This is a genomic window from Nocardia colli, from assembly GCF_008704205.1.
Taxonomy (GTDB): Bacteria; Actinomycetota; Actinomycetes; order Mycobacteriales; family Mycobacteriaceae; genus Nocardia; species Nocardia colli.
Map to the genome: position 1 here is coordinate 1 of NZ_VXLC01000036.1, position 57671 is coordinate 57671.

Sequence of the window (57671 nt, forward strand, 5' to 3'; positions counted from 1 at the left end):
CGGTGGGATCAAGCACGTGCTGGCTCGCCACGTCGAGGCCGCGTCACACATGGCGGAGGGGTACACCCGCGCCACTGCCGGCAACATCGGCGTGTGCATCGGCACCTCCGGGCCGGCCGGCACCGACATGATCACCGGGTTGTATTCGGCGAGCGCCGATTCCATCCCGATCCTGTGCATCACCGGGCAGGCGCCGGTGGCCAAGCTGCACAAGGAAGACTTCCAAGCCGTCGATATCGCGTCTATCGCTGCGCCCGTCGCCAAATGGGCCGTCACGGTTCTGGAGCCTGCGCAGGTGCCCGGCACCTTCCAGAAGGCCTTCCGGCTGATGCGCGAAGGGCGTCCGGGTCCGGTGCTGATCGATCTGCCGATCGACGTGCAACTCGCCGAAATCGAGTTCGACATCGAGACCTACGAGCCGTTGCAGGTGCATCGCCCGGCCGCGACTCGGGCACAGGCGGAAAAGGCCATCGCGATGCTCAACGCGTCCGAGCGTCCGCTGCTGGTCGCCGGTGGCGGCATCGTGAATGCCGACGCCGCCGAGCTGCTCGTCGAATTCGCCGAACTGACCGGCGTTCCCGTGGTGCCGACGCTGATGGGGTGGGGCACGATCCCCGACAACCATCCGTTGCACGCGGGCATGGTCGGCTTGCAGACCTCGCACCGCTACGGCAACGCGACGATGCTGGAGTCCGATTTCGTCCTTGGTATCGGCAATCGGTGGGCCAACCGGCATACCGGTGGGGTCGAGACCTACACCAAGGACCGGACTTTCGTGCACGTCGACATCGAGCCGACGCAGATCGGGCGGGTCTTCGCCCCTGATTTCGGCATCACCTCCGATGCCGGCGCCGCGCTGAAAGTGTTCGTCGAAGTCGCCCGTGAGCTCGCCGCTGCGGGCAACTTGCGTGATCGGTCCGATTGGGCTGGGCAGGTGCGGGCACGAAAGCAACTGGGCCAGCGCAAGACCCACTTCGACAATGTGCCGATCAAACCGCAGCGGGTCTACGAGGAGATGAACAAGGCGTTCGGACCCGACATCCGCTACGTCAGCACGATCGGTCTCTCGCAGATCCAGGCGTCGCAGCTGCTGCACGTCTACAAGCCGCGGCACTGGATCAACGCCGGCCAGGCCGGTCCGCTCGGCTGGACCCTGCCCGCAGCCCTCGGCGTGGCGACCGCCGTCCCCGACGCCACCGTCGTCGCGCTGTCCGGCGACTACGACTTCCAGTTCCTCATCGAGGAATTGGCCGTCGGCGCCCAGTTCAACATCCCGTATATCCATGTGCTGGTGAACAACTCGTACCTGGGCCTGATCCGTCAGGCACAGCGGAACTTCTCCATGGACTACTACGTCCAGCTCGACTTCGACAACATCAACAGCCCCGAGGTCGGCGGGTACGGCGTGGACCACGTGAAGGTGGCGGAAGGACTGGGCTGCAAGGCGATCCGCGTCTTCGAGCCCGAACACATCGGCCAGGCCTTGGAAGACGCCAAGAAGCTGATCGCCGAACATCGGGTCCCGGTGGTCGTCGAATGCATCCTCGAACGCGTCACCAACGTGTCCATGGGCTTGGAAATCGACAACATCGTCGAATTCGAGGAGCTGGCGCTGTCCGCCGCGGACGCGCCCACCGCCACCGTCGCCATCGAACCGGAGCCGGAACCGGTCGGAGGCGGCAGGTGAGCGGGCCGGACGCTCCGCGCTCGAGCGGTGTGCGCGGCGGGTGGCGCGAGGGACATTGCGTCGTCGCCCCCGACAAGTTCAAGGGGTCGCTGACCGCGCCTCAGGTCGCCGCGCACATCGTGACCGGACTCCGCCGGGTACGCCCGGACCTCCCCGTCGTCACCATGCCCGTGGCCGACGGGGGCGACGGCACGGTCGACGCCGTCGTGGAGTCGGGCTTCGTCCGCTTCCAGACGAGCGTCGCCGGTCCGCTGGGGTTACCGGTGGCCGCCTCGTTCGCGATGAGGGGCGAGGCCGCCGTGATCGAGCTGGCGGAAGCGTCCGGCCTGCGTCGGCTGCCGATTCGGCCGACATTCCAAACCGCCATGACCGCAACCAGTTACGGCACCGGCGAGCTGATCCGCGCGGCCGCCACCCGCGGCGCGCGCAGTGTGGTGCTCGGTCTCGGCGGGAGCGCGTGCACGGACGGGGGAGTGGGCATGATGTCCGCGCTCGGCGTCCGGTTCCTCGACGAGCACGACCGGGAGCTGCCGCGCGGTGGTGCGGCGCTGACCAGGCTGGCGCGCATCGATGCCAGTGACATGCTGCAGGTTCCGGTGATCGTCGCCTCCGACGTGGACAACCCGCTGCTCGGACCGCGCGGCGCCGCACAGGTTTACGGTCCGCAGAAGGGCGCGCGGCAGAGCGATATCGACGAATTGGAATGGGGCCTGGCCCGTTTGGCCTCGATCGTCGAACGCGACCTCGGCGCCGATGTCGCGGACCGGCCCGGCGCTGGTGCGGCGGGCGGGGTCGGCTATGCCGCGCTCGCCTTCCTCGGCGCGACGGTGCGGCCGGGTATCGAGATCATTCTCGAACTGATGTCCTTCGCCGAGCAGGTCGAGGGGGCGCGGCTGGTCATCACCGGCGAGGGCTCCCTCGACCCGCAGACCCTGCACGGCAAAGCGCCGGTCGGGGTCGCTCGAGCGGCGGCCGGCGCCACCGTGCCGGTCGTCGCGGTGGCCGGGCAGCGCTCGCTCACCGGCGAGCAGCTGCGCGGCGCGCACATCGAGCAGGCGTACGCGCTGACCGACCTCGAACCCGACCCCGAGATCTGCATGGCGAAGGCAGGACCCCTGTTGGAACGGCTCGCCGGTGAGATCGCCGGCGCCTGGCTGGGAGCGAGTGCTCATGCATGATCTGGTTATCCGGTCCCGGCGGGTCGCACTGCCGGAGGGAATTCGCGCGGCGTCGATCGCGGTGCAGGACGGCAAGATCGCCGAGCTGGCGGACTACGACGCGGTGCTCGCCGCCGCGGCGACCACCGACCTCGCCGACCTCGTCGTGCTGCCCGGCCTGGTGGACTCGCACGTGCACGTCAACGAGCCGGGGCGAACCGAGTGGGAGGGTTTCGCCACGGCCACCAAGGCCGCGGCCGCGGGCGGGGTGACGACGATCGTCGACATGCCGCTCAACTCGCTGCCGCCGACGGTCACCGTGCCGCACCTGGCGACGAAACAGGCGGTGGCGGCCGGGCAGTGCCATGTGGACGTCGCGTTCTGGGGTGGCGCGATCCCGGGGAACCTGCCGTCGCTGCGGCCGCTGCACGAGGCGGGGGTGGCCGGTTTCAAGTGCTTCCTCTCACCGTCCGGGGTGGACGAATTCCCGCCGCTCGGGCTCGGTGAGATGGAACAGGTGATGCGCGAACTCGTGGAGTTCGACGGGTTGCTGGTCGTGCACGCCGAAGATCCGGTGCGCCTGCGTGATCCGGTGGACGGGACCTATCGCGCGTTCCTGGATTCGCGGCCGGGAGCGGCGGAAAAGGCTGCGGTTCAAGAGGTTATCGCGCTCGCCGAGCTGACCGGCGTGCGCGCGCACATCCTGCACGTCTCGGCGGCCGCCTGTCTCGAACCGCTCGCGGCGGCGCAGGCGCGCGGCGTCCGGATCACCGCGGAGACCTGCCCGCACTATCTGACCCTGTCGGCCGCCGAGGCGTCGTCCACCGCGTTCAAGTGCTGTCCGCCGATTCGCGATGCCGGCAATCAGGACGCGCTGTGGCAGGGCTTGGCCGACGGTGTGCTGTCCTGTGTGGTCTCCGACCATTCGCCGTGCACGCCGGACCTGAAAGAGGGCGACTTCGCGACCGCGTGGGGCGGCATCTCGTCCTTGCAGATCGGCCTGCCTGCCGTGTGGACCGCTGCCGCCGAGCGCGGGTTTCGGCTGACCGATGTGGTCCGCTGGATGGCCGCCGCGCCCGCTGAATTGGCCGGGTTGCCGCACAAGGGCCGGATCGCGGTCGGCTGCGACGCCGACCTGGTCGCCTTCGACCCGTGGGCGCCGATCACCGTGGATCCCGGTGCCCTGGCGCACAAGAATCCCATCACGCCCTACGGCGGCCGCGAACTGCGCGGGCTCGTTCACGCCACCTGGCTTCGAGGCCGGGTCGTCGGCAACGGCCGCCCGCCCGCCGGCCGCCTCATTTCCTTGCACCACAACCGGATAGGGAACAATGTCTGACTTCACCAGCCTGCCCGACCTGGCACTACGCACCAACCGCGCCGGGGTGATCGCCGCCAGCGACGAGTCGTTCGAGGAACGCGAAAACCTCATCAACCCGTGGGCACCCCGCTTCGCCGAGCACACGTTCGGGCCCAAAGGCCAGGAGTACGACGGCTGGGAAACACGACGGCACCGCGGACCCGGCCACGACTGGGCGATCATCCGGCTCGGCATGCCCGGCGTGATCCGCGGCGTCGTCATCGATACCGCGTGGTTCAAGGGCAACTATCCGCCGTTCACCTCGATCGAGGCCTGCCGTGCTCCCGGCTATCCGTCGCCGGCGCAACTGGATTCGGCCGAATGGGTGGAGATCGTGCCGCGCAGTGCCCTCGGCGGCGACGCGAAGCACGAGCTCCCGGTTTCCGACGACCGCATCTTCACCCACGTTCGCCTGAACATCTATCCGGATGGTGGCGTCGCCCGCTTGCGCGTGCACGGCGAGGTGGTACCGGACCCGACTCTGCTCACCGGGCTGACCGTCGATCTGGCCGCCCTGGAAAACGGTGCCCGCACGGTGGGCTGCTCGAATATGTTCTACTCGGCTCCCGACAACATGCTTTCGCCCGGCCTGGCCCGCAACCAGGCCGAAGGCTGGGAAACGGCTCGCCGTCGCGACACCGGAAACGACTGGGCCGTCATCGAACTCGCCGCGCAGGGTGTCCCCGCGCTGATCGAACTCGACACGACCAACCTGCTGTTCAACGCGCCCGGCGAAACCCGTATCCTCGCCATCGATCACCAAGGGCCGGAACCGCTTCCGCCGACCGACGACCCTGCCTGGTACGAATTGCTGCCCCGGACAACGCTGCAACCCGACACCCCGCACCGATTCCGCCTCACCCCCACCGACCGCTCCGCCACCCACCTCCGCGTCGACATCTATCCAGACGGCGGCATCGCCCGCCTGCGCGTTCTCGGCTCACTCACCGCAGACGCCGAGCGTGACCTGAACTCTCGCTGGCTCGCGAACACGCGGTGAGGTGTCGTCCGCCCGGTTGGTAAAGGCTGAGTCCAATTCATGACCGGGCGGCGGTTCGCTCCACGCCCTCCAGTCGCGGAGTAGGCGGGCAGATGTGGGGCGATCGTAGGCGCACCGCTCGCGGTAGTGTCCGATCATGTCGATCAGCATCGCGAGCACCGGCGATGGTCGCGTCACCACCGGACACCGCCGATGACCGTCTACGACGCGACCGGGCGGACGTATTCCCGGACTCGCCGACCTGATCCACGCATCGCGGACACCCTCGCGACGGCGCTGCGCGGAATGCGCACGGTAGTGAACGTCGGCGCGGGCACCGGTTCGTACGAGCCGAGCCGGACGGTGCTTGCCGTGGAGCCCAGTCAGGTGATGATCGCGCAACGGCCGGCGGGGGCGGCGCCGGCGGTGCGCGCGACCGCCGAACGCCTGCCGCTGCGGACCGATTCGGTAGATGCGGCACTCGCCGTGCTCACCATTCATCACTGGACCGATCTGGAGCGCGGCATCGCCGAGATGGCCCGGGTCGCTCGCCGCCGCGTCGCGATCCTGACCTGGGATCACGAGGTGTTTCGGCAGTTCTGGCTGGTGCGTGACTACTTGCCTGCGGCCGCCGCGACCGATGCGAACCTTGCCGTCCCACTGTCCCGGCTCACGGGTCTGCTGAAAGATCCTGAGGTCCAGCCGATCCCGGTCCCGCACGATTGTGTGGACGGCTTCGGTGGCGCCTACTGGCGCAGGCCCGAGGCCTACCTCGACGAAACGGTCCAGGCGGGCATGTCGATGTTGGCGCTGACTCCGAAACCGCTACTGCAACCGGGATTGTCCCGATTGCGGCAGGACTTGGCGACCGGCGAATGGCACGCCCGATACGCCGATCTCCTCGATCGGCCGGACCTGGACCTGGGCTATCGCCTGGTCACCGCCGACCTGCCGAGTTGACCGACGAGACCGTCTCGGGCAGCGACTCGACTTGCCGGACGCCGATCGACTCGAGCAGTCGGGAGCGCCCGATCTCGCCACCGATGCGCACGAGCAACTCGGCCGTCAGCGCGGGATCACCCGCCGTATCGCGATCGGTGTAGTCGGTGAGCGCGTAGACGTCGGCGAAACCGTTGCGCCCCCGGTGGTTTCCGGCAACCTCAGTGCGCCCCGCGACGGCGACAACCGGAACCGGCCCGGCCCGCCGGGCGACAACCGCGGGCAGCTTGCCGTGCTCGGTCTGCGCGTCGAGGCTCCCCTCACCGGTGATGACCAGATCCGCCTCGGCGCAATGCCGATCGAAGTCGAGCAGATCGAGAAAGAACTCCGCCCCGGAGGCCATCCGCGCCCCGAGCAGCAGGGCGGCGAAGCCGATGCCGCCCGCGCTGCCCGCACCGGGCATCGCGGCGAGCCGGTCGGCCTCGGGAAAGCCGTCGCGGGACAGCATGTCCACCAGGTGCCGGAGCCCTCGATCGAGCAGGCACACCGTGGCCGGGTCAGCCCCCTTCTGCGGACCGTACACCGCGGCCGCGCCCTCGAATCCGGTCAACGGATTCGTGACATCACCGGCAACCAGCAGGTCGATCGGCGGTAAACGCACGGCCGCAGCGGTATCTATCGCGGCGATCTCGAGCAACGCCCGGCCACTGGGCGGCAGAACCCGCCCCGCAGCGTCGAAAAAGCGAAACCCGAGGGCGGTGAGCAGCCCCATACCGCCATCCGTGCTCGCGCTGCCCCCGAGCGCCAGCACCACCTGCCGCGGGTTCAGCCGCAACGCCTGTCGAATCGCCTGCCCCAGACCGAGACTCGACGCATGTAGCGGCTGCCGACGGCCGCCGGGCAAAGTGACCAGCCCGCAGGTATTCGCGACCTCGACGACAACTGTGTCCCCGCGCACCGCCAGCGTGGCCCGCCGCGGCGTCCCGAGGGCGCTCGCGACAGTGCACGAACGCCCCGAGAACCCCGCCGCGACAGCAGCATCGACACTCCCGTCCCCACCATCCGCCAGCGGCAGCTGCCGGACCGCGACACCTGCGTCGGCCAGCCCGACGGCCAGCCATCGCGCGACCTCGGCCGCGGTCAGGCTCCCCTTGAACTTATCCGGCGCCACCAAAGCCCTCATCCTTCGAGCACCCTGATCAACGCCGCCGCCGAGATAACCGTGGTAACCCCGCCGATCCGCGTCGAGATCTGCGCGAACGGCATCAGATTCATCCGATTCGACGCCGAAAGTATTGCCACATCCCCGGTTCCACCGAGCCCGCTGTGACACACCGTCACCAACGACGCGTCGATCGGATACATGCCGATCGCCCGCCCCACCCAGAACCCGGTGGCGGCCATCGCGATCACCACGCCGATACACGCGGCGACATAGCCCACCGAGATCACGCCCATGATGTTCTTCAACGGCAGATACAGCATGCCGAGCCCGATCATCGTCGGATAGATGAAGTGCCGTGCGATGACCGTGTAGATCCCGCGCACGCTGTCCTCCACCTCGGCGGGGAAGACACCGAACAGCTTGCAGAGCACCGACATGATGATCACCAGCACCGGCGCGGGCAGGTGCACGACCCGCTCCAGCAGCGTCGCCAGCACGAAGAGACCGCAGATGATCAGCACGCCGAGCGCATGATTGCGCCCCGCCCCGGTGGCCTCCGGCAGCGCGGCCGGGGGAGTGATCTCCGGCGACGGCACCTTCACCAGCTGACCCCCGCCGTCGAGCTGCGGCCGCCGATCCCCGAGCCGGCGCAGCAACCCGGCCAGGATCACCGCCGCGATGTTCCCGATGATCGCCGCCGGAATCAGCTCCGCCACATAACTTCCCGGCTCCCCGCCCAACGCGGACGCGTACGCCGAGGACAGCGGTATCACCCCTTCGCCGATCCCGCCCCCGATGATCGGCACCACGATGTAGAACAGCGCCCGATGGAAGCTGTACCCGAACGCCATCGCCACCCCGATCCCCACCGACACCGCCGCAATCGTCCCGAGGACCAGCGGCGGAAAGATGCGAATCAGCCCGCCCACCATCACCTTCCGGCTCATCCCGAGGATGCTGCCCACCACCAGCGTGCTGATCACGAAGTACAGGAAGTTAGCCTCCTTCATCAGCGCGTTCACCCCGGCCAACGTATTCGCGTTGAACACACCGAAATACACCAGCACCGACGGCACCATCAGGCAGATCAGCGCCCCGCCGCCGATCTTCGAGATCACCGGCAGCCGATTCCCCAACGGCCCGAGCAGCATCCCGAGCCCGACGATCACCGCCAGCCCGCCGATCATGTTCTTCGGCACCGCGTCGAACACGCCCGCGGCCAGCACGCCCGCCGTGAGCACGATCGGCACGACCAGCGGAATCCCGTCCAGCGTCGGCAGCGTGAACGTCCGTGCGGTTTTCACGCTCATGACCGGCTCACCGATGTCATCGAGGCAGCCGATTCCAGCCGCGCCCGCACCTGCCCGCCAACGGCTTCCGTAGTCGCGACCCCACCCATATCCGGCGTCAGCCCCGACTTCCCTTGGGCGAGCACCGCTTCGATCGCCGCAACCACCGCGTCGGCCGCCTCCTGCTCCCCGAGATGCTCCAGCATCATCGCCCCGCTCCAGATCTGCCCGATCGGATTGGCGATCCCGAGTCCGGCAATATCCGGCGCCGACCCGTGCACCGGCTCGAACAAACTCGGAAACAGCCGCTCCGGGTTGATGTTTCCGCTCGGCGCGATACCGATCGTCCCGGTACACGCGGGACCGAGATCGGACAGAATATCTCCGAACAGATTGCTCGCCACGACTACATCGAACCAATCCGGATGCAACACGAAATTGGCGGTCAGAATATCGATGTGATACTTGTCCACCTCGATATCGGGATACTCCACCGCCATCGCGGCGACCCGCTCGTCCCAATAGGGCATCGTGATCGAAATACCATTGCTCTTGGTCGCCGACGTGAGATGGCCCTTCGGCCGCCGCCGCGCGAGTTCGAACGCGTACTTCAGGATTCGATCGACCCCTGTCCTGGTCATCACTGTCTCCTGGATCACCGTCTCCCGATCGGTCCCCGCGAAGATCTTGCCGCCGATACTCGAGTACTCACCCTCGGTGTTCTCCCTGACCACATAGAAGTCCACGTCACCGGGCTGCCGCCCGGCGAGCGGACTGCTGATACCGCGCAGCAGCCGGACCGGCCGCAGGCTCACGTACTGGTCGAAATGCCGCCGGAACTGCAACAGGCTGCCCCACAGCGAGATATGGTCCGGCACCACCTCCGGCCAGCCCACCGCCCCGAAGAAGATCGCGTCGAATCCGGCCAGTTCCTCGAACCACCGATCCGGCAGCATTTGCCCGGTCGCCGTGTAATATTCCGCGCTGGCGAAGTCGAACTCGGTGAAATCGAGAGCGAAGTCGAATGCGGCCGCCGCGGCCTCCAGCACTCGAACTCCCTGCGGCACGACTTCTTTGCCGATGCCGTCTCCCGGAATGACGGCAATACGGTGCGTTGAACCCATCGTGGCGTGCTCCGATCTCGTTGATACCGGCCCCGGAATCCGTTGGTGTGGGGCCGATCACAACGGTAGGCTCGGATATTCCGCGGCAAAAGCACGCAACGGGAAAGACACTCTTTCCCGAATGGAAAAGACGAGGAGGTCGCCGTGTCCGGTGCGTCCACCGACGACGTCACCTTCTTCGACATCGTCGCCCGCTCCCGCAGCCTGACCGAGGCCGCCCGCGAATTCGGCGTCTCGGTGTCCTCGGTGAGCAAGCGGCTCGCCCAGATGGAGGCCAGGCTCGGCGTGCTGCTCGTGCAGCGCAGCACGAGACGGCTGACGCTGACCCCGGAGGGGGAGCGCTACGCGGCCGGCGCCGCGGTGATCGCGGCCCAGCTCGCGGAGCTGGAAGATTCGATCGCCGAGCAACAGCACGAATTACGCGGCCGCGTCCACGTCCGGTCGACGATCGGCCTCGGCCGCGCCCACATCGCCCCGCTGGTCGCCGATTTCGTCGAGCGGAACCCGAGAGTGCAAGTGGACCTGGAACTCTCGTCCCTGCCGCTGAACATCGCGGGCACCGGCTTCGACCTCGACATCCGGGTCGGCGCGCTCCCGGATTCGCGACTGACCGCGACCAGGCTGTGGGTCAACCGCCGGGTGCTCTGCGCGTCACCGGAGTACCTGCGGCGCAACGGAACCCCTGCGAGCATCGAAGAGCTCGACCAGCACACCTGCATCATCCTGCGCGAGAACGAGTCCGACTACGCGCTGTGGCGCTTCGAGTCCGGCGACAAGGAACTCTCGATCCGGGTGGCGGGCAACCTGATCAGCAACGACGGCGATGTCATCACCCAGTGGTGCCTGGCCGGCCGCGGCCTGGTGATGCGCTCGCTCTGGCATGTCGAGCCGCTGCTGCGCGACGGCTCGCTCGTCCAGGTACTGCCCGGCATCCGGACGCCGAGCGCCGACATCGCCGCCGTCTACCCCGCGGCCGCCCCGCTACCGCGCCGGACCCGCGCCGTCATCGATCATCTGAAGGCAGGCCTCGGCCGCCGGATCACCGCGGCGGCCCGGCCGTGCCGATCATAGAGAACGCTTGTCGCAGAGCTGGTTTCAGCCGTACAGCTCGACGAACTTGGCCAGCGAACGCTCGATGTCGCCCTTCACCGCCCGCGCCACCCCGGCCCCGATCGGCCCGAACAACGGCCGCCCGCCGAGCTCGATATCGACCGTCACCTCCGACCCCGTGCCCTTCGGCGCCACCAGCAACTCCAGCCCGAGCTTGGTCCCGCCCTTGCCCGCGCCCGTCAGCAACAGCCGCCGCGGTGCCTCGGCCGCCTTCACCGTCCACGTCACCCGATTCCGCAGGCCCTTCACCGACGCCACGCCGACCAGCTGCGTCCCGACCGTCAACTGCTCCGGCACCTCGCTGCGCCACGCCTCGTGCATAGTCAGCCACTTGTCCAGGTCAGCCAGATCGGACGTGTGCGACCACGCGTCCTCGGGCGAGATCGGCACATCGACGGAGACCTTCAGCTTTGCCATGGCCGCATAGTATCCGGTACCCGCGGTTCGCTGTAGTTGACGTGAAGAGATAGCGCTCCACATCGCCGATCACGGTCCCGAGATCGGTCTCGATCAATACATCTGACCCTGCCGGGCGACATTCGGGCAACCTCCGCGCGCGTGGCAACCCGGACCTTCCAGGCGATTCCATCTAAAACAAACTGGACGTTCCAGCAAACTTCTGGTCGCTAGTAGCCCCCAATACCCTGTTCCGCCACCGGCTTCGGATAGGCGCGGTTGACAGCATGCGCGTGATATGCGGCACCGCAGATAGATCCGATGATGTGTCCTCTATCGCCACGCCGGAAACGTCCCTGGTCACCGCGTGGCAAGCGATCGTGATCACCAGTGGCGCAGCATTATTGCGCATCCCGGCGCACCCGTCATCTGATGTCTGCAAACGCAATCATGTGACTGGATCTGGCGAGAACTGGTTGCATAGCTGCTAATGTCGCAGCGTCGGGTTCTGGTAACTGTTCGGACACAATCTGTTGTTCGATCGGTCGCCGGTCCTCCGACGTGGACCAGATCCGACCAGGGTGTGCTGGTCGGCGTCGCGAGGAAGGCGAGACGAAGCACAATGACGGACAGACCACGCGGCCTCGTGCAAGCGCACCCGTTCCTCGGCGGCAATCGACGACGAAAGAACTGATGAATCAAGATATCGCCGTGGTGCTTTCATGGATCCTCGCCGCTGCTCTCGTGGTAGTGGCAGCAGTCGCGTTGTACGCAGTGCAGTACGCGAGACAGCAGCGGGCCAGGGTCGAAGCACTCAGCAGAGAGCAGAGAGCCGCGGAGGAAGCCGTCGAGCACTTCGCGACTACCACGCTGCCGTCGGTCGCGGAGTCGATCCGGCGCTTCGACAGCCAGGCGCCGACGGTGGAAGTGCCGCCGGGGCTGGAGAATTCGCGCACCGCGCAGGTGTTGCGGTGGATCGCCGAGCGATACGCCGACGACCTGAGCCTGCTGCGGTCCGAGACCAGGGACCAGACCAACCACGAGGCGCAGCAGGCGATCAAGGTCGCCGAGGACAAGGTGCGCGGCGAGGTGTCGACCGCGTCCCGGCAGGCGACCAGCGCGGCCGTGCGCTCGTTCGGCACGTCCGTGGTCAGCCTCGGCGCCGACGTCAGCCAGGTGGTCAGCTCCGCCCTGCGTGAGCACCGCAACGACGAGGTGTATGAAACCCTCACCCGCATCGACCACACCGTGCAGCAGATGATCCGCCAGGCGCAGTCCTACGTGATCGTCTGCGGCGGCCTGCCCGGCCGCCGCTGGCCCGCCCAGTCGCTCACCGACGTGGTCGGTGGCGCGGTCGGCCGCGTGCGCGACTACCTGCGGGTGCGCCCCACCCAGCTCGATCGGGTCGTCATCAGCCGTGCGGTCGAGCCGCTCGTGCACACCCTGGCCACCCTGCTCGACAACGCGCTGCGCTATTCGCCGCCGACCTCGTACGTGGACGTCTCCTTCCAGGAGGGACACCACGGCGTCACCGTGATCATCGACGACGCGGGCGTGCGGATGAACGCCGAGCAGATGGAAGAGGCGCGTCAGGTACTCGCGCACGAGCGCTCGGTCGACATCCATCAGCTCGGCCCCTCGCCCAAGGTCGGCTTCCCCGGCATCGCCGCGCTGGCCCGCCGCTACGGCTTCACCGTCTACATCGACGGCCCGAACGTCTACGGCGGCATGCGCGCGATGGTCTACATCCCGGAGGCGCTGCTGATGACCCCGCAGCCCGGCCAGCACGAGGTCGTGCCCGCGCGCGCCGTCGAGATCCCCGCCGAACCCGCTCCCGTGGCGGTCACGACGACCGCGTCCCACCGGGCAGTGGAGAGCGAAGAGCCCAGTGAGAGTGAGCCATTCGCCGTGCACGAGATCACCAACGGCGGCTTACCGAAGCGCCGCCGCCGGACGGTCGCGCTGGCCCCGGTGGGGCCGCGCACCGAACCCGGCCTGGCCCGGCCCGACGTCGCCGCGGCCTGGCACACCGGTTCGCAGAGCGGCCGCGCCGCCGCCACCGAACAATCCGATAATTCCGATCACACGGAAGGGATGACATCCTGATGGCCACACCCGTGACCGACAGCAGCAATAAACTGGGCTGGCTACTCGAAGACCTCAGCGTCCCGGGCGTCCGGTTCTCGGTGCTCCTGTCCGAAGACGGTTTACGGATCGCGCATTCCGCGGGCATCGAGCGCGATCAGGCGGAGCGTTTCTCCGCCGCCGCGTCCGGCCTGCGTTCGCTCGGCAAGGCGCTCGGCGAGTTCTGCGGCGACGGCGACAACGGTGTGCGGCAGAACATGACCGAGTACGACCAGGGCATGATCCTGATCACCGCGGCGGGCGACGGCGCGCTGCTCGGTGTCGCGACCACCCCCGAGATCGACGTCGCGCTCATCGCGCATCGGATGAACGAACTCGCCGGCCGGGTCGGACACGAGCTGGGCAGCCAGCCGCGCAGGCGTGTCGATGGTGGCGAATTGCCATGACATCACGGGCCCGGCGTGATCCCGATTTGGTTCGGGCATACGTGCGTACCGGGGGACGCACCCGTCCCACTCGCGAGTTGGACCTGGTCACTCTGGTCCGTGCCGCAAAGGACCCATCGCCGGGTGCCACGCCCGACGCACGCCGGGTCATCAATCTCTGTAGCCGCCGGGGCACGTTATCGATCGCCGAGATCGCCGCGTACCTCGATCTTCCGCCGTCCGTTGTCAAGATCGTCGCGGCCGATCTGATGGACAACGGCCACCTGGTCACACCTACCCCGGCGGAAAACCTGCCGGAGATCGCTCTGCTCGAGGAGGTACTTAATGGGCTCCGTGCTCTCGCCGTCTGATCGTCCAGTCGACTATGTGCCGGAGACCGTTACCCGTTCCGTAAAGCTGTTGGTGGCAGGCAATTTCGGGGTCGGCAAGACCACCTTCGTGAGCAGCGTCTCGGAGATCAAGCCGCTGCGCACCGAGGAGACGATCACCGAGGCCAGCGTCGGCGTCGACGACATGGCCGGCCTGCCCGGCAAATCGCAAACGACCGTGGCGATGGACTTCGGCCGCATCACGCTCAATCCGCAACTGGCCCTGTACCTGTTCGGCACGCCGGGGCAGCAGCGGTTCGTCCCGTTATGGGAGGAGCTGGCCCGGGGCGCGCTCGGCGCGCTGGTGCTGGTCGACACCCGGCGCATCGAGAAGTCCGACGAGGTGCTCTCGGTGCTGGAGGAGCGCGGGGTGCCGTATTCGGTGGCGGTCAATCAGTTCGAAGGCTTCAAGAACTTCCCGTTAGGCGAGGTCCGGGACGCACTGGACCTGGCACCCGAAACACCGCTCACCTCCCTGGACGCGCGCGACCGGGGCACCTGCCTGCGGTCCCTGATCACGCTCGTCGAATTCCTGTTCCATCGTCAGGAGTCACGACTTTGACCACGCCCCCGCGTTCCTGCCCGGTCCAGCACGGATCACCGATCGACACCGATGGTCCCCGGGTGTCGCTGTACTCGGAGGAATTCGCCGCCGATCCGCACCTGGCCTACCGCGAGATGCGCCGCCAATACGGCTCGCTGGTGCCGGTGAATCTGTCCCCGGACGTGCCCGCCACGCTGGTGATCGGCTACCACACCGCGCTGCGCATCCTCAACGATCCCGAGCATTTCCCGGCCGATCCGCGCATCTGGCAGAAGGGCGTGCCCGGCGAGTGCCCGATCCTGCCGATGCTGGAGTGGCGGCCGAACGCGCTGCGCAGCGCGGGCCTGGACCACGGCAAGTACCGGCAGGCCAACGTGGCCGCCATCGCCGAGGTCGACCTGCACAGCCTGCACGCCACCGTCGAGCGGATCGCCATCCCGCTGATCAACGCGTTCTGCCAGGACGGCGCCGCGGACCTGATCAGCCAGTACGCCTTTCCGCTCACCTTCGCGGTGCTCAACGCGGTGCTCGGCTGCTCGCCGGAGATCGGCCAGCAGGTCGCGACCGGCATGGCCGCGATCTTCGAGGGCGTCAACGCGGACAAGGGCAACGCGATGCTCACCGACGCGCTGTTCGATCTGGTGAACACCAAGCGCAAGGAGCCCGGCGACGACATCACCTCGCGGCTGCTCGCGCATCCGGCCAAGCTGGACGACGTGGAGATGATCCACCAGCTGGTCACCCTCTACGGCGCCGGCATCGAGCCGCAGCAGAACCTGATCGTCAACACGCTGCTGCTCATGCTCACCGACGACCGGTTCGCCGGAAACGTTCTGGGCGGCAGTCTTTCGACCCGCGACGCGCTCGACGAGGTGCTGTTCACCGACCCGCCGATGGCGAACTACTGCGTGTCCTACCCCCGTCAGCCCATTCTCATCGACGGCGTCTGGCTGCCCGCCCATCAGCCGGTCGTGATCAGCATGTCCGGTTGCAACAACGATCCGACCATCAGTGTCGGTGAGTACGTGGATAATCGATCGCATCTGGCGTGGAGCGTCGGCCCGCACGCCTGCCCTGCTAGGTCGATGGCCTACCTGATCGTCCAGGACGCCATCGATCAGCTTCTCGATGCGTTGCCGGAGTTGGGACTTGCCGTCGCCCCCGGTGAATTGTCTTGGCGGCCAGGTCCTTTCCACCGAGCGCTGGTCTCCCTCCCGGTAGTCTTCCCTAAGTCACCACCGTTGAACGTGTTTTAAGGAGACCCCGATGGACACTGAGCCTCTAGTCCTAGACCCGGCGGGCACCGACATCCAGGGCGAGGCGGCTCGCTTGCGCGAGCGCGGCCCGGCGACCCTGGTCGAGTTGCCCGGCGGCGTGCGTGCCTGGTCGATCACCGATGCCGACCTGCTCAAGCGACTGCTCGTCGATCCCAAAGTGTCCAAAGATGCCAGACAGCATTGGCCCGCCTTCGCCAAAGGTGAAGTGCCGCAGGATTGGCCGTTGTTCCTGTGGGTCGCGGTGAACAACATGTTCACCGCGTACGGCGCCGATCACCGCCGACTACGTAAGCTCGTCGCCCCCGCGTTCACCCACCGGCGCACCGAGGCGATGCGGCCGCGGATCGACCGGATCGTCGAGCGGCTGATCACCGAGCTCGCGGCCGTGCCCGCCGGCGAAGTGGTCGACCTGCGTGAAGGTTTCGCCTACCCGGTGCCGATCGAGGTCATCTCCGAGCTGATGGGCGTGCCGGAATCGCTGAATCCCGGCCTGCGCAAGTGTGTCGACGGCATCTTCGACACCGCCCTCAGCCCGGAGGAGTCGCAGGCCAACTACATGGAGATGTACCGCATCCTCGGCGAGCTGGTGGCCTTCCGGCGGGAAAACCCGAGCGATGACATGACCAGCCTGCTGATCTCGCATCGCAGCGAGGACGACGGCTCCAAGCTCACCGAGCAGGAGCTCATCGACACGCTGCTGCTGGTCATCAGCGCCGGCCACGAGACCACGGTCAACCTGCTCGATCAGGCGATCTACGCGCTGATCACCCGGCCGGAGCAGCGGGCGACGGTGCTCGACGGCAAGGTCGGCTGGGCGGATCTGATCGAGGAGGCGCTGCGGTTCGAGGCGCCGGTCGCGCATCTGCCGCTGCGGTTCGCGGTGGACGACATCGAGATCGAGGGCGTGCAGATCGCCAAGGGTGATCCGATCCTGCCGGCCTACGCGGCGGCGAACCGGGACCCGAAGGTGCACGGCGACACCGCCGACGAGTTCGACGTCACCCGGGTGACCAAGGACCACTTGGCCTTCGGGCACGGCGTGCACCACTGCCTCGGCGCTCCGCTGGCCCGGCTGGAAGCGGCGGTCGCGCTCCCCGCCATCTTCGAGCGGTTCCCGAACATGCGCCTGGCCGCGGACCCGTCCGAGCTGGGCACCGTGGTCAGCTTCATCTCCAACGGTCACGGCAAGCTGCCGGTGATCCTGGAGCCGGCCGACTAGTGCGGCATTGAATATCTAACCAGCACAACCGGATTCGAACTAGGGGTGCCGCAAAGCCGCGACACCCCTTTCGCATGTCTAGACCTTGCGGGCCAGCCCGGTCACGATGAGCTGCTCCCAGATCGTCAATTCGCGCTCGGCCGCGTCGACCGCGGTCAGATCCGGCCGCCAGCTCGCGCAGGGCACGATTCCGGGCTCGAGCACCTCCAGATCGCCGAACAGCGCCTCGATCTCGGCGTCGGTGCGCCAGCGGCCGCGCCCGAACGTCGACTGGAGCTTCTCCTCGGCCGCCGCCGTCTCCCGGTTGCCGCCCGAGCGGAAGTGCGAGATGTACACCATGCTCCCGGCGGTCAGCTGCTCGGACCAGTAGCGCACCACCGCGGCCGGATCCTCGTCGTCGTTGAGGTGGTGCAGGATCGCGCTGAAGATGACCGCGACCGGCTCGTCGAAATCGATCATCTCGACCACCTCGCGCTGCTCCCGGATCGTCCGCGGGTCGCGCAGATCCGCTTGGAACACAGTGGTTTTGGTGTCGGTGGCCAGCAGCGCCCGGCCGTGCGCGAGGACGATCGGATCGTTGTCGACGTAGACCACCTTGGCGTCGGGCGTGTGGCGGCGCGCGACCTGGTGCACGTTGTCGGCGGTCGGTAGCCCGCTGCCGAGGTCGACGAACTGCCGCACCCCGTCGCGGGCGAGGTCGCGGACCGCGCGGATCAGCGCCTGCCGATTGCCGGCGGCGATCGCCACCGAGCCGGGCAGGTTGTTCTTGAAATGATCGCCGATCGCCCGGTCGACGGCGAAGTTGTCTTTCCCGCCGAGGAGGTAGTCGTACACGCGCGCGATGCTCGGCTTGGATTGATCTATCACGTGGTTCAGGTCGCTCATGTGGTGCCCCCGTCGCTGGATTGTGTGGGTCCATCGTAGAAGGTCCGCACTCGTGGCCGGCGGTTGTTCAACGGTGAATCATATTTGACCACAAGGTGTTTCATCGTTGAGTCGAGTGGTGCCGGGGTGGATCGGCGATGATTCCGGCGGGCCGCCTCGCCGGTTGTTTGCCGGTCCGCCCGGCCGGGTAGGCGAGGAGGGTGCCGATCGAAGGAGGTCTCTCATGACATCAGCCAACTCCGTCGGGCGCCTGCGCAGCGTCGTGCTGGATTGCCCGGAGCCGCGCAAGCTCGCCGAGTTCTACCTCGCCCTGCTCGGCCTCGAACTGACCGAGAACGAGGACGACACCTGGGTGGTCACGGTGGACAGCGAGGGCAGGCGGATCGTGTTCCAGACCGCGCCCGAGTACAAGCCGCCGCGTTTCCCCGATCCCGAAGCGTCCCAGCAGATCCACTTCGACGTCCTGGTCGAGAACATCGAGGAGGCCGAGCCGAAAGCGCTCGCGCTCGGCGCGAAACTGGTGCAGCCCAACGACGATGACCAGTTCCGGGTCTATGCCGATCCGGTGGGGCACATCTTCTGCCTCATCTGGCTGTAGCCGCGCGACAGCCCGCCAAGGTGGTCGCCGTCAGCTCGGTTACCATATCGCCGACATCGTGGTGGGCGCGAAAAGCGTTGAGCTGCCGCATCGCTCCGTTGCCGCGGGCCAGCACGGCGGCGAGCGACTCGGTGACCAGCTGCTGGTCGCCGAGTTCGTCCAGCGCCGGGCTGACATAGCCGACGAGCTCGATGAGCAGGTCGCGCACCGGCAGGATGCGTCCGTGCACCGGGTCGACCGCGTCCCCGTCGAGTCCGGTCCTGGCCGCCTTCCAATAGGCCGCACGCAACACCTCGTCGCTGACCGGCGGCGCGGAGATGTTGCGCGCCAACGCATCCTGCGCGGTCATCACCGTCGCGCGCACCAAGGTGGCGAGCAGCACCGTCTCCTCGACCGTCGCGGGCACATCGCTGACCCGGATCTCCACCGTCGGAAAACTCAGCGACGGACGGACGTCCCAATAGACCATCTTCGGGTCGAGGATGCTGCCGCTCGACAGCATCATGGCGACCAGCGAGTCGTATTCGGCCGCCGAACCGAAATGCGGTGGGGGACCGGCACTCGGCCAGCGCCGCCACAGAATGCTGCGCCAACTGGCGAACCCGGTGTCGATCCCGCGATAGATCGCCGAGTTCGCGGTGAGCGCCAGGAACAGCGGCAGCCACGGCCGCAGGAAATTGCTGACCTGCAAGGCGATTTCGCGATCGGGCACCGCCACGTGCACATGACATCCGCACAGCCCCTGCTCTTGTGCGAGCATCCCGAACGCGCTGGCGATCCGCTGATAGCGAGGTGTGTCGGTCACCGGGAACATGTCCGACACGGTCGGCGGGATGGCGACGGCGAGCAGGGTGGCGCCGTTCTGTTCCGCGCAGTCGGCGATGCGGAAGCGCAGATCGCGTAACTCGGTGGCCAGCTCGGCGGCATCGGCATGCACGCCGGTGCTGGTCTCCACCTGGCATCCGGTGAGTTCGAGTTGCAGTTCGACGCCGAGGCCGGCCGCCGTCCGGGCGACCTCGACGTTCTTCGCGACCGGCGCACCGGTGCCGGGGTCGACGAGCAGGAACTCCTCCTCGACGCCGACGGTCGCGGTGTCTGCGTTCATGCGGGTGGGCTACCCATCCGTAGCGGTCGTACGCGTGGTTCGGACTCGATGCGACAGGACAGCGAGCACCGCGGGACCGAACGGCCCCGCGGTGCTTCGCGCGCTAGTTCATGCTCGGACCGCTGGGTCAGATCCCGATTAGGTCTAGCACTGACCGTACCCAGTGGCTAACCATGCCGATGATCATCGGAAGCTCCTTTCACCACTTCGGGGAACTGCGTCGTAAACACCAGATTGCCGCAGTCCGCCGCAGCCCAAACGGCGATCGCCCGGACGTCCACCGGACATCTCGATCACCGCACTGTCCGCTTGCGCGAACGCATCGGTGTTTCTCAGGGGAACCCAGTCGCTTTTCTCAGACAGCGGATCAACACTGTGTTGGCGTGAGTCATCTGGAGTTGCCGTTCCTCGTGCTGTTCGGCACGATCCTCGCCCAGCCGATCGGACGGCGGCTCGGCGTGGCGCCGGCCGTGCTGATGACGGTGTTCGGGTGCGTGCTCGCGCTGATCCCGGCGGTGCCGGATGTGCGGGTCGCGCCGGATCTTATTCTGCCGCTGCTGCTTCCGCCGTTGCTGTACGCGGCCGCCCGGCGCACCTCGTGGCGGACGTTCGCGCAGAACTGGAGTGCGATCGCGCTGCAGGCGGTCGGGTTGGTCTTCGCCACCGCGGCGGTGGTCGCGGTGGTGGTGCATGTGTGGGAGCCGGGGGTGCCGCTGGCCGTCGCGTTCGTGCTCGGCGCGCTGGTGGCCCCGCCCGACCCGGTGGCGGTCGGCGCGCTGGCCGGTCGGCTCGGGTTGCCGCGCAGGCTGGTCGCGGTGCTGGAAGGGGAGGGACTGTTCAACGATGTCACCGCGATCGTGCTGTACGGGATCGCGGTGCAGGCGGTGGTCACCGGCCAGTTCTCCGCCTGGTCGGCGGCGCTGGACTTCGTGGTGTCCGCGGTGGTCGGCGTCGCGGTCGGGCTGGTGTTCGGCTGGGGCGGCAGCCGGCTGATGCGCCGGCTCGACGAGGCCGCGTGGCAGGTGGCGCTCGGTCTGGCGCTGCCGTTCGCGGCCTACCGGCTGGCCGATGCCTGGGGTGGTTCGGCGGTGCTCGCCGTGCTGGTGTGCGCGCTGTATCTGACCGACGCGGCATCGGATTTCGGCGACAGCAACTACCGGCTGATCGGCGACTCGTTCTGGTCGATCATCGAAATGCTGGTCACCGGAATCGCTTTCGGCCTGATCGGGCTGGAGCTGGCCACCGTGCTGCGCGACGTGGGGCCGGATTGGCCACGCTTCCTGGGCGTTTCCGGCGCGGTGATCGCAGCGGTCGTCGGGGTCCGGCTGGTCTGGTTGATGGCCACCTGGGCGCTGTTCGGTCGCTGGTGGCGGCGGCGGGAGGCGGATGAGCCGTACACCTGGCGCGAAACCATGGTGACCTGGTGGGCCGGGCAGCGCGGTGTGGCCACCGTCGCGCTGGCACTGGCCGTTCCGCTGACCACCGAGCCGGGCGCCGACTTCCCGTGGCGCAGCGGAATCCTGTTCACCGCTTTCGCTTTGGTGTTGTTCACCCTGCTGATCCAGGGGCCGACGCTGTCACTCGTGGTGCGCGCGAACGGAGTTCGCGTCGACACCGAGGCCGAGCGGAACCTGGAGCGGCAGCTGTGGGCGCGCATCCTGCGGGCCGAACTCACCCGCCTGCAAGAGGTCGCGCACACCGAGAACCTGCCCGACGAGGTCTACGACCGATTGCACGTCGGCATCGAAAGACGGCTGGCCAGAGCCGATCCCGAAGCCGCCGACGACGCCAAGGCGGCGGCCGACCGCACCTTCCGCCTCAACCGCAAACTCGATCGGATCAATCAGGAGGTGCTGACCGCCGGGCGCACCGAAGCGATGGCCGCGCGGCGGGAACCGGGCGTACCGCCGGATCTGGTCGACCGGGTGATGCGCCGCCTCGACCTGCGATCGCCGTAGCGAGCCCGCCGATGACGCTCAATCGCCGGACGGGTGACCACGAAGTCCGGCCCATGCCAGGCGCCGCCGTACGGGCGATCGTCGGCCGATTGCGTTTTGCAATCAGATAGTCGCAATCCGGTTGTCACCGGGGCATTGCCGAGTTCGCCGCATCCGCTTGGCAAACAGCCCGGCGAAGCTCCCGAATCCTCGTCCGCTCTGCTGCTACCGTCCGACACCGTGACTACGGACAGCGGGAATGCAGCTCGTTCGGACCGCCGCCTCGGGCTGCGCCTGTGGCTGCTGCCGGTGGCCATCCTGGCGGTGTTCATGGCCCTGCTCGGCACGATGTACCTCGACTACGTGGTCGATCCGGAAGAGAACATGCACGATTTCCCGATCGCGCTGGTCAATCAGGACGTCGGCGACACCATCGGCGCGCCGGGCCAGGAGCGGCAGGTCAAGTTCGGCGACGAGGTCACCGAGGGGCTGAAGCAGGCCGTGCCCGCGGACAAGATCGACCTTCAGGTGCTCGCGGTCAACGAGGCCTCGCAGCGGATGCAGGACAACAAGGTCTACGGCACCATTCTGATTCCGAGCGACTTCAGCAAACGTCTGGGCATCCTCGGTGTCGGCAGCGTCATCCCCGGCGACATCCAACGCCCGATCATCACCTTGCAGACCAATCCGCGCAGCGGCGCGTTCGTCACCGAGATCGTCACCCAGATCGGTAGCCAGGCCCTCGATCAGGTGAACAAGCAGGTCGGCGCGCAACTGAGCGAGCAGGTCAAGGCCCAGCTGACCCCGCCGCCCGGCGGCGCGCCCGCGCCGGAACTGAGCGGCGCCACCCGGGTCGCGCTCGCCGAACCGTTGCAGATCGTCGTCGAACCGTTCCATTCGCTGCCCAGCGGCACCGGCCAGGGCCTCACCGCGTTCTTCTACGCGCTGCTGCTCCTGCTGGCCGGCCTGGTCGGCTCGATGACCATCCACACCATGATCGACGCGCAACTCGGCTTCGTGCCCACCGAGTACGGCCCGTGGTTCGTCCACTTCCCGCCGACACCCATCTCCCGCTTCCACACCCTGCTGATCAAGTGGGGCGTGATGGTGGTGACCGCGAATGTCGTTGCGGGCGTGTTCCTTCTCGTCGGGAAAGCGCTGGGCATGCCGATCGATCATCCGCTCGGCCTGTTCCTCTACAGCGCGCTCGCCATCATCGCCGTCGGCATCACCGGGCTGTCGATCCTCGCCGCCGTCGGCTCGGCCGGGCTGCTGCTCAACCTGATCTTGTTCATCATCCTCGGCCTGCCCTCGTCCGGCGGCACCGTGCCGATCGAGGCGACGCCGAAATACTTCGGCTGGCTGGCGTCGTTCGAGCCGATGCATCAGGTGTTCCTCGGGGTGCGCGCGATCCTGTACTTCGACGCCAGCGGCCCGGCGGGGCTGAGCCGGGGCGTCTGGATGGCCGCGTTGGGATTGGTCGTCGGCCTCGTCCTCGGCACCGTGATCACCCGCTTCTACGACTACAAAGGCTTGCACCGCACCGGAACCGGGCGGCCCGTCTCGGCCTAGCTGACGGATCGACTCGGCGCCGACCCGAGCCGCCACACTGGTCGGTTCCTGCCACACCGGGCGTGGCTTCTGCGTACCCTGGGTCGGCGAGTCGTCCGGTGACCCCGGTGTCCGCCGAATCCCTTCGACCAGAGAGCGTTTCGTGACTACTGCCCAGTTCCCTTTTCCAGTCCGCGATGCCGAGCGCAAGGTGCTCGATCGAATCGCCGAGTTGGCGGAGGGATTCCGGGCCGTCGCGGCCGAATACGACGAGCGCGCCGAGATCGCGGTGGAGCACCTGACCGCGCTACACGACGCCGACGCCGACCGAGCCGTGTTACCCGAACGGGTCGGCGGGCTCGGCCTGAGCTATGCGGCGTTCGGGCACGTGGTCTGCACTTTGGCCAAGGCGGATCCGTCGACCGCGACGATCTGGACGATGCACGCCGGCGCGGGCGTCGCCCTCGCGGAATTCACCAGCGAGACGCTCGGCTCGTTCTTCGCCGACGAATTCCTCGCGGGCAAGCGTTTCGCCAACGCGCTGTCCGAACCGGCCAGCGGCAACCGGTTTCTCAACCCGCAGCAGGATGCCGTCGCGGTCGACGGCGGCTGGTCGCTCACCGGCGCGAAGCGTTTCGTCTCCGGCTGCGAGATCGCCGAGTACCTGCTGGTAAACGCGCGCGTCGACGACGTCCCCGCGTTCTTCGGCGTGGTACCCGACGCGACCGTCTCGACCATCCCGATCTGGGACACCCTCGGCCTGCGCGCCACCCGCAGCCAGCTGCTGTCCTTCGACAACACCCTGCTGCGCGCCGAATATCGTGGCCGCGCACCGGGGTTCGGTGACTTCGCGGTCATCCCCGCCGGCCTCCCGGCGATCTCGCTCGGTATCGCCGACGCGGCCTTGGACGCACTGGTCGAGCACGCGCAGTCCCGGGTGATCCTGGGCAAGCCGCTGTCGCATCAGCAGTGGGTGCAGTACGAGGTCGCCGACGTGCAGACCAGGCTGGCGGCCGCGCACGCGCTGTACGAGCGCGCGCTCTTCGAGGCGGACAACGGGATACCGAGCTTCTTCCCCAACCTGTCCCGCGCCAAGTACCTGGCGAACAAGATCGCCGTCGAGGTCGCGCAATTGGGCGTGCGGGTGGGCGGCGCCTCGGGCTACCTCAAACAGTCACCCATCCAGCGTCACCTGCGCGACGCCGAGGCCGGCCAGCTGATGGCGTACTCGACCGAGGTGATCGCCGGCGAGATCGGCCGACTCGTGCTCGGCGTGCCGGAAGGCGAGTAATCTCGAACCCCAGCGCTTGCGGCGGACGGTGTCGCGGCGGGCCGAGAGCTGGGAGTCCTGCGATGACCGCCGAACCGGTGAAGATCACCCTGTTCGACTTGGACCATGCCGACGTCCAGGACATCACCCGCCAATTATCCACGCAGTCACCGGGATTGACGCCGGAGCAGATTCCGGGCAGTCGCTACGGCGAGCCGACCATGCTCGTGCTCGCCGTAGCCTGCGCCACCCCGGCCATCCACGCGCTGGCCGCGTGGGCCATGAAGAACCGCCGCAAACAGCGAATCGAACTGCGCGCCAAGGTGTTGTACTCCGACGGCAGCGAGGTGGACCGCTCGGCGATCCTCTCGTTCAGCGAGAGCGACGCCCCGGACGCTCAGGTGATCAAGCAGCTCATCGACGGGCTCGGCCTGCAGGGCCTGCCCGAGGGCGATGATGGCGGAAACCCGTAGCTGGACAGACCTTTCCAGCAACCTCACGCATTTGGGTGCGGTCCGGCTCGCCGATCACCTCGACGAGTTGCTGCACCCGGGCAAGGGTTCGCCGGAGCTGACCCTCGGCTGCCTGCACGAGTTCACCCACCACTGGTGCTTCCACTCGGCGGTCGGCTTCGCGATCACCGGGCTGCAATACCGGATGACCCGCGCGGCGCTCAGCGGAGAGGCGAGCGCGGTGGATCGGATTCAGCGCGACGCGGTCGCCTATCAGACCGTGACCGCGGTACTGCGGCCGCTGATCGAGGGATTGGCGCTGTTCGCCGAGTTCGATGCCAACACCGTCGGCAGCCCGGTCGCTACGGCACCGATGCTGGCCGCCATCAACCTGTTCTCCGGCAAGGCCCCGCATATCCTCGGCCCGGCGGCGGACGGCGATCTCGCGCCGCTGGCCGGCGACCGCGCGGCCACCCTGGCCATGTCCCTGCCGATCAGCGTGCACCTCAGGACGATTCGGGTCAGCGCCGCGGGCATCCGCCGCAAGGTGAACGTGCTCGCGACCGGGCTCACCGACGATCCGGACGGATACCTGCTCGGTTATCTCGGCGTCAAGAGCATGTGGCGCGACCTGCGCCGCGGCTGTCACCGGCTGTACAACGAAACCGATCTGGCGCTGGCCGTGCTGCGCGGGTTCTTCTTCGAGGACCGGCGGCTGGTCGACATCCTGCTCGGCTCCGGCGAGAAGGACATGGGGAAGCTGGCCAACCGGATCGTCGGCCACGTCAGCGGCCGGGTCCGCGAACTGGCGCGCGTCACCGAGGCCGACGTGGCCCGCATCGAGGCGATGATTCTGGATCGCGAGCCGACGGATTCGGCGCAATGGGCTGCCCCGCTGCATGTTTCGCCGGCCCGGTGGCGGGCCGGGCATCGCGCTTACACGGTCCTGCTCGCCGAGCTGGACGCCGAGCCGGCGCGGGTGGCCGAGTCCGCCGACGCGGAGCTGGCCGAGGGCCTGCGCCAGGCGTTCGGGGTGATGCTCGATCGCCGGCACATCGTGCGGCTCGGCACGGCGGCGGTCGAGGTGACCGTCGGGCGGCGCGGCAGATACGTTGTGCGGCTGGGTAAGCGGGTGCTGCTGCGTGGCCGCGCGCCCGACGCGCCGCGCCAATCGGGTTCCGGCACGGTGGAATTGGTGTTCAGCGCGCTGTCGTCCGGGCTGTACCGGGCGATCGTCGTGTACGGCCCGGAGTCGGCCGTCGATATCGTCGCACCGGGCATCGCGCCCGGGGATGCCGAAGAAATGGCGTTGCTGCACACGCACGCCCACCCCGGCGAGAGGTACGTCGAGCTGTTCGAGCGGATGCGACTCGTGGTCGACAGCGTCCTCGACGCAACCCCGCACGCCGATCTGCTCGCCATCGTTCAAGCGCAACTACCCGACGTAGCCCGGCATCTCTACCTGGACAGCGCCCTGAACACCGTGCCCGATGACCGCCTCCGCGACGTGTGGCGCACGCTCGACGCCGGGGGCGTCTACGCTCTGCTCGACTACGACCGCGACCTCCTCGAAGCCTTGATCGTCCTCGGCGCGGTCGCCCCGCTCCTGCCGTATCGCGCTCAGCTGCTGAACGAACTGGCCCTGCACGATTTCCCCGACCCCGAGACCATCCTGCGCAGGCTGGTCGAGATCGAGCAGCGCACCGGCTTCGGCCTGGTCAATGCCGACGACACCCACGTGCTCGTGCACGTCTGAGTACGGGCCCGCCACCGTCTTTCGATCACCCGATCGAACCTGAGAATGCAACGGCCGCAGGCCTGCTGGCGTTCACCGGGCGCTGATCGAATGGCCTGGCATCGTTCGCCAGGGAGGAAGAGGCCATGACCAGCACCGACATCAATGCCAACGAGGCCGCCACGCACACCAACGGCGCGGGCGCCCCCGCCGCCACCGTGGCGTCGCGGGTCCACGAACTGACCACCGTCTTCGAGCGCGGGTTGCAGGAGAACCTGGGTGTCGGCGCGTCGCTCGGGATCCGCCTGGAGACCGCGGGCGACGGCTACACGCGGTACTACCTGGACCCGAACCCGGCCACCATCAACGCCATGTTCACCGTGCACGGCGGGGTCATCGCGACCCTGATGGACACCGCGATGGGCAGTGCCGTGTTCACCAAGCTCGGCGACGGCGTGGCCTATACGACGCTGGAGCTCAAGGTGAACTTCATCCGGTCGGTCACCCTGGACGGCTCGCGCCTGACCTGCGAGGCGAACGCGATCCATGTCGGCAGGCGCACCGCGACGGCCGAGGGCCGCATCGTCGACGGCAACGGCAAATTGATCGCACACGGCTCCACCACGATCCTGGTGCTGCACCCGGAGCAGTGAAATACCGAAATAGCCCTGCCGCGGAATAACTTCTGCGGCAGGGCTATTTCGTTGTCGGTAACTGCAATTCAGGCGAGGGTGTGGCATTCCTCGATGAACCGCACCAATTCGTCCAGGCGATCGGTGCGGGTGTCCACCGTGCGGTCGATCACCTTTATCAGATGCTCGTACGCCTCGGTGTGGTCGTAGGACGCGACATCGGCGATTTTCAATGCCCACCGCCAATATCCGCGCATCGTGTCGGCCAGCGGCATGCGGAAATTCGCGATCACGTCGCGGATCGGCTCCACCGTCGCGTCGCCGTGCACCCGCAGATACCGGCCGACCACATCGGCCATGAAGCTGAAATGCCTGGCCTCGTCCCGGGACAGCCGGGCCAGCACCGACGCGAGCACCGGATCGTCGACCACGTCCCGCAGCTGCTGGTAGTACATCTGCGTCGCCTTCTCCTGCACCAGCGCGTAGGCGAAGAACTGCACCGGGTGGTCGTAGGGCAGGTCGAACGGCTTCTGCCCCTCGATCGCCAATTCCGTACGCAGCGAACTGCGTTCGGCGATGCCGGCGGATTCCTGGTAGCGGGTCAGCGCACGAGCGTGCGTGTCCTCCTCCAACGCCCAGCGGACGGTGAAGTGGTACAGCTCGCGGTTGTGCACGAACGCCTCCCGGCTGACCGAGTCGTCCACCGGGAAGTACCGGTGGTAGACCTCGAAATAGCCGGGCAGGTGGTCCTCGATGAGCGTGACGAACTGCACCGCCGAGCGCTGCCCCTCGGTGAGCCGGCCCGCGTCGGCGCGCGACCAGTCGAACGCGGTCTCCACATCCCAGGCCCGGGCCGCGGGGGAGGCGGCGAGGAAGCCGTCGACCGCCTCGGCCACCTCCTCGACCGGGATCAGGGTTGACTCGATATCCATCTGCGTCTCCTGACCGTCAGCGGGCGTTACGGCAGGTCAGCGCGTAATGCTTGGTCGTGTAACCCCATCCGGCATTGGCGATCTCCAGGTAGTGCCGCAGCTTCGCGGCCAGCCCAGGCCCGTGCGCGTCGATGCGCTCGGCGGAGGCGTACACGTTCGCGATCCAGTCGTCGATGGTGCGGCGGTAGTGCTCGGTCAGGTCGTCCACCGCGATGATGGAGAAGCCGGCGTCCTCGGCGGCGGTGACCAGATCCGACAGCGGCCGCAGATCGCCCCAGCCGAAGATGTCCGCACGGACGAACTCGGTGCCGACCTTGTTGTCGAAGGCGTTGTGCGAGGCGGCATTACGGAAGCAGCTCTCCGAGACATACAGCGTGCCACCACGACGCAGCACCGAGCGGGCCCGGCGGAAGACCTCGCCGAGATCGGGCATGTGCACGATCGAACCGAGCAGCGTGACCGCGTCGAAGCTGCGCGGCGCGAGTTCCAGCCGCTCGAAATGACCCACCTGAGTGTGGACCCGCTCGGCGACGCCCCGCGCGAGCGCCTGCTCGGCGATGTACTCGTGCTGCCGCGGCGCCGGGCTGACACCCAGTGTGTCGCAACCGAACTCCTCGGCCATGAACAGGATCAGCGAACCCCAGCCGCACCCGACGTCGAGGAGGCGTTCGCCGCCGCGCAGCCCGAGCCGGTCGGCGACGAAGCGCAGCTTGTTGCGCTGCGCCTGCTCCGGCGTCTCGGTGTCCGAGGTGTAGAGCGCGGAGCTGTACTTGCGCAGCGGATCGAGGAACTGGCCGAAGATATCCGGATCCAGGTCGTAATGCTGATTGGTGTCCGCGGTGACCGTTTCGGCGGTGACGGTCACGCGGCCGCCTCCTGCAGCGACCGGTCCACGACCTTGACCACGTCATTGAGGGTGGACAGGCCGAATACGTCCTCGTCCTCCATCTCGATGTCGTAGCTGCGCTCGATCTTGGCGACCATGCGCAGCACCCGCACCGAGTCGACCCCGGCCATGCCGCGCAGGTCGACGTCGGGCAGCAGTTCGGCCGCGGGGATGCCGGTCTCGGCGGCGGCGATCTCGGTGACGGTGCGCAGGATGTCGACGGGATTCGTCATGAGTGAACTCCATTCGTAGAGAAGGTATTCGCGGCGGACAGCGCGTCGGAGAGCAAGGCGACCTCGTCGTCGCCGAGGGTGAGTTGGTGGCGCACATCGTCGAGCGCGAACCGTTGGTAGGCGGCGGTGGAGGTGGCGCAGACGGCGCCGTTGCCGTCCAGGATCTCCGCCGACGCCTGGATGGGCCGATCCGGCGCTGGATCGGACAGCGTTGCCACGCAGCGGTATTCGTGGTCGACCAGCAGCGGCGTGAGGAACCGGGTGCGTTGCGACACGGTGAACGCGGGGTAGTTGCGCGCGAGCACGATCAGGTTGCCCATCACCTCGTCGCAGATCACCCCGATCAGGCCGCCGTGCACGACACCGGGATAGGACTCGAACTCGCGCCCGAGCCGGAACCGGGCCTGCAGGCCGTCCGGGTGCGGGGTGAACGCCAGCCGCAGCCCGGTCGGGTTGTGCGGCGAGCAGCCGAAGCAGTGGTAGTCCGGGATCACCGACCACGGCACCTGCACGGTGGCGTCCGGGTCGTCTACGGCGATGGCGTGGTCCATCGGGCTAAGCGATCGTGTCGGCGAGGGCGCGGCGGACCTTGGCATTGCTGGACAGATCCAGCCCGGTCATGTTGGCGAAGGTGCGACGCACCTTGTCGTGCAACACATCCAGCTCGCCCTCGGCGGCCACCTCCTCGAGGAACAGGTCGAACCCGGTGTCGATGGTCTCGTGCTCGCCGAGTTCGCTGATGCCCGCCTTGAAAGTGCTCACCGGGTGCTTGATCTTGGCCTCGGAGCTGTAGACGTAGAGCGTCTCCAGCACCGAGGGCAGCTCCTCTGGCCGCTTCTCCAGTCGCTTGGTCGCGTAGTGGATGAACTCGCGCGCATGCCCGGCCTCGTCGCGACTCGCGCTGAGCAGCAACCCCTTCAGCACCGGCTCCTGCACCCAGCTCGCCACCGCGCGGTAGATGTGGTTCACCGTGAGTTCGGAGATGATGTTGGTGGCCAGCGTGGCCGAGGGCGTGCTGCCCGGCGCGTACGGTTCGCGCATGGAGTCGACCGCCTTCTCGTCCACGCTCTCGCCGATCGCGCCGAGCCAGGAGCGAAACGCGTAGTGGTGCTGCACTTCCTGGTAGCCCCACACCACCGCGAAGGTGGAGAAGTCGTAGTCGTCGACGAATTCGTTCATGAAGCCGTGGACGGCGGCGATCACATTGGACTCGCCCATCGTCGCGCTCTTGGCCAGCGTCACGTATTCGGGACGGACCAGCGAGCGGTCGACGGCGTCGAGGTCCAGGTCGGCCAGCTTCCAATGCAGGCGCTCGTAATGGCGGAAGACTTCATAGCTGTGCACAGGTGACTCCAGTTCGATCGGTGCGAAGTGCCTTGGCGGTCAGTGCTTTCGGGCGGAAACGAGGTCGCGGGCGGCGAGACGTTGCAGCTTGCCGCTGCTGGTTCGGGGGATGCTGCGCGGTGCGACGAGGTACACCTCGACGGCGGCCAGGCCCAGTTCGGCGGCGACCCGGGCCTTGATCCGGTTGCCGAGCGCCTCGGCGTCCGCGGCGGTCAGTTCGGATTCGGCGATCAGCGCGATCACGTCCGCGCCGTCCGGGTCGGTGGCGGCCGTGCAGCGGCCCTGGTAGACGCCGTCGAGGTCGCGCACGGCGGCCTCGACGTCCTGGGCGTAGTAGTTCACGCCGCGCACGGTGATCATCTCCTTGCGCCGCCCGGTGACGAAAAGCTCACCGGCGCGCAGGTATCCGAGATCGCCGGTGCGCAGCCAGCCGTCGGTGAACAGGCCGGCCACCGTCTCCGGCTGGGCGGTCAGGTAGCCGTCGGTGACCGAGGGACCCTGGATGAGGATCTCGCCGACCCCGCCGTCGGGCAGGTCGTGGTCGTCCTGGTCAACGATGCGCACCCGCATGCCGTCGACGGCGGAACCGACCCCCGCGACTGCCTTCGCACCCGGGGCGTCCGGCGAAACCTGTTGTGCCTGCGCGTCATCCGAGAGCGCCGCCCGATCGACCCACTCGAACAACGACTCGCGGCCCAGCGGCGGGAAGGCGACGGCCAGGGTGGCTTCGGCCATGCCGTACACCCCGAACATGGTCGTCGGCGCGAAACCCGCGGGCGCGAACCGCTCGCAGAACGCCACGACCACGTCGCGGGAGATCGGCTCGGAGCCGTTGAACGCGATTCGCCAGTTGCTCAGGTCGTAGTCGGTCACCTGCTCCGGCGGGATCGCGGCCAGCAGCGCCTCGTAGCCGAAGTTCGGCATGGCGGTGATCGTCGTTGCGCTGGCGGCGAATTCGGCCAGCCAGCGGGCCGGGTCCTTGACGAAGGCCAGCGGCGACCAGACGTGGGCGGGGATGCCGCGCAGGATCGCCGACAGCGTGCCGAACAGGCCCATGTCGTGGAACAGCGGCAGCCAGAACCCGCCGGTGTCGGCGAGGTCCAGCGCGATGCCGGTGCGGATCGCCGCCAGCCCGCTGAGCACGTTGTGGTGGGTCAGGCGAACACCTTTCGGTGTCGCGGTGCTGCCCGAAGTGAACTGCACGATCGCCAGGTCGTCCGCGCGCAGTACCGGCAGTTCGACGCCGTCGTCGCCCTCGGCGAACAGCGTTGCGGTGTCGACCAATTCGACGTCGACCGCCTCGCCGAGCACCGCCGCCAGCTCCGCGAATCGATGTGACATCAGCACGGTGCGCAGGCCGGCCGCCTCGACGATCGCCGCCAGCTTCTGCGGGTATCCGCCCAACTGCCGCGAACCGGCGGGCAACGGCAGGGGAGTGGCCGCGCCGCCCGCCGCCGCCACCCCGAACAGGCTGATCAGGAACTCGGGCGCATTCGGGCACAGGATACCGGCGGAGGACCGCCTGGAGGTCGACCTCGGCTACGCGTCCCGGCTGTTCCGGCGCACGCCGGGACAATTGGGCGAGCACTCGTCGGTGATCGTCTCGACCGGCGCGAACGGCCGTGGCGGCGGGGCGATCCGGGTCGAGGGCGACCGCTGGCACGTCACCCTGGCCGGCATGCTCGGCGATCATCCGCCGACCGATCCTGTTGGCTTCGCGGCCTTCGCGAACACCATCTCCTCGCCGGACATCCACGACATCGTGACCAGCTCCGAACCGCTCGACGAGGCTGTGCCGCATCGCTTCCGGTCGCCGGTACGGCGCAGGTTCGAACGACTCGGCACGGTGCCGCAAGGCTTCCTGGTGCTCGGTGACGCGCTGTGCAGCTTCAACCCGCTGTATGCCCAGGGCATGGCGGTGGCCGCGCAACAGGTCATGGCGCTGCGCGATTGCCTGCACGACGGTGCCGAGTCAGCCGACCTGCCCACCCGGTTCTATTCCGCCGCAAGCAAAGTGGTGGACGTCGCCTGGCAGCTGTCCGCGGGCGCCGACCTCAGCCATCCCGGCGTGCTCGGCCCGCGCACGCCGCGGACCCGCCTCACCAACGCCTACGTGGCCCGCGTCCAGCGCGCCGCGCACGTCGATCCGCTGGTGGCGCGGACCTTTCTGCGCGTGGCCAACCTGGTCGAACCACCTACCGCGCTGCTGCATCCGCGCATCGCGAGCCGAATCCTGCTGCGCGGCAACGCCAGACCCGTCGCGCCGCCCGACTTCGGCGGACAACCGTCCGTCGACCGCACCCCGATCCTCACCGAGCCGACGAGGTAACGACCCGCATCGGCGCGGGCCCGCGCCTCCCGACCCATTCCGAACGACCGGCGGCACCGGCAGATCGCCGGTGCACCGCACAGGAGGGACCACTCGACATGGACTCGTCGCACGCGAGCACGGCTGTCGCGGAACAAGATTCCGTACAGACCGCGATCGCCCAACTGTTCGGCCCTGACGGCAGATCCGACCCGTACACCCCCGCCCGCGTGCTGCGCGAGGCGGGCCCGGTGCACCAGACCCCGCTCGGCCACCGCGTGCTGACCCGCTACGAGGACTGCGTCGCGGTGCTGTCCACGACCGCGTGGAGCCACGCGGAAGAGGCCGCGATGATGCATCCCACGGTGTCGCCGGAGAACGCGGCCGACGAACTGCCCACCTCGTTCCTCTGGATGGAGCCGCCGGACCACACCCGGCTGCGCAACCTGGTGACCAAGGGCTTCACCCCGCGCATGGTGACCCGGCTGCGCCCGCGCATCGAGGAGCTCACCGAGCAACTCGTCGACAATGCGCTCGCGGCAGGCGAATTCGACCTCATCGAGACCATCGCCTACCCGCTGCCGCTGATCATCGCCTGCGAGCTGATCGGCGTGCCGGCCGAGGCCTACGGCCAGGTGCACCAGTGGTCGCAGGACCTGGCCCGCGGCTTCGACCACGACTACACGCTGCCCGAGGAGGCGTTGAAGGCGCGCAGCGCCGGTTCGCGCGGCTTCATGACCTACTTCCGCGAGCTGCTGAACGAGCGGCGGGTGGACCCGAAGGACGACCTGCTCAGCGTGCTGTCCCAGGTCGAGGACCGCGGCGACGTGCTCACCGAGCAGGAGCTGCTGGCCACCTGCATCACCACCTTCGTGGCCGGGCACGAGACCACGGCGAACCTGATCGGCACCGGCATGTTGCAGCTCATGCGCAATCCGGACCAGATCGCCGCGCTGCGCGCGCGTCCCGAATTGTGCGCCTACGCGCCGGACGAGCTGCTCCGGCTCGAGCCGTCGGTGCAGATCACCACCCGGGCCGCGACCCGGCCGATCACCGTGGCCGGCCACGACTTCGAGACCGGGGAAGGCGTTGTGGTGCTGATCAATTCGGCCAATCGCGACGACGACGCCTACGTCGATTCGGATCGGGTCGACGTCGCCCGCTACTCCGACCCGAAGAACCCCGCCAAGAAGCACCTCGGGTTCAGCCTCGGCATCCACTACTGCCTGGGCGCGCCGCTGGCGCTGCTGGAGATGGAGATCCTCCTGGAGGTGTTGCTGCGCAAGGTCGAGGACATCGACCTGCTCACCGACACGCCGCCGTACAAGCCGAATGTCGTGATTCGGGGGCTGGAGGCGTTGCCGACGCGATTCACTCCCGCCTAGACGACTAGGATCTGACCGAAGGACCCGGAGCCGGAGGGGCGCCGGGTCTTTCGCGTTGCACGGGTCAGTTGCCGAGGCAGAGTCGCCGTGGTGTCGCGTCTTTCGCGAGCCGGGCGTCCACACAGCCCGCGGGTAGATCGCCGGATGCTGTCGTGCCGAAGTTGGCGGTGACCGTCAGCGCGTTGTCGCCGAAAGTACTGCGCTGCACCAGGTGATCGTCGGTGAGCCACTGGAAGTCGGTCATCGGCAAGGTGCCCGCCGTCTCGTGCAGTGGCGCGAAATACTGTTGCAGGCGGGCGATCTCCGCGCCGTGCTCGGCGAGCTGGCGCTGGTCCAACGCCAGGTTCAGCGGTGTGTTGTTCAGTATCGCGGTCAGTGCGCGCATCGTTTGTTGTTGCGGCAGCTTGTAGTACGCGAGCTCCCAGCGGTCCAGGTTGATCAGCGAGTCGTGCAGCACTGTCTCGTACAGCGGGACGCGATAGGCCGGATCGAACATGGCCTCGGCCGCCGCTGTGGGAAGTTCGGCCGGCTGGAAGAAGAACTTCGGCGCGGCGGCCGGCGCCCAGCCGCCCCAGGTTTCCTTGTCGCGCTGGGCCTTCCACAGCAGATCCGACACCGGCGTCTGGGAGCCGTGGCTGTAGGCCAGCAGCGTGCTCGCCCACGCGCCCGCCGATTCGGAGCCGAGCACCTGTTTGCGCTCCTCGGCCAGTTTGCGCATGCGGGCGAGGCGATTGTCGCGGTCCTGCTTCTTGTTCATCGCGTGCCCGGGGCTGTAGTCGTCGAAGAAATCGCCTGCCGCGTCGACGTCGAGGAAGTAGGTGTTGGCTCCGTTCGCGGTGATGCTCGCGTAGCGGTCGTCGAGCAGGCGCGAATCCTGCGCCAGGGCTTGGGTACTGAGGTAGCAGCCGCGGCCGCCGAACCCGGTTTCCGGCGTGCCGTTCGCGTCGTGCACGCAGCCGGTCGGCCACAGCTGGCCGGGCCAGCGGGAGCTCGGGTTGTCGGCGGTGGCCGGGTCCTGCGCGTTGTCGTACGAATCGTAGGGTCCGGCAAGGTATCCGGCCTGTTTCGCCGCGTCGATCGCCGCGGGTGTCATCGGGTCGTCGCCGGCGTCGTAGCCGAGCCACATGCGGCTCAGGCCGAGATCCTGCATTTTGCGGATGGCCTCGGGTGTGCGGCCGTCACCCCAGAGGTAGGCGTGAAATGCGCCGAGCAGCTTGGCGATCGGCGGATTCTCGCGGATCTTGTCGGCGAGGGAACGGAATTGGCCATGCTGGATGAGCCAGGCGCGGTAGTCCTTCGCGGCGGCGACGGGGGAGGCGTCGGTGAGGGCGAAAGTGACGGTGTAGTCGCGGGTGTCGGCTCTGGCCGCGAAATCGTGTTCGGCGGTGGTGTGCAGCCTTCCGTCGGTGGATTGCACCGTCAGGGTGGTGCCGATGTCGGTGGGGGCGAGGTAGCTCACGCCGCGGTCGCCGATGCGGTAACCCCAGAACGGCATGGTCAGTCCGGACGTCAGGTCGAGCGGATTGTCGACCAGGGCGGCGTCGGAGGAATTCCAGAACGGGTCGGCGACGGGCAGCGACAGGCCCTCGCCGCGGGGGAGTTGCAGTGCGGCGGCGGCCGGATCGGTGCCGGTCACCGGCCAGGCCACCCGCTCGTCGCGGTCGCTCTGCATGCTGATTCGCAGACGGCCGTCGGCGGTGTCCGCGGTGACCGTGAGTCCCTTTTCGGGATAGGTCCAGGTGGCCAGCTCACCGGTGATCCGGATCGGACCTGCCGCACCGAGCCCGCCCGTCGCACCGCCGGACATCGCGATGCGCGCACCGTCACCGGTGACGCCGGTGACGGCCAGCGAGGTCGTGTCCACGTCTGCCTGACCACCCTTGATCGGCAGCAGCACATGGTCGCCGCGCTGCTCGGGTCGTGCGCTCGCGGTGTCGCTGGCACATGCGGTGATACCCAGCCCCGCGAGCAGCGCGACGGTGGTGAGGGTGGCCCCGGCCGCGATCCTGCGGCGGGTGCGCTCGTTGCTCCGACGTCTCATGCCAGGCACGGTGCCGCGGCCGGATGAGAGTTCGATGAGACCGCCTCGGGTCCCGGGCCTGCGCGAACCCGATCCGTAGTATCCGGACCATGCGCGTTTTGGTGGTGGACGACGAGGACGCGGTCCGCGAGGCACTCGTGCGCGCGATGGACAGCGAAGGGTACGAGACTCGCGCCGCCGGTGACGGCGCCGCGGCGCTGGCCGAGATCGAACGGTGGCAGCCGGAAGTGGTGCTGCTGGATGTGCTGATGCCGTTCATGGACGGGCTGACGGCGTGCCGGCGGTTGCGGGCGCGCGGTGATCGCACGCCGATCCTGATGCTCACCGCGCGGGACGCGGTGGCCGATCGGGTCGACGGCCTGGACGCGGGTGCGGACGATTACCTGGTCAAGCCGTTCGATCTGGATGAGCTGCTCGCCCGCGTTCGCGCGCTGGTCCGGCGCACGTATCCCGACGACGGTGCCGTGCTGTCCTGTGCGGACCTTGTCATGGACACCACCGCGCACGAGGTTCGCCGCGGCGCACGCCTGGTCGAACTCAGCCGCACCGAGTTCTCCTTGCTCGAGGTGCTGCTGCGTAACGAAGGTCAAGCTCTGCCCCGCGAGACGCTCATCGAACGGGTGTGGGGCACCGGGCTCGGCTCGACGTCGAATTCGCTCGAGGTCTACATCCGCTACCTGCGGCGCAAGCTCGAAGCCGACAACGAACCCCGGCTGATCCACACCCTGCGCGGCATCGGCTACCGGCTGGCTCCGCCGTGAAACTGCCCGGTTCGCTGCGCGCCCGGATCGCGCTGTTCTGCGTCGCCGCCATCGCGATGGCGCTCGCGGGCATGGGATTCGCCGCCTACGCCGTGGTCGCGCACGAACTCGACAGCTCCCTCGACCTCGGCCTGCGCAGGGAAGCAACCCGCATCACCCGCACGATCGCGACCGACGCGGACGTCGCCACCGCGTCCGGACCGTGCCGATACCTGACCGCGCCGAGTTGCGTGCAGGTCGTGGCCGCCGACGGGCGCATCGAATCCGAGCACGACCCGAACCAGCCGCTGCCGGTCGACTCCGCCACCACGGCGGTCGCCGCCGGCACCCGAGCCGCGTTCTTCAGCGACCTCGATCTCGACGGCTATTCGCTCCGGATGTACACCGCGCCACTGCGTTCCGGCTCCGCGGTGCAGATCGCGCAGCGCGCGGACCCGGTCGACACGAGCCTTCGCCGCGTCGCCTACGCGCTCATCGCCGCAGCCGCTGTCGGGATCCTCCTCGCCATCGCTGCCGGTCTCGCCGTTGCCCGCCGCGCCGTCGCCCCGGTCACCACCCTGACCGCCGCCGCCGAACGCATCGCCGACACCCGCGACCCTCGTCACCACATCACCGTCACCGGGCCCGACGAACTCCAAAGCCTGGCAACCAGTTTCAACACGATGCTCGATGAACTGGACCAGGCCTTGACCGCCGAACGAACCTCCCGCGCCGCCCAGCACCGGCTGATCGCCGACGCCTCCCATGAACTGCGCACCCCGCTGACTGCCCTGCGCACCAACATCGATTTGCTCCGCCGAGCCTCCCGCCTCAGCGCCGGACAACTCGACGAAACCGTCGTCGCGCTACGCGTCCAATCCGAGGAACTCTCCGGCCTCGTCACCGATCTGATCGACCTGGCCCGCGCCGACGACCCGGCCGCCGCGCTGGAATCCCTCGAAGACCTCCGGCTGGACCTGCTCGTCGCGGACTGCCTCGGCACCGCCGAACGTCACTGGCCCGCAGTCACATTCGAAACCGACCTCGCCCCGACCACGATCCACGGCGCGTCCGCGCGCCTCACCCGCGCCATCACCAACCTCCTCGACAACGCCGCCAAATTCAGCCCACCCCAAGGCCGGATCTACATCCGCCTGCACCACAACGAGCTGACCGTTCGCGATCAAGGCCCTGGCATTCCACCCGACGACCTCCCGCACATCTTCGACCGCTTCTACCGATCCGCCACCGCCCGCACCAAACCCGGGCACGGGCTAGGACTGGCCATCGTCAAGCAGGTCGCCGACCTCCACGGCGCGACCGCAACCGCTGAATCCCCGCCCGGCGGCGGCGCAGTATTCCGCCTCGTCTTCCCCGAGTCGGCGGACTGAACAACTCCGGCCTCCGTCACCACCGGTGACCTCCGTGTGTGGCGACCCGATCAGGAACGGCGGATCGGGTCGCACCCGCGCTCGATATTGCGTCGCCATATACGGTCCGTGCTGCCAGAATCAGCCGATGCCGGTCGACCAGAACCTCCTTCTCGCCTTCATAGCCACCACGTTCATCGCGATGATCACGCCCGGCCCGGACATGCTGTTCGTCCTCGGCTGCGGGATGCGGGGTGGTCCGCGGGCCGGACTGCTCGCCACGGCGGGGGTGGCGACGAGCGAGGCGATTCACGTCGCGGTCGCGGCGGCCGGGCTGGCCGCGCTGTTCGCCGCGGTCCCGGTGGCCTTCACCGTGGTTCGGGTGCTGGGTGCCGGGTATCTGATCTACCTTGGCGTGCAAGCGATTCGGCGGCGTTCGAGTCTGCCGTCCGAGGAAGCGCAGGTGGGTGTTTCCGGGCGGAAGGCGTACCTGTCCGGGCTGTTCACCAATCTGCTGAATCCGAAGATGGTGACGTTCACGATCGCGTTCCTTCCGCTGTTCATCGATCCGAGTCGCGGCCAGATCTGGTTGCAGTTCGTGATTCTCGGCGCGATCATGATCGCGTTCGAGTTCCTGGTCGACGGCGCGGTCGGGGTGCTGGCCGGCCGGATCGGCGGGTGGCTGCGCCGCCGGCATGCCGCGCGTCGCCGGATCGAGGTCGCCACCGGCGGGATCTTCATCGGTCTCGGTGTACGGCTGGCCGTCCAGCACTAGCCGATACTCGCGGTTGATGCCGACTCGAGCCGCGGCACGAGGTGCGCGGCGATCCCCCAGACCTGACAGCAACCACGAACAGCTCACAGGTTAACCGAGTTGCCAACCCCCACGCCCTATCCGGCTGTCACCCTTCCACCTTGCCGCTGAGCGGGACATGGTGGCGGGGCTACTCGCATTTTGCCGCTGTCGTGTCCCGTTGGTGATCGTCGTCCCTGTTGAGCGGGACGTGGCTGCGGGGCACTCGCCTTTTGCTGCCGGCTTCGCCCGCTGGGGTCTACGTCGATGCCGGTGCTTACAGACTGGCACGCCATGGCCGGCTGCTCTCGGCCCTCACGCCGTCATGTCCCGTTCTACATTCACCCTTCCGTCGAACGGGACATGGCTGGGCCCTCACTCGCACTTAGCCGCCACCAAGTCCCGTTCGGCGTTCGCCCTTCCGTCGAGCGGGATGTGGCGGCGGGGATATGTGGACTATCCGGTGGCACCATGCTCGACGCGCTCCTGGACGGCGAGTGGACCGAAGCGCAGCAGGCGATCCGTGTCGAGATTGCCGCGCACGGCGAGTCGATCTCGGCGGCGCTGGCCGCGGCGATCGCCGCGTAACCCGCCGATCCCCAGATTTGCCGCTGGCGTGCTGGGCCCGGAAGGAGAAATATAGGCGTGCAACCGCCAGCGGACGGCGTCGCGAAGCCAGACCGCCGCCGCCCTGTTCGGGTATGAGAGGGAGCGGACTGTGCACGACGCCACCGAGACCACCGAGGCGCGGCCGGGCGCGTCGACCGACGGACACGCCGAGTCCTACACCTGGGAAATCGTCCACGACGGCGCCACCGTCGAGTCCGGCGAGAGCTACCTGGGCGAAGCGCACCCGCTCACCGGCAGCACCGCGAGCCAGCACTACGAGATCGCCTGCGGGATATTCGAGCAAGCCTGCGACTCGGCGGTGGAGGAGCATCGCTACGAGGTGATGATGGCGCGCGTGGAGGACCGGCCCGAACCGCGCTCGGTCACCATCGTCACCGTGCTGCTGCGGTATGCCGACGGCAGCGTCGCGGTCTCGATGACCGCGCACCCGCGGCACCGCCCGATCACCGAGCAGGACCTCGACGAATACCGCGACTACCTGGAGTGGGCCGAAGAGGACCACCGCCGCTTCCTCGAGCAGAAGACGCTCGGCGACGAACCCTTCGACCTCCCCTGGGAATCCACCGAAGACGAGTGGACCCCCGACGAAACGATCGACCAGTCCGACCCGCGCCTGGCCCGGATCACCGAACTGGAAGCCGAGGCCGCCGACATTCGCGCCGAAGTCTTCGACCCCGACCACTGCCGCGAACTCCACTTCCGTGCCGACCAGAAACAACGCGAAGCCCGAACTGCCGCAACGGAAGCCGCCGCGACCGGCGACACCGCCGCGCTGGCGGCCGCCGAACGCGAACTCGCCCACCGCACCGAACGCGTCACCCGCTGGACCACCCTGCTCGCCGAATCCACCGCCGCCTACCTGCAAGCGGCGGCGCTGGACGCGGAGGCGACGCAGGTGCGTCGTGCGTTGCAAGCCGACACACAACCGGCCGAAGCCGGAATGCTCGGCGAATCCACGTAGCTGTTCCGATGCCTACTGCTCGCGCGGTAGGCACCGGACAACTTCACAGCGCCAGCAGCGCGCGGTGACCGATCCGCGGATCGGCCAACGGGCGCAACGCTATTCGCATGAGGGCCAAGGCGTTGTCGTCGCCGGCTATGCGGTTGGCTTTGACCGCGCCGCAGGCCAGGCACTGGTGGACGAGCTGCCATTCGCCGTTGTCGCGCGCGGACATGCTCACCGCTTCCATTCGCCCTTTGCACGGCTCGGCCCGGTCGCCGGGGACGCGTCGGTCCACGTGGCGGCTGGTCAGGCAGTGCGGGCAGTGGTTGCGGTGGGCGGTGCCGGGCGCGGCGATCGGCACGTCCATCCGGCAGCCGAGGCAGCGGAACGCGTCGCCGGATTCGCCTGCGCGGCCGTGCAATACGTGCTTGGCGCGTTGCGGGCGGTGGCCCGCCGGTTTTCTGCGTGGCATGGCGCACCCCCTACAGATCGCCGAAGACTTCGAGCGGGAACGGCGGTTCGGCGAGCGGGCGGACCGCCATGCGCATCAGGATGAGCTGGTTGTCGTCGCCGCACACGGGGTGCAGCGCCAGCTCGTGACAGCGGGTGCACCGATGCACGACGGCCCATTCGCCGGTGCGCAGCACGGCGATCGACAGCGGCGCCATTCTGGCCCGGCACTCGGAGATGCCGCCCTCGACATGGTCGTGGGTGTGTCGTGAGTTCAGGCAGCTCGGGCAGTGGTTGCGCCAGCTGTTGTCGGGGGCGAGCGTGGCGACGACGAGGCCGCAGCGCACGCAGGTGAAGGTGTCGGTGCGCAGCGATGCGCTCGGACCGTGAGAGGTGTTGTCTGACACCCGGATTACTCCTTTGCTGAGGGTTGGGAAACAGCAGGAGCAGGCCGAGCGCGCCTCGAAGCTAGTTAGCGGCGGTTGGCGGTGCGGGCGCGAGCGAACCGACGCGGTTCGACTCGACGCGGTGAGGCGCGCTCGGCGCGGTCCGGGGCATAGACACTCATTTCTGGGCCCGCCGTGGGCCCGGTCACCGATCGCTCGGGCGCTTCTACCAGCGCGGCAGCAACCGTAGCAACGCTGCCTCGATGGTCGCCACCGATTTTGCCGAGCGGGGATCAGCCCCGATAGTTGCGGGCCACGAGCCCCAGGCTGCCCGCCGCGACGACCGCGGCGACGGCGAACATGACCGGGTAACCGAAGCCGAACTGCCCGTGCAGGAACGACAGCAGGGCGGGCACGCCGAAGCCGAGGTAACTCACCGAGTAGAACACCGCGGTCAGCCCGGCCAGATCGGTGGGGCGGGCGATCCGTTCGATCTCCTGGAGTCCGGCCACGAGTCCGATGCCGTAGCCCGCGCCGAGCACGACGGCGGTCAGCAGCGTCGCCCAGAGCGTGAGCGCATCGGAAGCCCAAGTGGCAGAGGTCATTCCGATTGTGACGAACACCAGTGAGACAACGGCTGCCCGCGCGGTGCCCGGCTTGTCGATCCGCCGCGCCGCCGACTGGATCGCGAAACCGCAACTGAGCGTGAGAACACAGACCAGTGCCGAGAACGCGATCGGCGCGCCGTGGATGTGCGGCGCCATCAACGCCGGCATGATCGCGTAAGCCGTTCCGGCGGAGGTGAACAACCACAGCGCGACCGGCAGTGCCACGCAGAGGAATCGGCGATGCCCGGCGGCAGGTACCTTCAGGTCATCGATCAGCCGCCCCGGATTCGCCTGGGGGAGCACCGTTTCCGGCGCTCGCGCCACCCACAGCGCGGCCACCAGGCAGAGCGCCACACTGATCAGGTAGGCGAGCTCGTTCGGCCACGGCGCCCACTGTGCCAGCACCCCGGCGAATCCCGCGCCGACCGCGAACCCGCCGGTGAGACTCATCGCTGACCGCCGCGCCCCGGTGCCACCCGGCGACGCGGGCCCGAACGGCGGCTGCGCGAGCTCCTTCAACCAGCTGCTGCCCACCGCCATCGCCAACCCGAGCGCGGCCCCGCACAGCACCCGACCGGCGGACAGCACCGGCACCGACGCCGACCCGAACGCCAGCAGCAGCGACCCCGTCGCGCTGATCAACGGCGCCGGCCGCAGCAGCGCGCGCCGCCCGTACCGATCCGAGAGCGGCCCGCCGATCAGCAGCGCGGGCACGATGCCGAGGACGTAATAGAACAGCAGCAGATCCACCGTGGTCGTCGGCAGCCCGTGGTTCTTGTACATCACCAGCAGCGGCGTGAATTCGTTTCCGCCCCAGGCGATCGCGAACATCGCCGCGGCGACGCCCCACCACGTTTTCGATGCGACCCGAGCGGGCCGGACCGCGGTGGTCAGCGTCGCCATCACAACCCCCGTAGTTCCAGCTGGTGCACGCCGGCCAGGTGCTCGGCCAGCGCGGTGGCGAACTGCTCCACGTCCCCGGCCTCGATCAGCCCGGCCAGGTGCGCGTGCTGCTCGATGATCCGGTCGATGTCGATCGGCCCGCGCCGCAGCGCGACGCTGTTCATCCGCCGCTGCCGCTCGCGCAACGAGTCGTAGAAGCTCGCCAGCAGCGGATTGCCCGCCGCGATCACATACGAGCGATGGAAGTCGGTGTCCACCAGGGCGAACTGGTCGAGGTCCCCGGCGGCGGCCAACTCGCGCTGCTGGTCGAGCGAGGAGCGGAGCATCGAGGTCAGCGCCGTGCGATCGGTCGAAGCCAGCGCGCGCACGGCGGCCGCCTCGACCACATAGCGGGCGTACGCGACGTGCTCGGCCTCGTCCGGCGGAATCGGCACCACCAGCGCGCCGCGTTTCGGGTAGAGCTTCATCCACCCTTCGGTTTCCAACCGCAGGAACGCCTCGCGCACCGGCGTCCGCGACGTGCCCAGATCGGCGGCGATCTCGCCCTCACTGATCAGCTCGCCACCCGCCAACGTCCCGGTCAGGATGCGTTCTTTGACCTCGCGATAGGCCTGCTCAGCTGATGAATACGTCTTAGACACAAGTTGTATCTTAGGCAAGATCAACGGCCAACCGACTGTGAAGTCGATTACCCGCAACCACGCCCCGCCTATACGCGCCCGCCCCGTTGCGCGCGATCCAGCAACCCGCGTCCGTCCTGTCTCGCCGCGCACGGAATTGCTGACGATTTCATGCGCGCGTTGCGAGGATGTGCGCGGCGTCGGGGATCTTTTGCTCGTATGGGCGAGGCTGGGGTTCCGGGTGGTGCGTGTCCGCTGGCGGGGGTGCCGGTCGAACATCTTGCGGGCTGGGCGACCTGGGGCGTGGCGGGGCTGAGGATTCGACAGGGATTTAGGCTATTCTGAGAATTATCTTCAAAGATCTAGACCTGATCTTGCAGGATATTCATAATTTGAGGCAGAAAGGTCTAGATTATGCGGACCAGCTATGAACATTCAGCTATCAACATCCATCGACATTCAGGAGCGCAGGTGAAGATCGGGGTCCCCCGCGAGGTCAAGAACCACGAGTATCGGGTCGCGATTACCCCGGCCGGTGTGCACGAGCTCGCGTCCCGCGGGCACGAGGTGTACATCGAGACCGGTGCCGGTCGTGGCTCGGCGTTCGAGGACGAGGCATACACCGTCGCCGGCGCGCGGGTGCTGAACTCCGCCGACGAGGTCTGGGCCGTCGCCGACCTGGTGCTCAAGGTGAAAGAGCCGGTCGCCGAGGAGTATTCACGCATGCGGGAAGGTCAGGTGCTGTTCACCTACCTGCACCTCGCCGCCTCCAAGGAGTGCACGGACGCGCTGCTGAGCTCCGGCATCACCTCGATCGCCTACGAGACGGTCACCGGCCGCGACGGCTCGCTGCCGCTGCTCGCGCCGATGAGCGAGGTCGCGGGCCGGCTGGCCCCGCAGGCCGGCGCCTACCACCTGATGCGCAACGGCGGCGGCCGCGGCGTGCTGATGGGCGGCGTGCCCGGCACCCCGCCCGCCAACGTGGTCGTGATCGGCGCGGGCGTCGCGGGCGGCAACTCGATCGCCATCGCGCACGGCATGCGCGCCGAGGTCACCGTCCTTGACCTGAACATCGCCCGCCTGCGCGAGATCGACGCGCAGTACAAGGGTCAGGTCCGGACCATCATGTCCAACCGGCTCGAGGTCGAAAAGGCGGTCCGTGAGGCCGATCTGGTGATCGGCGCGGTGCTGGTGCCCGGCGCGAAGGCCCCGACGCTGGTCTCCAATGACCTTGTCGCGCAGATGAAGCCGGGCTCGGTGCTGGTCGACATCGCCATCGACCAGGGCGGCTGCTTCGCCGATTCGCGCCCGACCACGCACGCCGATCCGACCTACCGGGTGCACGAGTCGGTGTTCTACTGCGTCGCCAACATGCCCGGCGCGGTGCCTTACACCTCGACCGTCGCGCTCACCAATGCCACACTGCCGTACGTGGTCTCGCTGGCCGAGCACGGCTGGCGCGAGGCGGTGGCGATGGATCAGGGCCTGGCGAGCGGTCTCAGTACGCATGGTGGTGTGCTGCTGTCCGCTTCCGTCGCGGCCGCACACGGTTACGCCGCCGAAAGCCTGGCCGCGTAACATGTTTCGCAAAGGCGGCCGGTCCTCGGGTCGGCCGCCTTTGTCATGCCGTGGGATTCGTCCGCGGCCGCATGTGCTCGAAGATCAGGATCGTCTCGGTGGACGCGACCGCCGGATGCTCGCTCAGATTGTTCAGCACGAACCGGCGCAGCTCGTCGGTGTGCGAGGTGGCGACGTGGATCAGGTAATCGTCGGCGCCCGCGATGAAGTACACGTTGAGCACCTCCTCGAACTCCGACATCTGCTCGCCGAACTCGGCCAGATGCTGCCGGGCGCTGGCCCGCAGGCGCACCGCGATCATGGCTTGCAGGCTGCGGCCGAGCGCGGCCGGATCGATGTCGGCATGAAACCCGCGAATGACGCCGCGTTCCACCAGCGCCCGCACCCGCCCGAGACAGGTGGACGGCGCGATGCCCGCCGCGGCCGCGAGCGCGTTGTTCGTCATCCGGCCGTCGCGCGCGAGCTGGTCGAGCAGAATCCGGTCGATATCATCGATCGGCACCCCGGCCGGCGGATGGATCGGCGGCACCGGCGCGGTCGAGCCACCGGGTGAATCATTCTTACGCATCCCTCGACCGTACAGAATCTTGTTCGTGGAAATCACCTTTGTTGTGAATATTATTCGCCGATTCCGGAATTCGTCGGGTCTACGCCCGCCACGAGGTCGCCTTGAACCCGTTCTGGAGGTTCTCGCCCAGCAGGACGCGCAGCCGCCACGGCCGCAGCCGCAGCAGGCTGACGTTCGGCGACTCGGGCCCGGTCCAGCCGGGCACGCCGATCGCGCCCGGGTCGTAGCCGAGTGGGGCCGGCGTGCTCTTGAACAACTCCCACAGCCTGGTCTTCGTCGCCACGTCGTCGACCCATTCGGCCGCGCACTCCGCCAGGCAGGTGTCGTGCGTCGGCGCCCAGTAGTTGCACGAGGCATAGGGGCTGTGCGCGAGATGGGCCTGCTTGATCGGCGTCTTGCTGGTGACGATCCACCCGGTCAGTTCCTGCCCGTCCCACTCCCAGAGCGGATGCAGGACGCGGCTGCGCGGCCGTCCGGCCGGATCGGTCGTGGACACCGTGCACCACACGATGCGGTGCGCGAGGTCGACGAAAGCAGGTGCGATTTCACCCAATTCGGTCACCTCGTCACCTTATCCGCCGAACCGGTTTTCAGCCCACCGGACGAGCATGCGGCCGCGCCTGTTCCAGCTGGGCGGCGACGGTGAGAATGGTCGTCTCGCCGTTGCTCGGCCCGACCAGCTGAACCGCCAGCGGCAGCCCGTCGGCGGCGACGCCCGCGGGCAGCGAGGCCGCGGGGTGGCCGGTGACGTTCCACAGCGTCGTGTAGGCCACCATCGGAATGGACCTGATCTGGGCGCGGACGGTGTTCGCGCTGTCGAGCGCGCCGATGTGCGGCGGACGGCCCGCGAGGGTCGGGGTGAGCAGCAGGTCGCAGTCGGCGAAGACCCGATCGACCTTGTGCGCCAGCGCTTCTCCCTGACGGATCGCCCATTCGACGACCGGTCGCCGGGCCCACGTGCCCATCGCGATGGTCTGCCGGGTGCGGCGTTCGAGGCGCTCCGGATGCTCGACGTGCTCGGCTTCGTCGCGCACACCGCCGAAGAACTGAGGGAAGAAGGCCTGCAACGACTCCGGGTAGTCGGGGTCCACCTCGAACACCGAATGACCCAGTTCGGCAAGCAGTTTCGCGGTGTCCTGCACCGCGCGCACGTGCTCGGGATCCGGCTTCGCCAGGGCGGACGGCGATTTCGTGCTGTAGCCGATCCGCAGGGGTGCACCGGTCTGCCGCGCGGCCTGTTCGAAGGACATCACCGGGTCCGGCGCGGTGAACCGGTCGCCGGGGGTGTTGCCGCGGATCACGTCGTAGACGACCGCGGAGTCCAGGACGCCGCGGGTCAGCGGCCCGGTGACGCCGAGCGACCACCAGAGATGCTCGAACGGCGCGACCGGCACCCGCCCGCGCTGCGGCTTAAGGCCGAACAGCCCGCAGCAGGCCGAGGGGATCCGGATCGAGCCGCCGCCGTCGCTGCCGATCGCCACCGGGACCAGCCCGGCCGCGACCGCCGCGGCCGAGCCGCCGCTGGAACCGCCGGTCGTCCGGTTCCGGTCCCACGGATTGCGGGTCACGCCATACGTGCTCGACTCGGTGAACGGCCACTGCCCGAACTCCGGCATCGTGGTCTTGCCGACGATGATCGCGCCCGCGGCCCGCAACCGGCGCACGATCTCGGAGTCGGCCTCGGCCGGGGTCGAGTTGGACCGGGTGCCGAAGGTGGTCACCAGGCCGGCGACGTCGATCTCGTCCTTGATCGCGATCGGGATGCCGTGCAGCGGTCCGACGCTGCCCGCGGCGCGTTCGCGGTCGCGCTCGATCGCCTCGGCCCGGGCCTGCTCGTGCCGGATCTGAGTGAACGCGTTCAGATCCTTGGCCGCGTCGATCCCGGTCAGCGTGGCGGCGACTAATTCCTGCGCGGACAGGACTCCTTGCTCCAGCAGCTCCCGCTGCTCGAGCACGCCCGCCGACACGACGTCCTGGAGATCCATCTGTACCGCTCCTCTCGGCCACACAGCACTGCGTGACCAGCACGACTGAACCGTCGGGCCGAAGACCCGACAGTAGATAGCCGTATGACCATTTCGCAATCAATACGGATGCGGATCACAAGGAGTTCAGTATTTGGGCGAACCGGGTGGGCGGTAGTCCGGATCGGCGACGCGCATGGCCGCGACATCGTCGCGATCGCGCAGCGCGGGCAGTCGCTGCCAGCGCTCGTGCAGCCGGGCCAGCGCGTCCCGGTCGAGATCGATGCCCAGGCCAGGGGTGTCGGTGACCTCGATGGCGCCGTCGGTGAAGGTGAACGGATCGGTGATGACGTCCTCGGCCTGCCACGGGTAGTGGGTGTCGCAGGCGTAGTCGAGGTGCGCGACGGTGGCGGCGACGTGGGTCATCGCGGCGAGGCTGATGCCGAGGTGAGTGTTGGAGTGCATCGAGATGCCCTTGCCGTAGGCGTGGCAGACCGCGGCGAGGTCGCGGGTGGCGTGCAGGCCGCCCCAGAAATGGTGGTCGGAGAGCACGACCTGGACGGCGTTCGCGTCGAAGGCAGGGCGGATCTCGTCGACGGCGGTGACGATCATGTTGGTGGCCAACGGCATTCCGGTGCGGCGATGCAGTTCGGCCATATCGGCGACGCGGGCGGTCGGATCTTCGAGGTATTCGACGATGCCGGTGAGTTGTTCGGCGACCGTGGTCGCGGTGGCCGGTGACCAGCCGCCGTTGGGGTCCAGGCGGAGTGGATGCTCGGGGAACGCCTTGGCCAGCGCGATGATGGCCGCGACCTCCTCCTCGGGTGGGAAGACGCCGCCCTTCAGCTTGAACGAGCGGAAACCGCCGTGCGCACTGAACTTTTCGGCCAGCCGGACGACGCCGTCCGGGTCGAGGACCTCACCCCACTCGTCGGCCGGGGCGTTCGGGGTCGGGTGTTCGGCCCACTTGTAGAAGAGGTAGCCGGAGTAGTCGACGCGGTCGCGCACCTTGCCGCCGAGCAGGGCGTGCACGGGCAGGCCGAGTTCGCGGCCGTGGGCGTCGAGGGCGGCGGTTTCGAACGCCGAGACGATGCTGAGCCGGACCTTGTCGGTGGTCAGCGTGCCGCGCAGGCCGCCGGCGACCGGGTTGTCGTCGAGCAGGCGGGTGTCACCGGCGTCGAGTAGCCGGATCGCGTTGATCGCCGTGACCGGCATGCCGATCAGCTTCGGTGCGAGTTCGGTTGCGCGGGCCAGGTATTGGTGGTCGCCGTAGGTCTCGCCGAGACCCACCGTGCCGCTGTCGGTTTCGAGTTCGACGATCAGTCGCGGGGTGTAGGGCTGGTGTACGCCGCCGACATTGAGCAGCGGTGCGTCCGCGATGAGGATCGGGGTGAGGCGGACGTCGGTGATGACAGGGGACATGGTCAGTCACGCTTTCCGTCGATGCGGCGGGGGAGCCGCCACGGGTTGTCTTCGCGGAGGGCGGGCGGGAGCAAGCTGTCGGGGAAGCCTTGCCAGGCGACCGGGCGCAGGAAGCGGTCGATCGCGGCGGTGCCGACCGAGGTCGTGGTGGGGGCGGTGGTGGCCGGATAGGGGCCGCCGTGTTGTTGAGCCCAGGTGACGGTTACGCCGGTGGGCCATTCGTTCCAGATGAGCCGTCCGGCCAGGGCGGTGAGCGCGGGCAGCAGCGGGCGGACATCCTCGATCTCGCTGTCTTCCGCGAAAACCGTTGCGGTGAGGCCCGGTTCGAGTTCGCCGAGCAGCGCGTTCAACTCGGTCGCATCCGCGTACTCGACCACAAGCGCTGCGGGGCCGAAGCATTCGGTGCGCAGCAGTTCCTCGCCGGCCAGGAAATCGGCGGCGGAGATCATCAGCAGGGTCGGCGCGAGCAGATCGCCGTGCAGGTCGGGTAGCGAAAGCGCTGTGACGGAAGGATGTTCGCGCAGGCTCGTGACGCGGGAGCGGAAGCCGCCGGCGATGCGGTCGTTGAGCAGCCGTTGCCCGGGCGCCTCGCGAGCGGCCGTACGGAGGGCGTCGGTGAGGCCATGCCCGGTGGGCAGCAACAGTAGTCCGGGCTTCGTGCAGAACTGCCCGGCGCCGAGGGTGAACGAGCCGAGGAAGCCCGCCACGATCTGCCGGCTGCGCGCTCGAACCGCCTCGGGCAGCACCACCACCGGATTGACGCTGCCCAGCTCGCCGTAGAACGGGATCGGCCGGGGCCGCGAGTTCGCGATGTCGAACAGTGCGCGGCCGCCCGGCACAGACCCGGTGAAGGCCGCGGCGGCGATGGCCGGGTGCCGCAGGGCGGTGGTGCCCGCGTCGATGCCGTGGATGACCTCGAAGAGGCCGGCCGGCGCGCCCGCCTCGATCAACGCGTCCCGCACGATGACGCCGGTGCGGGCCGACAACCGCGGATGCCCAGGGTGCGCCTTGAGCACTACCGGGCAGCCCGCGGCGAGCGCGGAGGCGGTGTCGCCGCCCGCGACGCTGAACGCGAACGGGAAGTTGCTCGCGGCGAACACCAGCGTCGGTCCGATCGGGACGACGCTGCGGCGGATATCCGGGCGCGGCCCCATCGGCCACTGCGGGTCGGCGTGATCGACGGTGGCGCGCAGGAACTCGCCGTCGGCGAGCACCTCGGCGAACAGGCGCAGCTGAAATATGGTGCGCGCCAACTCGCCCCGCAGTCGCGGGCTCTCCGGGAGATGGGTTTCCTCGGCGGCGAGCGGCACCAGTTCGTCGGCCGCGGCATCGATCGCGTCCGCGGCATGCGTGAGCCACCGGGCGCGCTCTGCCGGAGTGGATTCGGCGAGTTGCGCGGCGGACCGCACTGCCGCGTCGATGATTCGGGACAGGTCGTTCGGGTCGGTATCCATGATTCCTCCGAAAGGTCAGGCGCGGGTGGAGTGTTCGGCGACGGTCCAGGCGCGTGCCCGGTCGCTGAGGGTGACACCGAGGCCGGGACGCGCCGACAGGTGCATCCGTCCGTCGGCGATCTCCAGACGTTCCTCGAACAGCGGGTCGAACCATTCGAAGTGCTCGACCCAGGGCTCCCTGGCGTAGGCCGCGGCGAGGTGGACGTGCACCTCCATCACGAAATGCGGGGCCAGTTGCAGGTTTTCGCGGTCGGCCACGCCCATCACCTTCAGGAACTGGGTGATGCCGCCGATCCGCGGCGCGTCGGGCTGCACGATGTCGGCCCCGCCCGCACCGATGAGCTGGGTGTGCTCGGCCACGCTGGTCAGCATCTCGCCGGTCGCGATCGGGGTGTCGAAGGTCGCCGCGAGCCGGGCGTGACCGTCGAAATCGTAGGCGTCCAGCGGCTCTTCGATCCATACCAGCCCGAACTGATCGAACGCCCGGCACATCCGGCGCGCGGTCGCCCGATCCCACTGCTGGTTCGCGTCGACCATCAACGGCACGCGGTCGCCGAGCTTCTCCCGCACCGCTGTGACCCGAGCCAGGTCGACGGCGCTGTCCGGATGTCCCACTTTGAGTTTGACGCCGCCGATGCCGTGTTCGAGGGACTCCGCCGCCCGATCGAGGACCTCCTCGATCGGCGCGTGCAGGAATCCGCCGGAGGTGTTGTAGCAGCGCACCGAATCCCGGTGCGCACCCAGCAGTTTCGCCAACGGCAACCCGGCGCGCTTGGCCTTCAGGTCCCACAGCGCGACATCGAACGCCGCGATCGCCTGCACCGCGAGCCCGCTGCGCCCGACCGACGCGCCCGCCCACATGAGCTTGTCCCAGATCTTGGCGATATCGCTGGGATCCTCGCCGAGCAGAACGGGCGACAGTTCCCGCGCGTGCGCGAATTGCCCCGGCCCGCCCGCCCGTTTCGAGTAACTGATGCCCAGGCCGGCGAGGCCGGACGCGGTGGTGATCTCCGCGAACAGCACCGCCACCTCGGTCATCGGCTGCTGCCGGCCGGTCAGCACCTTGGCGTCGCTGATCCCGGCCGGCAGCGGCAGCGCGACCGAGGAGATGCTGACCTCGATGATGCGGTCCAGGGTTGCCGCGCCGGTCATGCCGCGTCCGCGCCGGTGATCGTCGCGATCAGCGCCCCGAGTTCCGCGCGCTCGTCGTCGGTCAGATTGGTCAGTGGCGGTCGCACCGGTCCGGCGGGTCGGCCGATCGCAGTCAACCCGGCCTTGATGATGGACACCGCATACCCGGGCCGCCGGTCGCGAATATCGAGGTAGGGGATGACGAATTCGCGCAGGTGCCGGTAGACGGTGTCCCGATCGCGCGCCTGCACCGCGCGATAGAACGCGAGCGCGAATTCGGGCAGGAAGTTGAAGATCGCGGAAGAGTAAGTGGTGACACCCATTTCGGTGTACGGGAGGGCGAAGGTCTCCGCGGTCGGCAGCCCGCCGATGTAGGTGAGCCGATCGCCGAGCCTGGCGTAGATCCGGGTCATGGTCTCGATATTGCCGACGCCGTCCTTGAATCCGACCAGGTTCGGGCATCTTTCGGCCATCCGGGCCAAGGTCACGTCGTTGCAGGTGGCATTGGCGCGGCTGTAGAAGATGACGCCGAGCGAGGTGGCGGCGCAGATCGTGGCGACATGTTCGATCAAACCCTCGGGCCCGGCTTCGGTCAGATACGGCGGCAGCAGCAGAATGCCCTCGGCCCCAGCGACTTCCGCCGCGCGAGCCTGCTCGACCGCGGCCGCGGTCCCGGCCGTGGCCGGCGCGATGACCGGCACCCGCCCGCCGGTCTCGGAGACCGCCGCGCGCACCACCTGGTCGATCTCCGACGGCGTCAGCGAGAATCCCTCGCCGGTGCCGCCGGCCGCGAACAGCCCGGCGACGTCGTACTGCGCCAGCCAGGCGATGTGCTTGCGGTACGCGGCCTCGTCGAACGCGAGGTCCGCGTCGAAGTGCGTGACCGGGAACGACAACAGCCCCTTGCCCAGCGCGGGCCCCAATTCGTCAGCGGATAGATGCGACATAGCTTTCCTTTCGATGATCAATGAACGGGTGGCAGCGAGTCGAGCAACCGCACGACCCGCGGCAACGCCGGGTTCGCGCAGTTGCGCCGCCACACCGCGTACAGGACAACCGGATCCTCGACGCCGTCCAGCGGCCGGAACCGCACGCCGTCGGGATGCAGATGACTCGCCGTCTCCGGCACCAGCGCCAGCCCGCGGCCCGCCGCGACCAAGGCGAGCATGGTGTGCACCTGGGTCAGCTCGTGCGTCGACGTATAGGGCACGGCCGCAAGGATTCCCGCGACCAGATCGGCGAAATACCGGGCCGGGCCGGGCGCGTACACCAGCAGCGTCTCCCCGCCCAGCGCCTCGGCGGCGATCGGGCCGTCGCCGGTGAGCGGGTGCCCGTCGGGCAGGGCGAGCATGAGCCGCTCGGAATGCACCAGCTCGCAATCGAATTCGGCCCGATCGAACGGCGGCCGGGCCAACGCCAGATCCAGCTTGCCGCTGCGCAGGTTCTCGAACTGATCCGAGCTGACCATCTCGCGCAGCACCACCTCGACACCGGGCAGTCCCTGCTCGATGTGGTTGAGGAACCGCCCGAGGAACCCGAACCCGGACGCCGCGGTGAACCCGATCCGCACCGTGCCCGCCCCGCCCGCAGCGACCAGCCGCGCGGTCCCCGGCGCGCCCTCGGCCAGCGCGAGCAGCCTGCGCGCCTCGATCAGGAACACCTCACCGGCCGGGGTCAGCTGCGCCTGCCGCTGGCTGCGGTCGAACAGCTCCACCCCGATATCGCGCTCCAGCTTCTGGATCTGCCTGCTCAGCGGCGGCTGGGTCATCCGCAGCCGCTCCGCCGCCCGGCGGAAGCTGCCTTCGTCGGCCACCATGACGAACCCGCGAACCTGCTCGAGTGAGATCATGGCTGCCAGCCTGCCCGCCGCGGCCCGAAGATGCGGCTGATCCAGCAGCCACGGGCGAGTTCCGCGGTCCTCGATGCGGCGGGTCATGCGATCGGCAGGTCGATGATCACGACCCAGTTGGGGTTGCGGCCAACAGGGACGCGGTGCAGGGCAGTGAGCGCACCGGTATCGGGGTCGATGGCGTAGCTGGTGATCGCGTTGGACTTCTGGCCCGCGGCCACCAGGAAACGGCCGTGCGGGTCGATGGCGAAGCCGCGCGGCTGGGACTCGGTGGGGGTGTGGCCGAGCAGTTCGAGCGCACCGGGCATGCCGTCGACGCGGAAACCGGCGAGGGTGTCCGAAGTTCGTTCGGACACATAGAGATAGCGTCCGTCCGGCGTGACGTGCACGTCCGACGTCCACGGGCTGCCGGAAAAGCCCTCTGGCAGTACGGATGTCGAGGACACCGGAGTGAGCGTGCCGGTCACCGGATCGAACAGGTAACTACCGACCGTTCCATCCAGCTCGTTCGTCACGAACGCGACCCGGCCGCTCGGGTGGAAGACGATATGCCGCGGTCCCGCACCGAGTTCGGTGCCGACGGCCGCGGGCCGATGGGGCGTCAACATGCCCGACATTGCGTCGAACCGGTACTGCAAGAGGTGATCGCCACCCAGAACCGCCGCGAATACATGCTGATTCGACGGATCGGTGACGATCGAATGTGCATGCGGCGCAGTGCCTATGACCGAAACCGGTTGCGCCCCGACGGCACCGTTCCCGGAGATCGGATTGACCGCGATCTTGTTGCCGCTGTAGGACGCGCTGAACAGGAATCGCCCCGACCGATCGGTGGCGAGATACGCCATGTTGTCCGGCAGGGGAGTCGTGGACAATGCCGCCAGCTGGCCGCTCACCGGCTCGATGGCAAAAGCGCTGACCGAGAACGGCTCCGAACGCAGCCCGGCGTAGAGGAACCGGCGGTCCGGACTGATCGCCAACGGCATCACCGTCCCGTCCACCGGCACCGACCCCACCGGTATGAGCACACCGGTGGAGTCGAGCAGCAGCACCGAGATCTCGCGGCTGTCGGCGTTCGATACGTAGACGACAGTGCGCATCCCGGCCTCCGACAACGGATTCACGCCTTCTCCACGGCGCGCCCGCCGACCCGGGCCCGCAGATCCAGCTCGATCTGTTCCAGGCTGCGCCCGTTGGTCTCCGGCACGAACCGCTGCACCAGCACGAACAACACCACGCTGACCCCGGCGAAGCACCAGGCCGACTTGGCCAGGCCCAGATGGTCGTTCATCACCGGGAACAGGAACGTGATCGCGAACGTCGAACTCCACAGCACCACGCTGCCGACGCCCATGCCCACGCCGCGCACCCGCAGCGGGAACACCTCGGCCATCATCACCCAGACCACCGCGCCCCAGCCGAGTTCGTAACCGGCCAGGTAGACGTTGAGCAGGATCAGCGTGGTCAACCCGGTCACCGTGTGGTTGTCCACCGTGAGCACGATGACGCCGAGCAGGAACAGCGACAACGCCATACAGACATTCCCGAGCAGCAACAGCGGTTTGCGCCCCCACCGATCGACCACGAAGATCACCCACGCGGTGAACGCCACCTTGACCACGCCGAGCACGATGGCCGCCAGCAGCGAGGTCGAATTGCCGAACCCGAGATCGGTGAACATGGTTGGCGCGTAGAGGTTTACCGCGTTCACCCCGGAGAACTGCTGGCCGACAGCGAGAATCAACGCGACGATCAACGCGGGACGTGCCCATGGCGCCCACAGGTCGCGCAGGCGACCCTTCTGCTGCACGTCCAACTGGTTGACCGTGCGAATGTTGCCGAGCTCGGTGTCGATCTCCTCCGGCCGATGCGTACCGGTCAGCACGGCCCGCGCCTCGTCCTCGCGCCCCGCCTTCACCAGCCAGCGCGGCGTCTCCGGCAGCACGGTCAAGCCGAGGAACAGCACCACCGCGGGAATCGCGGCGACGCCGAACATCAAGCGCCAGTTGCCCGATCCGGACAACGCCCAGTCGACGATGTAGGCGATCAGGATGCCGGACACGATCATCAACTGGTTCAACGTCGACAACGCGCCACGCGCCCTGGTCGGGGCCAGTTCCGAGAGATAGGTGGGCACCGTCGCGGAGGAACAACCCACCGCGATCCCGGTGACGAACCGGGCGATGACCAGCACGGTCACGTTCGGCGCCGCCGCGCAGCCGAGCGCGCCGATGCCGAACACCACCGCGGCGATCATGATGGTCCGCCGCCGGCCGAGCCGGTCGGTGATCCGGCCCGCGATGGCCGCGCCGATGATCGCGCCGGCCGCCAGGCAACCGCCGATCACGCCCTTGGTCACCGAGGTCAGCTCCCAGGCGTCCTTGATGAACAGCAGCACGCCGGAGATGACCCCGAGGTCGTAGCCGAACAGGATGCCGCCGAGCGCGCCGAAGAAATAGAGGAAATGAACATTGGTGCCGAGAGCCGATTTCCGGGCCTGCACCGAGGATTTATATTGCATTGTGCTGCGCTTCTTTCGCGGTCGAGCAAGTGCCCTCAGCGTCACATGCTGAACAGGCGGTATTGCGGAAAGCGTGATGCGAACTCGGTATCGCGTAATGCGTTTCGAGTTGCGTCAGAGGGGATTGGGCGTACCCAGCGGGGTGTCCAGGAATGCGCCGCCGATAAACGCAGGCGCCGCGCCGTCGGGGATCTCCGCGGCGAATTTCTCGGCGTCGTCCAGGCTGCGATAGCCGAGCTCCTCGGCTTCCCGCAGCGACACCACCGCACGGGTATTCGCCGATACGCCCCAAATCACCCGGAAGCCAGGGCTTTCCGCGGTCAGGCACACCTCGAACAGTCGCGCGCCGTCGTCGGGCGAGAGCCACATCGACAGTCCCCGAACATCATTCGGCCGCTCGAAGCAGGATCCGATCCGAATACAGATCACGTCCATGCCGAATCGCGAGTGATACAAACTGCCCAGCGCTTCGATCGCCGCCTTGCTGAACCCGTAATAGGTATCCGGCCGCGAGGGCGCCTCTCCCGCAATGCCGTTCGCGCCCGACTCGCCGACGGCCCGGTATCCCACCGCGTGATTGCTCGACGCCAGCACGACCCGGGAGATGCCCGCCTGCCGCGCGGCCTCCAGAACGGTATGCGTCCCATCGACATTCACCGCGAGCACCCGCTCCCAGCTGTCCTCGCGGCTGATCCCACCGAGATGGATGATCGCGTCCACATCCCGGCACGCGGCCGCCATGGTGCCGGGGTCGGTAAGCGATCCGGTGACGATCTCGACCCGCTCATCCGTTGCGGGAGCGGGGAGTTCGGTCACATCCAGTAATCGCAGAATGCGGTCCGCCCGGCGTAGTCGCGGCCGCATCAGCGTGCCGATCCCACCGCCCGCGCCGGTGAGCAGAATCCGAGTCATGTGTCCTCCTGGGTCCAGCGGCGAATGTGGTTTGGATCACTCGCCGTGCGACTGCCAGAAGGCTAAGGCGCTGGACTGATGCCTGTCCAACACTCTTTCGATATCGACTGATGCCAGCCGAGCATCAGTTGTGCCCGGAAAATAAGGCTGGGTGGGCGGCCCGAAGGCCAACCCACCCAACCGGCCCGAGAGACTGGCGTCAGTGCCCCTCGGAGTTCTCTCAGACGAGCTCGGCGGTGTCCGCCGAACCCGTGCGCTCCAGCTTGGAATGCGTGCGCGAGTACAGGAAGTACACCGCGAGCCCGACGACCAGCCACACCGCGAACCGCACCCAGGTCTGCCACGGCAGCGACCAGATGAGGTAGAGCGAGAAGCCGATGCCGATCAGCG

55 protein-coding genes (1 of these 55 running past the window's edge) are annotated in these 57671 nt (G+C 68.1%); 26 read left to right on the plus strand and 29 right to left on the minus strand.

What is annotated here, in order from left to right:
• From gcl to F3087_RS41920, 5 genes are all read left to right on the plus strand, one after another.
• On the plus strand, window positions 1-1687 hold a 1687-nt coding region (gene gcl, locus F3087_RS41900; RefSeq protein WP_150407752.1), incomplete at its 5' end, for a glyoxylate carboligase.
• Complete coding sequence (locus F3087_RS41905; RefSeq protein ID WP_150407753.1) at window positions 1684-2865, plus strand: glycerate kinase; 1182 nt, start codon at window positions 1684-1686, stop codon at window positions 2863-2865. The genes gcl and F3087_RS41905, both read left to right, overlap by 4 nt.
• Window positions 2858-4183, plus strand: a complete 1326-nt coding sequence (allB, locus tag F3087_RS41910; RefSeq protein ID WP_191094417.1) for an allantoinase AllB — start codon at window positions 2858-2860, stop codon at window positions 4181-4183. Before F3087_RS41905 ends, allB begins: the two co-directional genes overlap by 8 nt.
• Window positions 4176-5204, plus strand: coding sequence for an allantoicase (alc, locus tag F3087_RS41915; protein WP_150407755.1), 1029 nt, complete (start codon window positions 4176-4178; stop codon window positions 5202-5204). Before allB ends, alc begins: the two co-directional genes overlap by 8 nt.
• 192 nt (window positions 5205-5396) lie before the next feature.
• On the plus strand, window positions 5397-6143 hold the full coding sequence (locus tag F3087_RS41920; protein WP_150407756.1) for a class I SAM-dependent methyltransferase: 747 nt from the start codon (window positions 5397-5399) through the stop codon (window positions 6141-6143).
• On the opposite strand, the gene F3087_RS41925 is transcribed toward F3087_RS41920, so the two are convergent.
• From F3087_RS41925 to F3087_RS41935, 3 genes are read right to left on the minus strand one after another with little or no spacing between them, the layout of a single operon-like run.
• Window positions 6121-7305: a glycerate kinase gene (locus tag F3087_RS41925; RefSeq protein WP_150407757.1), complete on the minus strand. Its 1185-nt coding sequence runs from the start codon at window positions 7303-7305 to the stop codon at window positions 6121-6123. The genes F3087_RS41920 and F3087_RS41925 overlap by 23 nt on opposite strands.
• The gene (locus tag F3087_RS41930) at window positions 7302-8597 is read right to left on the minus strand and encodes a 2-hydroxycarboxylate transporter family protein (protein WP_150407758.1); all 1296 of its coding nucleotides are present in this window, start codon (window positions 8595-8597) and stop codon (window positions 7302-7304) included. Before F3087_RS41930 ends, F3087_RS41925 begins: the two co-directional genes overlap by 4 nt.
• On the minus strand, window positions 8594-9700 hold the full coding sequence (locus tag F3087_RS41935; protein ID WP_150407759.1) for a tartrate dehydrogenase: 1107 nt from the start codon (window positions 9698-9700) through the stop codon (window positions 8594-8596). The genes F3087_RS41930 and F3087_RS41935 overlap by 4 nt, the downstream gene beginning before the upstream one ends.
• Window positions 9701-9844: 144 nt before the next feature.
• Here F3087_RS41935 and F3087_RS41940 point away from each other — a divergent pair, with 144 nt between their 5' ends.
• Window positions 9845-10771: a LysR family transcriptional regulator gene (locus F3087_RS41940; protein ID WP_150407760.1), complete on the plus strand. Its 927-nt coding sequence runs from the start codon at window positions 9845-9847 to the stop codon at window positions 10769-10771.
• Between the two features lie 24 nt (window positions 10772-10795).
• Here the strand turns inward: F3087_RS41940 and F3087_RS41945 are convergent, their stop codons facing one another.
• Window positions 10796-11227 carry a type II toxin-antitoxin system Rv0910 family toxin gene (locus tag F3087_RS41945; protein ID WP_150407761.1) on the minus strand — a complete coding sequence of 144 codons (432 nt, stop codon included), beginning with the start codon at window positions 11225-11227 and terminating at the stop codon, window positions 10796-10798.
• Between the two features lie 672 nt (window positions 11228-11899).
• On the opposite strand from F3087_RS41945, the gene F3087_RS41950 reads away from it, so the two are divergent.
• From F3087_RS41950 to F3087_RS41975, 6 genes are read left to right on the plus strand one after another with little or no spacing between them, the layout of a single operon-like run.
• The gene (locus F3087_RS41950; RefSeq protein WP_150407762.1) at window positions 11900-13312 is read left to right on the plus strand and encodes an ATP-binding protein; all 1413 of its coding nucleotides are present in this window, start codon (window positions 11900-11902) and stop codon (window positions 13310-13312) included.
• Window positions 13312-13737 (plus strand): roadblock/LC7 domain-containing protein, encoded by a 426-nt coding sequence (locus tag F3087_RS41955; protein WP_150407763.1) that lies wholly within the window; start codon window positions 13312-13314, stop codon window positions 13735-13737. Before F3087_RS41950 ends, F3087_RS41955 begins: the two co-directional genes overlap by 1 nt.
• The gene (locus tag F3087_RS41960; RefSeq protein ID WP_150407764.1) at window positions 13734-14087 is read left to right on the plus strand and encodes a DUF742 domain-containing protein; all 354 of its coding nucleotides are present in this window, start codon (window positions 13734-13736) and stop codon (window positions 14085-14087) included. The genes F3087_RS41955 and F3087_RS41960 overlap by 4 nt, the downstream gene beginning before the upstream one ends.
• Window positions 14062-14667, plus strand: coding sequence for a GTP-binding protein (locus tag F3087_RS41965; protein ID WP_150407765.1), 606 nt, complete (start codon window positions 14062-14064; stop codon window positions 14665-14667). The genes F3087_RS41960 and F3087_RS41965 overlap by 26 nt, the downstream gene beginning before the upstream one ends.
• Window positions 14664-15905: a cytochrome P450 gene (locus F3087_RS41970; protein WP_150407766.1), complete on the plus strand. Its 1242-nt coding sequence runs from the start codon at window positions 14664-14666 to the stop codon at window positions 15903-15905. Before F3087_RS41965 ends, F3087_RS41970 begins: the two co-directional genes overlap by 4 nt.
• Before the next feature lie 10 nt (window positions 15906-15915).
• Complete coding sequence (locus F3087_RS41975) at window positions 15916-17145, plus strand: cytochrome P450 family protein (protein ID WP_150407767.1); 1230 nt, start codon at window positions 15916-15918, stop codon at window positions 17143-17145.
• A gap of 78 nt (window positions 17146-17223) precedes the next feature.
• On the opposite strand, the gene F3087_RS41980 is transcribed toward F3087_RS41975, so the two are convergent.
• The gene (locus F3087_RS41980; RefSeq protein ID WP_150407768.1) at window positions 17224-18030 is read right to left on the minus strand and encodes an SAM-dependent methyltransferase; all 807 of its coding nucleotides are present in this window, start codon (window positions 18028-18030) and stop codon (window positions 17224-17226) included.
• 223 nt (window positions 18031-18253) lie between these two features.
• Here F3087_RS41980 and F3087_RS41985 point away from each other — a divergent pair, with 223 nt between their 5' ends.
• Window positions 18254-18628, plus strand: a complete 375-nt coding sequence (locus F3087_RS41985) for a VOC family protein (protein WP_150407769.1) — start codon at window positions 18254-18256, stop codon at window positions 18626-18628.
• Here the strand turns inward: F3087_RS41985 and F3087_RS41990 are convergent.
• A complete protein-coding gene (locus F3087_RS41990) occupies window positions 18615-19733 on the minus strand; it encodes a glutamate--cysteine ligase 2 (RefSeq protein ID WP_150407770.1) in 1119 nt (372 codons plus the stop codon). The genes F3087_RS41985 and F3087_RS41990 overlap by 14 nt on opposite strands.
• A 383-nt stretch (window positions 19734-20116) precedes the next feature.
• On the opposite strand from F3087_RS41990, the gene F3087_RS41995 reads away from it, so the two are divergent.
• From F3087_RS41995 to F3087_RS42020, 6 genes are all read left to right on the plus strand, one after another.
• Window positions 20117-21691 carry a Na+/H+ antiporter gene (locus F3087_RS41995; protein WP_150407771.1) on the plus strand — a complete coding sequence of 525 codons (1575 nt, stop codon included), beginning with the start codon at window positions 20117-20119 and terminating at the stop codon, window positions 21689-21691.
• A 219-nt stretch (window positions 21692-21910) separates the two neighbouring features.
• Window positions 21911-23242, plus strand: coding sequence for a YhgE/Pip domain-containing protein (locus F3087_RS42000; RefSeq protein ID WP_396897616.1), 1332 nt, complete (start codon window positions 21911-21913; stop codon window positions 23240-23242).
• Window positions 23243-23384: 142 nt separating this feature from the next.
• On the plus strand, window positions 23385-24512 hold the full coding sequence (locus tag F3087_RS42005) for an acyl-CoA dehydrogenase family protein (RefSeq protein ID WP_150407772.1): 1128 nt from the start codon (window positions 23385-23387) through the stop codon (window positions 24510-24512).
• Between the two features lie 62 nt (window positions 24513-24574).
• On the plus strand, window positions 24575-24964 hold the full coding sequence (locus tag F3087_RS42010) for a hypothetical protein (RefSeq protein ID WP_150407773.1): 390 nt from the start codon (window positions 24575-24577) through the stop codon (window positions 24962-24964).
• The gene (locus F3087_RS42015) at window positions 24948-26699 is read left to right on the plus strand and encodes a hypothetical protein (protein ID WP_150407774.1); all 1752 of its coding nucleotides are present in this window, start codon (window positions 24948-24950) and stop codon (window positions 26697-26699) included. Before F3087_RS42010 ends, F3087_RS42015 begins: the two co-directional genes overlap by 17 nt.
• Before the next feature lie 125 nt (window positions 26700-26824).
• Window positions 26825-27331, plus strand: a complete 507-nt coding sequence (locus tag F3087_RS42020; RefSeq protein ID WP_150407775.1) for a PaaI family thioesterase — start codon at window positions 26825-26827, stop codon at window positions 27329-27331.
• A gap of 68 nt (window positions 27332-27399) precedes the next feature.
• Here F3087_RS42020 and F3087_RS42025 read toward each other — a convergent pair whose 3' ends face one another.
• Genes F3087_RS42025 through F3087_RS42050 form a run of 6 tightly spaced genes read right to left on the minus strand, consistent with a single transcriptional unit; the run spans window position 27400 to window position 32166 of the window.
• On the minus strand, window positions 27400-28242 hold the full coding sequence (locus F3087_RS42025; protein WP_150407776.1) for an acyl-ACP desaturase: 843 nt from the start codon (window positions 28240-28242) through the stop codon (window positions 27400-27402).
• Between the two features lie 16 nt (window positions 28243-28258).
• Entirely contained in the window at window positions 28259-29107 is an 849-nt protein-coding gene (locus tag F3087_RS42030; RefSeq protein WP_150407777.1) for an SAM-dependent methyltransferase, read from the minus strand.
• Complete coding sequence (locus F3087_RS42035; protein WP_150407778.1) at window positions 29104-29361, minus strand: acyl carrier protein; 258 nt, start codon at window positions 29359-29361, stop codon at window positions 29104-29106. Before F3087_RS42035 ends, F3087_RS42030 begins: the two co-directional genes overlap by 4 nt.
• Window positions 29358-29912, minus strand: a complete 555-nt coding sequence (locus F3087_RS42040) for a PaaI family thioesterase (protein WP_150407779.1) — start codon at window positions 29910-29912, stop codon at window positions 29358-29360. Before F3087_RS42040 ends, F3087_RS42035 begins: the two co-directional genes overlap by 4 nt.
• A gap of 4 nt (window positions 29913-29916) precedes the next feature.
• Complete coding sequence (locus F3087_RS42045) at window positions 29917-30705, minus strand: ferritin-like domain-containing protein (RefSeq protein WP_150407780.1); 789 nt, start codon at window positions 30703-30705, stop codon at window positions 29917-29919.
• 39 nt (window positions 30706-30744) lie between these two features.
• Complete coding sequence (locus tag F3087_RS42050; RefSeq protein WP_263407282.1) at window positions 30745-32166, minus strand: AMP-binding protein; 1422 nt, start codon at window positions 32164-32166, stop codon at window positions 30745-30747.
• Between F3087_RS42050 and F3087_RS42055 the strand changes: the two genes are divergently transcribed.
• The gene (locus tag F3087_RS42055; protein WP_223885764.1) at window positions 32141-33034 is read left to right on the plus strand and encodes an FAD-dependent monooxygenase family protein; all 894 of its coding nucleotides are present in this window, start codon (window positions 32141-32143) and stop codon (window positions 33032-33034) included. The two genes, F3087_RS42050 and F3087_RS42055, sit on opposite strands and share 26 nt — an antisense overlap.
• A 98-nt stretch (window positions 33035-33132) precedes the next feature.
• A complete protein-coding gene (locus F3087_RS42060; protein ID WP_150407782.1) occupies window positions 33133-34398 on the plus strand; it encodes a cytochrome P450 in 1266 nt (421 codons plus the stop codon).
• A gap of 64 nt (window positions 34399-34462) precedes the next feature.
• On the opposite strand, the gene F3087_RS42065 is transcribed toward F3087_RS42060, so the two are convergent.
• A complete protein-coding gene (locus tag F3087_RS42065; protein ID WP_150407783.1) occupies window positions 34463-36439 on the minus strand; it encodes a glycoside hydrolase in 1977 nt (658 codons plus the stop codon).
• Between the two features lie 89 nt (window positions 36440-36528).
• On the opposite strand from F3087_RS42065, the gene F3087_RS42070 reads away from it, so the two are divergent.
• The 4 genes from F3087_RS42070 (at window position 36529) to F3087_RS42085 (ending at window position 40933) form a co-directional block, all read left to right on the plus strand.
• Window positions 36529-37200 carry a response regulator transcription factor gene (locus F3087_RS42070; RefSeq protein ID WP_150407784.1) on the plus strand — a complete coding sequence of 224 codons (672 nt, stop codon included), beginning with the start codon at window positions 36529-36531 and terminating at the stop codon, window positions 37198-37200.
• Window positions 37197-38570 (plus strand): HAMP domain-containing sensor histidine kinase, encoded by a 1374-nt coding sequence (locus tag F3087_RS42075; RefSeq protein ID WP_223885765.1) that lies wholly within the window; start codon window positions 37197-37199, stop codon window positions 38568-38570. The genes F3087_RS42070 and F3087_RS42075 overlap by 4 nt, the downstream gene beginning before the upstream one ends.
• A gap of 127 nt (window positions 38571-38697) precedes the next feature.
• Window positions 38698-39324, plus strand: a complete 627-nt coding sequence (locus F3087_RS42080; protein WP_150407785.1) for a LysE family translocator — start codon at window positions 38698-38700, stop codon at window positions 39322-39324.
• 736 nt (window positions 39325-40060) lie between these two features.
• Window positions 40061-40933: a hypothetical protein gene (locus F3087_RS42085; RefSeq protein WP_150407786.1), complete on the plus strand. Its 873-nt coding sequence runs from the start codon at window positions 40061-40063 to the stop codon at window positions 40931-40933.
• A gap of 43 nt (window positions 40934-40976) precedes the next feature.
• Here F3087_RS42085 and F3087_RS42090 read toward each other — a convergent pair whose 3' ends face one another.
• The 4 genes from F3087_RS42090 to F3087_RS42105 form a co-directional block, all read right to left on the minus strand.
• A complete protein-coding gene (locus F3087_RS42090; protein WP_150407787.1) occupies window positions 40977-41387 on the minus strand; it encodes an RNHCP domain-containing protein in 411 nt (136 codons plus the stop codon).
• A gap of 10 nt (window positions 41388-41397) precedes the next feature.
• Window positions 41398-41772, minus strand: a complete 375-nt coding sequence (locus F3087_RS42095) for an RNHCP domain-containing protein (RefSeq protein WP_150407788.1) — start codon at window positions 41770-41772, stop codon at window positions 41398-41400.
• A 272-nt stretch (window positions 41773-42044) separates the two neighbouring features.
• Complete coding sequence (locus F3087_RS42100) at window positions 42045-43262, minus strand: MFS transporter (RefSeq protein WP_150407789.1); 1218 nt, start codon at window positions 43260-43262, stop codon at window positions 42045-42047.
• Window positions 43262-43903, minus strand: coding sequence for a GntR family transcriptional regulator (locus F3087_RS42105; protein WP_150407790.1), 642 nt, complete (start codon window positions 43901-43903; stop codon window positions 43262-43264). Before F3087_RS42105 ends, F3087_RS42100 begins: the two co-directional genes overlap by 1 nt.
• 450 nt (window positions 43904-44353) lie before the next feature.
• On the opposite strand from F3087_RS42105, the gene ald reads away from it, so the two are divergent.
• Window positions 44354-45460, plus strand: a complete 1107-nt coding sequence (ald, locus tag F3087_RS42110; RefSeq protein WP_150407791.1) for an alanine dehydrogenase — start codon at window positions 44354-44356, stop codon at window positions 45458-45460.
• A gap of 43 nt (window positions 45461-45503) precedes the next feature.
• Here the strand turns inward: ald and F3087_RS42115 are convergent, their stop codons facing one another.
• The 12 genes from F3087_RS42115 to F3087_RS42170 all read right to left on the minus strand — a co-directional run.
• The gene (locus F3087_RS42115) at window positions 45504-46028 is read right to left on the minus strand and encodes an Lrp/AsnC family transcriptional regulator (RefSeq protein ID WP_150407792.1); all 525 of its coding nucleotides are present in this window, start codon (window positions 46026-46028) and stop codon (window positions 45504-45506) included.
• A gap of 79 nt (window positions 46029-46107) precedes the next feature.
• Window positions 46108-46590, minus strand: a complete 483-nt coding sequence (locus F3087_RS42120; RefSeq protein ID WP_150407793.1) for a pyridoxamine 5'-phosphate oxidase family protein — start codon at window positions 46588-46590, stop codon at window positions 46108-46110.
• 28 nt (window positions 46591-46618) lie between these two features.
• Window positions 46619-48013, minus strand: a complete 1395-nt coding sequence (locus F3087_RS42125; protein WP_150407794.1) for an amidase — start codon at window positions 48011-48013, stop codon at window positions 46619-46621.
• Between the two features lie 126 nt (window positions 48014-48139).
• Window positions 48140-49420 (minus strand): glucarate dehydratase family protein, encoded by a 1281-nt coding sequence (locus F3087_RS42130; RefSeq protein WP_223885769.1) that lies wholly within the window; start codon window positions 49418-49420, stop codon window positions 48140-48142.
• Window positions 49417-50868: an aldehyde dehydrogenase (NADP(+)) gene (locus F3087_RS42135; RefSeq protein ID WP_150407796.1), complete on the minus strand. Its 1452-nt coding sequence runs from the start codon at window positions 50866-50868 to the stop codon at window positions 49417-49419. The genes F3087_RS42130 and F3087_RS42135 overlap by 4 nt, the downstream gene beginning before the upstream one ends.
• 15 nt (window positions 50869-50883) lie before the next feature.
• Complete coding sequence (locus F3087_RS42140; RefSeq protein ID WP_150407797.1) at window positions 50884-52020, minus strand: L-talarate/galactarate dehydratase; 1137 nt, start codon at window positions 52018-52020, stop codon at window positions 50884-50886.
• Complete coding sequence (gene kdgD / locus F3087_RS42145) at window positions 52017-52946, minus strand: 5-dehydro-4-deoxyglucarate dehydratase (protein WP_150407798.1); 930 nt, start codon at window positions 52944-52946, stop codon at window positions 52017-52019. The genes F3087_RS42140 and kdgD overlap by 4 nt, the downstream gene beginning before the upstream one ends.
• Window positions 52947-52963: 17 nt before the next feature.
• Window positions 52964-53935 carry a LysR family transcriptional regulator gene (locus F3087_RS42150; protein ID WP_223885766.1) on the minus strand — a complete coding sequence of 324 codons (972 nt, stop codon included), beginning with the start codon at window positions 53933-53935 and terminating at the stop codon, window positions 52964-52966.
• Window positions 53932-54972: a lactonase family protein gene (locus tag F3087_RS42155; protein WP_223885767.1), complete on the minus strand. Its 1041-nt coding sequence runs from the start codon at window positions 54970-54972 to the stop codon at window positions 53932-53934. The genes F3087_RS42150 and F3087_RS42155 overlap by 4 nt, the downstream gene beginning before the upstream one ends.
• Window positions 54969-56369, minus strand: a complete 1401-nt coding sequence (locus tag F3087_RS42160) for a sugar porter family MFS transporter (protein WP_150407799.1) — start codon at window positions 56367-56369, stop codon at window positions 54969-54971. Before F3087_RS42160 ends, F3087_RS42155 begins: the two co-directional genes overlap by 4 nt.
• A gap of 114 nt (window positions 56370-56483) precedes the next feature.
• A complete protein-coding gene (locus F3087_RS42165; protein ID WP_150407800.1) occupies window positions 56484-57281 on the minus strand; it encodes an NAD-dependent epimerase/dehydratase family protein in 798 nt (265 codons plus the stop codon).
• A gap of 220 nt (window positions 57282-57501) precedes the next feature.
• On the minus strand, window positions 57502-57671 hold the 3' end of the coding sequence (locus tag F3087_RS42170) for an amino acid permease (RefSeq protein WP_150407818.1). 1267 nt of this gene lie beyond the right edge of the window; 170 of the gene's 1437 nt are visible here — the last part of the coding sequence; the start codon falls outside the window, past its right edge; it ends in the stop codon at window positions 57502-57504.

What these genes read in the sequence shown, in the direction of transcription:
- allB (WP_191094417.1), top strand. Translation starts at nt 2,858, where the DNA reads ATGCATGATCTGGTTATCCGGTCCCGGCGGGTCGCACTGCCGGAGGGA.
- alc (WP_150407755.1), top strand. Translation starts at nt 4,176, where the DNA reads ATGTCTGACTTCACCAGCCTGCCCGACCTGGCACTACGCACCAACCGC.
- F3087_RS41920 (WP_150407756.1), top strand. Translation starts at nt 5,397, where the DNA reads ATGACCGTCTACGACGCGACCGGGCGGACGTATTCCCGGACTCGCCGA.
- F3087_RS41925 (WP_150407757.1), bottom strand. Translation starts at nt 7,305, where the DNA reads ATGAGGGCTTTGGTGGCGCCGGATAAGTTCAAGGGGAGCCTGACCGCG.
- F3087_RS41930 (WP_150407758.1), bottom strand. Translation starts at nt 8,597, where the DNA reads ATGAGCGTGAAAACCGCACGGACGTTCACGCTGCCGACGCTGGACGGG.
- F3087_RS41935 (WP_150407759.1), bottom strand. Translation starts at nt 9,700, where the DNA reads ATGGGTTCAACGCACCGTATTGCCGTCATTCCGGGAGACGGCATCGGC.
- F3087_RS41945 (WP_150407761.1), bottom strand. Translation starts at nt 11,227, where the DNA reads ATGGCAAAGCTGAAGGTCTCCGTCGATGTGCCGATCTCGCCCGAGGAC.
- F3087_RS41950 (WP_150407762.1), top strand. Translation starts at nt 11,900, where the DNA reads ATGAATCAAGATATCGCCGTGGTGCTTTCATGGATCCTCGCCGCTGCT.
- F3087_RS41955 (WP_150407763.1), top strand. Translation starts at nt 13,312, where the DNA reads ATGGCCACACCCGTGACCGACAGCAGCAATAAACTGGGCTGGCTACTC.
- F3087_RS41960 (WP_150407764.1), top strand. Translation starts at nt 13,734, where the DNA reads ATGACATCACGGGCCCGGCGTGATCCCGATTTGGTTCGGGCATACGTG.
- F3087_RS41965 (WP_150407765.1), top strand. Translation starts at nt 14,062, where the DNA reads ATGGGCTCCGTGCTCTCGCCGTCTGATCGTCCAGTCGACTATGTGCCG.
- F3087_RS41975 (WP_150407767.1), top strand. Translation starts at nt 15,916, where the DNA reads ATGGACACTGAGCCTCTAGTCCTAGACCCGGCGGGCACCGACATCCAG.
- F3087_RS41980 (WP_150407768.1), bottom strand. Translation starts at nt 18,030, where the DNA reads ATGAGCGACCTGAACCACGTGATAGATCAATCCAAGCCGAGCATCGCG.
- F3087_RS41985 (WP_150407769.1), top strand. Translation starts at nt 18,254, where the DNA reads ATGACATCAGCCAACTCCGTCGGGCGCCTGCGCAGCGTCGTGCTGGAT.
- F3087_RS41990 (WP_150407770.1), bottom strand. Translation starts at nt 19,733, where the DNA reads ATGAACGCAGACACCGCGACCGTCGGCGTCGAGGAGGAGTTCCTGCTC.
- F3087_RS42010 (WP_150407773.1), top strand. Translation starts at nt 24,575, where the DNA reads ATGACCGCCGAACCGGTGAAGATCACCCTGTTCGACTTGGACCATGCC.
- F3087_RS42015 (WP_150407774.1), top strand. Translation starts at nt 24,948, where the DNA reads ATGGCGGAAACCCGTAGCTGGACAGACCTTTCCAGCAACCTCACGCAT.
- F3087_RS42020 (WP_150407775.1), top strand. Translation starts at nt 26,825, where the DNA reads ATGACCAGCACCGACATCAATGCCAACGAGGCCGCCACGCACACCAAC.
- F3087_RS42025 (WP_150407776.1), bottom strand. Translation starts at nt 28,242, where the DNA reads ATGGATATCGAGTCAACCCTGATCCCGGTCGAGGAGGTGGCCGAGGCG.
- F3087_RS42035 (WP_150407778.1), bottom strand. Translation starts at nt 29,361, where the DNA reads ATGACGAATCCCGTCGACATCCTGCGCACCGTCACCGAGATCGCCGCC.
- F3087_RS42040 (WP_150407779.1), bottom strand. Translation starts at nt 29,912, where the DNA reads ATGGACCACGCCATCGCCGTAGACGACCCGGACGCCACCGTGCAGGTG.
- F3087_RS42060 (WP_150407782.1), top strand. Translation starts at nt 33,133, where the DNA reads ATGGACTCGTCGCACGCGAGCACGGCTGTCGCGGAACAAGATTCCGTA.
- F3087_RS42065 (WP_150407783.1), bottom strand. Translation starts at nt 36,439, where the DNA reads ATGAGACGTCGGAGCAACGAGCGCACCCGCCGCAGGATCGCGGCCGGG.
- F3087_RS42070 (WP_150407784.1), top strand. Translation starts at nt 36,529, where the DNA reads ATGCGCGTTTTGGTGGTGGACGACGAGGACGCGGTCCGCGAGGCACTC.
- F3087_RS42080 (WP_150407785.1), top strand. Translation starts at nt 38,698, where the DNA reads ATGCCGGTCGACCAGAACCTCCTTCTCGCCTTCATAGCCACCACGTTC.
- F3087_RS42090 (WP_150407787.1), bottom strand. Translation starts at nt 41,387, where the DNA reads ATGCCACGCAGAAAACCGGCGGGCCACCGCCCGCAACGCGCCAAGCAC.
- F3087_RS42100 (WP_150407789.1), bottom strand. Translation starts at nt 43,262, where the DNA reads ATGGCGACGCTGACCACCGCGGTCCGGCCCGCTCGGGTCGCATCGAAA.
- F3087_RS42115 (WP_150407792.1), bottom strand. Translation starts at nt 46,028, where the DNA reads ATGCGTAAGAATGATTCACCCGGTGGCTCGACCGCGCCGGTGCCGCCG.
- F3087_RS42125 (WP_150407794.1), bottom strand. Translation starts at nt 48,013, where the DNA reads ATGGATCTCCAGGACGTCGTGTCGGCGGGCGTGCTCGAGCAGCGGGAG.
- F3087_RS42135 (WP_150407796.1), bottom strand. Translation starts at nt 50,868, where the DNA reads ATGGATACCGACCCGAACGACCTGTCCCGAATCATCGACGCGGCAGTG.
- F3087_RS42140 (WP_150407797.1), bottom strand. Translation starts at nt 52,020, where the DNA reads ATGACCGGCGCGGCAACCCTGGACCGCATCATCGAGGTCAGCATCTCC.
- kdgD (WP_150407798.1), bottom strand. Translation starts at nt 52,946, where the DNA reads ATGTCGCATCTATCCGCTGACGAATTGGGGCCCGCGCTGGGCAAGGGG.
- F3087_RS42150 (WP_223885766.1), bottom strand. Translation starts at nt 53,935, where the DNA reads ATGACCCGCCGCATCGAGGACCGCGGAACTCGCCCGTGGCTGCTGGAT.
- F3087_RS42160 (WP_150407799.1), bottom strand. Translation starts at nt 56,369, where the DNA reads ATGCAATATAAATCCTCGGTGCAGGCCCGGAAATCGGCTCTCGGCACC.
- F3087_RS42165 (WP_150407800.1), bottom strand. Translation starts at nt 57,281, where the DNA reads ATGACTCGGATTCTGCTCACCGGCGCGGGCGGTGGGATCGGCACGCTG.